At 58.7% G+C, this 56,399-nt stretch carries 55 protein-coding genes (1 of these 55 running past the window's edge); 20 read left to right on the top strand and 35 right to left on the bottom strand.

The annotated features are described in order from the left end of the window. Nucleotides 1–370 carry the 5' portion of a GAF domain-containing protein gene (locus EKL29_RS17910; protein ID WP_120453888.1) on the bottom strand. The gene continues 131 nt to the left of window position 1, outside the view, so only the first 370 of its 501 coding nucleotides appear in the window; it begins with the start codon at nt 368–370; the stop codon falls past the left edge of the window. A 233-nt stretch (nt 371–603) separates the two neighbouring features. Between EKL29_RS17910 and yebS the strand changes: the two genes are divergently transcribed. From yebS to rsmF, 3 genes are all read left to right on the top strand, one after another. Next, nucleotides 604–1,848 (top strand): membrane integrity lipid transport subunit YebS, encoded by a 1,245-nt coding sequence (gene yebS, locus EKL29_RS17905; RefSeq protein ID WP_126690354.1) that lies wholly within the window; start codon nt 604–606, stop codon nt 1,846–1,848. Further along, nucleotides 1,817–4,453: a PqiB family protein gene (locus EKL29_RS17900; RefSeq protein WP_120453883.1), complete on the top strand. Its 2,637-nt coding sequence runs from the start codon at nt 1,817–1,819 to the stop codon at nt 4,451–4,453. Before yebS ends, EKL29_RS17900 begins: the two co-directional genes overlap by 32 nt. A gap of 283 nt (nt 4,454–4,736) precedes the next feature. Continuing rightward, nucleotides 4,737–6,161 (top strand): 16S rRNA (cytosine(1407)-C(5))-methyltransferase RsmF, encoded by a 1,425-nt coding sequence (gene rsmF / locus EKL29_RS17895; RefSeq protein ID WP_120453881.1) that lies wholly within the window; start codon nt 4,737–4,739, stop codon nt 6,159–6,161. A gap of 3 nt (nt 6,162–6,164) precedes the next feature. Here the strand turns inward: rsmF and EKL29_RS17890 are convergent, their stop codons facing one another. Beyond that, nucleotides 6,165–6,824: a metallophosphoesterase gene (locus tag EKL29_RS17890; RefSeq protein WP_120453879.1), complete on the bottom strand. Its 660-nt coding sequence runs from the start codon at nt 6,822–6,824 to the stop codon at nt 6,165–6,167. Nucleotides 6,825–7,218: 394 nt separating this feature from the next. On the opposite strand from EKL29_RS17890, the gene EKL29_RS17885 reads away from it, so the two are divergent. After that, nucleotides 7,219–7,425 (top strand): hypothetical protein, encoded by a 207-nt coding sequence (locus EKL29_RS17885; RefSeq protein WP_120453877.1) that lies wholly within the window; start codon nt 7,219–7,221, stop codon nt 7,423–7,425. Between the two features lie 322 nt (nt 7,426–7,747). On the opposite strand, the gene EKL29_RS17880 is transcribed toward EKL29_RS17885, so the two are convergent. After that, entirely contained in the window at nt 7,748–8,605 is an 858-nt protein-coding gene (locus tag EKL29_RS17880) for a manganese catalase family protein (protein WP_120453875.1), read from the bottom strand. 345 nt (nt 8,606–8,950) lie between these two features. On the opposite strand from EKL29_RS17880, the gene EKL29_RS17875 reads away from it, so the two are divergent. After that, nucleotides 8,951–9,277, top strand: coding sequence for a four-helix bundle copper-binding protein (locus EKL29_RS17875; protein WP_120453873.1), 327 nt, complete (start codon nt 8,951–8,953; stop codon nt 9,275–9,277). A gap of 68 nt (nt 9,278–9,345) precedes the next feature. Here EKL29_RS17875 and iraP read toward each other — a convergent pair whose 3' ends face one another. The 5 genes from iraP to copC all read right to left on the bottom strand — a co-directional run bounded on the left by iraP (nt 9,346) and on the right by copC (nt 12,506). Next, nucleotides 9,346–9,717, bottom strand: coding sequence for an anti-adapter protein IraP (gene iraP, locus EKL29_RS17870; protein ID WP_126690368.1), 372 nt, complete (start codon nt 9,715–9,717; stop codon nt 9,346–9,348). A gap of 202 nt (nt 9,718–9,919) precedes the next feature. Then, complete coding sequence (locus tag EKL29_RS17865) at nt 9,920–10,096, bottom strand: general stress protein (protein WP_120453869.1); 177 nt, start codon at nt 10,094–10,096, stop codon at nt 9,920–9,922. Between the two features lie 782 nt (nt 10,097–10,878). Further along, nucleotides 10,879–11,226, bottom strand: coding sequence for a YebY family protein (locus EKL29_RS17860; RefSeq protein ID WP_126690353.1), 348 nt, complete (start codon nt 11,224–11,226; stop codon nt 10,879–10,881). 35 nt (nt 11,227–11,261) lie between these two features. Next, nucleotides 11,262–12,137 carry a copper homeostasis membrane protein CopD gene (copD, locus tag EKL29_RS17855; protein ID WP_148104576.1) on the bottom strand — a complete coding sequence of 292 codons (876 nt, stop codon included), beginning with the start codon at nt 12,135–12,137 and terminating at the stop codon, nt 11,262–11,264. A 3-nt stretch (nt 12,138–12,140) separates the two neighbouring features. Continuing rightward, nucleotides 12,141–12,506 carry a copper homeostasis periplasmic binding protein CopC gene (gene copC / locus EKL29_RS17850; RefSeq protein WP_126690352.1) on the bottom strand — a complete coding sequence of 122 codons (366 nt, stop codon included), beginning with the start codon at nt 12,504–12,506 and terminating at the stop codon, nt 12,141–12,143. A 151-nt stretch (nt 12,507–12,657) separates the two neighbouring features. Between copC and EKL29_RS17845 the strand changes: the two genes are divergently transcribed. Continuing rightward, nucleotides 12,658–12,888: a DNA polymerase III subunit theta gene (locus EKL29_RS17845; RefSeq protein WP_120453863.1), complete on the top strand. Its 231-nt coding sequence runs from the start codon at nt 12,658–12,660 to the stop codon at nt 12,886–12,888. Nucleotides 12,889–12,891: 3 nt separating this feature from the next. Further along, on the top strand, nt 12,892–13,560 hold the full coding sequence (gene exoX, locus EKL29_RS17840; protein ID WP_126690351.1) for an exodeoxyribonuclease X: 669 nt from the start codon (nt 12,892–12,894) through the stop codon (nt 13,558–13,560). Here the strand turns inward: exoX and EKL29_RS17835 are convergent. Both EKL29_RS17835 and EKL29_RS17830 read right to left on the bottom strand, forming a co-directional pair. Then, the gene (locus tag EKL29_RS17835; protein WP_126690350.1) at nt 13,554–15,617 is read right to left on the bottom strand and encodes a prolyl oligopeptidase family serine peptidase; all 2,064 of its coding nucleotides are present in this window, start codon (nt 15,615–15,617) and stop codon (nt 13,554–13,556) included. The genes exoX and EKL29_RS17835 overlap by 7 nt on opposite strands. Nucleotides 15,618–15,730: 113 nt before the next feature. Continuing rightward, entirely contained in the window at nt 15,731–16,384 is a 654-nt protein-coding gene (locus tag EKL29_RS17830) for a tellurite resistance TerB family protein (protein WP_126690349.1), read from the bottom strand. A 151-nt stretch (nt 16,385–16,535) separates the two neighbouring features. Here EKL29_RS17830 and purT point away from each other — a divergent pair, with 151 nt between their 5' ends. Continuing rightward, a complete protein-coding gene (gene purT / locus EKL29_RS17825) occupies nt 16,536–17,714 on the top strand; it encodes a formate-dependent phosphoribosylglycinamide formyltransferase (RefSeq protein ID WP_126690348.1) in 1,179 nt (392 codons plus the stop codon). Nucleotides 17,715–17,750: 36 nt separating this feature from the next. On the opposite strand, the gene EKL29_RS17820 is transcribed toward purT, so the two are convergent. Continuing rightward, nucleotides 17,751–18,389 (bottom strand): bifunctional 4-hydroxy-2-oxoglutarate aldolase/2-dehydro-3-deoxy-phosphogluconate aldolase, encoded by a 639-nt coding sequence (locus tag EKL29_RS17820; RefSeq protein WP_120454212.1) that lies wholly within the window; start codon nt 18,387–18,389, stop codon nt 17,751–17,753. 176 nt (nt 18,390–18,565) lie between these two features. Beyond that, entirely contained in the window at nt 18,566–20,041 is a 1,476-nt protein-coding gene (gene zwf / locus EKL29_RS17815; RefSeq protein ID WP_120453854.1) for a glucose-6-phosphate dehydrogenase, read from the bottom strand. A 370-nt stretch (nt 20,042–20,411) separates the two neighbouring features. Here zwf and EKL29_RS17810 point away from each other — a divergent pair, with 370 nt between their 5' ends. From EKL29_RS17810 to EKL29_RS17800, 3 genes are all read left to right on the top strand, one after another. After that, nucleotides 20,412–21,290: a MurR/RpiR family transcriptional regulator gene (locus EKL29_RS17810; protein ID WP_269950165.1), complete on the top strand. Its 879-nt coding sequence runs from the start codon at nt 20,412–20,414 to the stop codon at nt 21,288–21,290. Nucleotides 21,291–21,396: 106 nt separating this feature from the next. After that, a complete protein-coding gene (gene pyk / locus EKL29_RS17805; protein WP_126690347.1) occupies nt 21,397–22,839 on the top strand; it encodes a pyruvate kinase in 1,443 nt (480 codons plus the stop codon). Between the two features lie 81 nt (nt 22,840–22,920). After that, entirely contained in the window at nt 22,921–24,153 is a 1,233-nt protein-coding gene (locus EKL29_RS17800; protein WP_120453851.1) for an MFS transporter, read from the top strand. Between the two features lie 159 nt (nt 24,154–24,312). On the opposite strand, the gene lpxM is transcribed toward EKL29_RS17800, so the two are convergent. The 3 genes from lpxM to znuA form a co-directional block, all read right to left on the bottom strand. Next, nucleotides 24,313–25,287, bottom strand: a complete 975-nt coding sequence (gene lpxM, locus EKL29_RS17795; RefSeq protein WP_120453849.1) for a lauroyl-Kdo(2)-lipid IV(A) myristoyltransferase — start codon at nt 25,285–25,287, stop codon at nt 24,313–24,315. A 122-nt stretch (nt 25,288–25,409) separates the two neighbouring features. Next, nucleotides 25,410–26,741, bottom strand: a complete 1,332-nt coding sequence (mepM, locus tag EKL29_RS17790; RefSeq protein ID WP_126690346.1) for a murein DD-endopeptidase MepM — start codon at nt 26,739–26,741, stop codon at nt 25,410–25,412. Between the two features lie 13 nt (nt 26,742–26,754). Then, on the bottom strand, nt 26,755–27,714 hold the full coding sequence (znuA, locus tag EKL29_RS17785; RefSeq protein WP_120453845.1) for a zinc ABC transporter substrate-binding protein ZnuA: 960 nt from the start codon (nt 27,712–27,714) through the stop codon (nt 26,755–26,757). 77 nt (nt 27,715–27,791) lie between these two features. Here znuA and znuC point away from each other — a divergent pair, with 77 nt between their 5' ends. Both znuC and znuB read left to right on the top strand, forming a co-directional pair. Beyond that, entirely contained in the window at nt 27,792–28,547 is a 756-nt protein-coding gene (znuC, locus tag EKL29_RS17780) for a zinc ABC transporter ATP-binding protein ZnuC (RefSeq protein WP_120453843.1), read from the top strand. Further along, nucleotides 28,544–29,329: a zinc ABC transporter permease subunit ZnuB gene (gene znuB / locus EKL29_RS17775; RefSeq protein ID WP_126690345.1), complete on the top strand. Its 786-nt coding sequence runs from the start codon at nt 28,544–28,546 to the stop codon at nt 29,327–29,329. Before znuC ends, znuB begins: the two co-directional genes overlap by 4 nt. On the opposite strand, the gene ruvB is transcribed toward znuB, so the two are convergent. From ruvB to aspS, 6 genes are all read right to left on the bottom strand, one after another. After that, entirely contained in the window at nt 29,330–30,334 is a 1,005-nt protein-coding gene (gene ruvB / locus EKL29_RS17770; RefSeq protein ID WP_120453839.1) for a Holliday junction branch migration DNA helicase RuvB, read from the bottom strand. Between the two features lie 8 nt (nt 30,335–30,342). Further along, a complete protein-coding gene (ruvA, locus tag EKL29_RS17765) occupies nt 30,343–30,957 on the bottom strand; it encodes a Holliday junction branch migration protein RuvA (protein ID WP_126690344.1) in 615 nt (204 codons plus the stop codon). A 141-nt stretch (nt 30,958–31,098) separates the two neighbouring features. After that, the gene (gene ruvC / locus EKL29_RS17760) at nt 31,099–31,626 is read right to left on the bottom strand and encodes a crossover junction endodeoxyribonuclease RuvC (protein ID WP_120453835.1); all 528 of its coding nucleotides are present in this window, start codon (nt 31,624–31,626) and stop codon (nt 31,099–31,101) included. A 37-nt stretch (nt 31,627–31,663) separates the two neighbouring features. Beyond that, nucleotides 31,664–32,407 (bottom strand): YebC/PmpR family DNA-binding transcriptional regulator, encoded by a 744-nt coding sequence (locus EKL29_RS17755; RefSeq protein WP_033746507.1) that lies wholly within the window; start codon nt 32,405–32,407, stop codon nt 31,664–31,666. A 279-nt stretch (nt 32,408–32,686) separates the two neighbouring features. Continuing rightward, complete coding sequence (gene nudB, locus EKL29_RS17750; RefSeq protein ID WP_126690343.1) at nt 32,687–33,118, bottom strand: dihydroneopterin triphosphate diphosphatase; 432 nt, start codon at nt 33,116–33,118, stop codon at nt 32,687–32,689. After that, entirely contained in the window at nt 33,118–34,899 is a 1,782-nt protein-coding gene (gene aspS / locus EKL29_RS17745) for an aspartate--tRNA ligase (protein ID WP_120453831.1), read from the bottom strand. The genes nudB and aspS overlap by 1 nt, the downstream gene beginning before the upstream one ends. Before the next feature lie 209 nt (nt 34,900–35,108). Here aspS and EKL29_RS17740 point away from each other — a divergent pair, with 209 nt between their 5' ends. The 4 genes from EKL29_RS17740 (at nt 35,109) to cmoB (ending at nt 38,115) form a co-directional block, all read left to right on the top strand. Beyond that, nucleotides 35,109–35,930 carry a DUF72 domain-containing protein gene (locus EKL29_RS17740; RefSeq protein WP_120453829.1) on the top strand — a complete coding sequence of 274 codons (822 nt, stop codon included), beginning with the start codon at nt 35,109–35,111 and terminating at the stop codon, nt 35,928–35,930. A gap of 15 nt (nt 35,931–35,945) precedes the next feature. Continuing rightward, complete coding sequence (locus tag EKL29_RS17735) at nt 35,946–36,341, top strand: MAPEG family protein (RefSeq protein WP_120453827.1); 396 nt, start codon at nt 35,946–35,948, stop codon at nt 36,339–36,341. A gap of 80 nt (nt 36,342–36,421) precedes the next feature. Further along, entirely contained in the window at nt 36,422–37,150 is a 729-nt protein-coding gene (gene cmoA, locus EKL29_RS17730) for a carboxy-S-adenosyl-L-methionine synthase CmoA (protein ID WP_126690342.1), read from the top strand. Next, complete coding sequence (gene cmoB / locus EKL29_RS17725) at nt 37,147–38,115, top strand: tRNA 5-methoxyuridine(34)/uridine 5-oxyacetic acid(34) synthase CmoB (RefSeq protein ID WP_126690341.1); 969 nt, start codon at nt 37,147–37,149, stop codon at nt 38,113–38,115. The genes cmoA and cmoB overlap by 4 nt, the downstream gene beginning before the upstream one ends. Before the next feature lie 3 nt (nt 38,116–38,118). Here cmoB and EKL29_RS17720 read toward each other — a convergent pair whose 3' ends face one another. From EKL29_RS17720 to cutC, 3 genes are all read right to left on the bottom strand, one after another. Next, on the bottom strand, nt 38,119–38,745 hold the full coding sequence (locus EKL29_RS17720) for a LysE family translocator (RefSeq protein ID WP_120453821.1): 627 nt from the start codon (nt 38,743–38,745) through the stop codon (nt 38,119–38,121). 78 nt (nt 38,746–38,823) lie between these two features. Next, complete coding sequence (locus EKL29_RS17715; RefSeq protein WP_126690340.1) at nt 38,824–39,669, bottom strand: hypothetical protein; 846 nt, start codon at nt 39,667–39,669, stop codon at nt 38,824–38,826. 259 nt (nt 39,670–39,928) lie between these two features. Further along, nucleotides 39,929–40,681 (bottom strand): copper homeostasis protein CutC, encoded by a 753-nt coding sequence (cutC, locus tag EKL29_RS17705; protein ID WP_120453817.1) that lies wholly within the window; start codon nt 40,679–40,681, stop codon nt 39,929–39,931. An 84-nt stretch (nt 40,682–40,765) separates the two neighbouring features. On the opposite strand from cutC, the gene EKL29_RS17700 reads away from it, so the two are divergent. Then, on the top strand, nt 40,766–41,911 hold the full coding sequence (locus tag EKL29_RS17700; protein WP_126690338.1) for a MalY/PatB family protein: 1,146 nt from the start codon (nt 40,766–40,768) through the stop codon (nt 41,909–41,911). Here EKL29_RS17700 and EKL29_RS17695 read toward each other — a convergent pair. Next, complete coding sequence (locus EKL29_RS17695) at nt 41,908–42,474, bottom strand: VOC family protein (protein WP_120454208.1); 567 nt, start codon at nt 42,472–42,474, stop codon at nt 41,908–41,910. The genes EKL29_RS17700 and EKL29_RS17695 overlap by 4 nt on opposite strands. 308 nt (nt 42,475–42,782) lie before the next feature. On the opposite strand from EKL29_RS17695, the gene EKL29_RS23375 reads away from it, so the two are divergent. Together EKL29_RS23375 and argS are read left to right on the top strand one after the other, a co-directional pair. Beyond that, the gene (locus EKL29_RS23375) at nt 42,783–42,905 is read left to right on the top strand and encodes a hypothetical protein (protein ID WP_255729570.1); all 123 of its coding nucleotides are present in this window, start codon (nt 42,783–42,785) and stop codon (nt 42,903–42,905) included. Nucleotides 42,906–43,102: 197 nt separating this feature from the next. Next, nucleotides 43,103–44,833, top strand: coding sequence for an arginine--tRNA ligase (argS, locus tag EKL29_RS17690; protein ID WP_120453813.1), 1,731 nt, complete (start codon nt 43,103–43,105; stop codon nt 44,831–44,833). A gap of 171 nt (nt 44,834–45,004) precedes the next feature. On the opposite strand, the gene EKL29_RS17685 is transcribed toward argS, so the two are convergent. From EKL29_RS17685 to EKL29_RS17640, 10 genes are all read right to left on the bottom strand, one after another. Next, entirely contained in the window at nt 45,005–45,409 is a 405-nt protein-coding gene (locus EKL29_RS17685) for a flagellar protein FlhE (RefSeq protein WP_126690337.1), read from the bottom strand. Then, nucleotides 45,409–47,502, bottom strand: coding sequence for a flagellar biosynthesis protein FlhA (gene flhA / locus EKL29_RS17680; RefSeq protein ID WP_120453809.1), 2,094 nt, complete (start codon nt 47,500–47,502; stop codon nt 45,409–45,411). Before flhA ends, EKL29_RS17685 begins: the two co-directional genes overlap by 1 nt. After that, nucleotides 47,495–48,646: a flagellar biosynthesis protein FlhB gene (gene flhB / locus EKL29_RS17675; RefSeq protein ID WP_120453808.1), complete on the bottom strand. Its 1,152-nt coding sequence runs from the start codon at nt 48,644–48,646 to the stop codon at nt 47,495–47,497. The genes flhA and flhB overlap by 8 nt, the downstream gene beginning before the upstream one ends. 158 nt (nt 48,647–48,804) lie before the next feature. After that, nucleotides 48,805–49,449 carry a protein phosphatase CheZ gene (gene cheZ, locus EKL29_RS17670; protein WP_120453806.1) on the bottom strand — a complete coding sequence of 215 codons (645 nt, stop codon included), beginning with the start codon at nt 49,447–49,449 and terminating at the stop codon, nt 48,805–48,807. 9 nt (nt 49,450–49,458) lie between these two features. After that, complete coding sequence (gene cheY, locus EKL29_RS17665) at nt 49,459–49,848, bottom strand: chemotaxis response regulator CheY (protein ID WP_120453804.1); 390 nt, start codon at nt 49,846–49,848, stop codon at nt 49,459–49,461. 39 nt (nt 49,849–49,887) lie between these two features. Continuing rightward, nucleotides 49,888–50,937, bottom strand: a complete 1,050-nt coding sequence (locus EKL29_RS17660) for a chemotaxis response regulator protein-glutamate methylesterase (RefSeq protein ID WP_120453802.1) — start codon at nt 50,935–50,937, stop codon at nt 49,888–49,890. Continuing rightward, nucleotides 50,934–51,809 (bottom strand): protein-glutamate O-methyltransferase CheR, encoded by an 876-nt coding sequence (cheR, locus tag EKL29_RS17655; protein ID WP_120453800.1) that lies wholly within the window; start codon nt 51,807–51,809, stop codon nt 50,934–50,936. Before cheR ends, EKL29_RS17660 begins: the two co-directional genes overlap by 4 nt. Nucleotides 51,810–51,894: 85 nt before the next feature. Further along, nucleotides 51,895–53,571 carry a methyl-accepting chemotaxis protein gene (locus tag EKL29_RS17650; protein ID WP_126690336.1) on the bottom strand — a complete coding sequence of 559 codons (1,677 nt, stop codon included), beginning with the start codon at nt 53,569–53,571 and terminating at the stop codon, nt 51,895–51,897. A gap of 183 nt (nt 53,572–53,754) precedes the next feature. Next, nucleotides 53,755–55,413: a methyl-accepting chemotaxis protein gene (locus tag EKL29_RS17645; protein WP_126690335.1), complete on the bottom strand. Its 1,659-nt coding sequence runs from the start codon at nt 55,411–55,413 to the stop codon at nt 53,755–53,757. Nucleotides 55,414–55,607: 194 nt separating this feature from the next. Next, on the bottom strand, nt 55,608–56,399 hold a 792-nt coding region (locus tag EKL29_RS17640), incomplete at its 5' end, for a methyl-accepting chemotaxis protein (RefSeq protein WP_311779039.1).

The raw sequence follows: 56,399 nt of genomic DNA, 5'->3' as shown, positions 1-56,399 counted from the left end.
CCAGAACGCCCACCAGCGTGCCGTTTACTTTCAGAGGAATCACGATCTCGGCATTGCTGGCGGCATCGCAGGCGATATGGCCGGGAAAAGCGTGCACGTCGTCGACGCGCTGCACTTTATCCTGCGCTATTGCCGTACCACACACCCCCTTGCCTACCGGAATGCGCACGCAGGCGATTTTGCCCTGAAAGGGGCCCAGCACCAGCGTATCGGCCTCAGTCAGCAGGTAGAAGCCCGCCCAGTTAACGCCGTCGAGGCGTTCATACAGCAGCGCGCTGAAATTGCCCAGCGCGGCGAGAAACGAGGTCTCGCCCGCGAGCAAAGCGCGCATATCGCGATTCAAATCAGCGTAAAAGGCAGTTTTGTTCATTGTTTAACCATTAACATTAACAACAGAGCGGCTTTTATTAACCGCCCGTTAAAATAAGCACTAAATATCCACCGCCACAAGGTGAATCATCGCGTTAGTTGCTATAACCTTAGATTTTTGTGGATCGAAACGTGGGCCCTTTGCGGGCGTGCCTGAAACGTGAAAACGTTTTTTTGCCCCACGACCGCATCCGGTCACAGCGACAAATATCCGGGCGAAACCTGCATCACCCTATGAAAATTCACGCTATCAGCCAGCCATTGCCCCACGCACGTTATCAGCGTTGTCCGCAATGCGATACCCTTTTTTCCTTACCGGATGTGAAATCGCATCAGTCTGCCTATTGTCCACGCTGCCATGCGCAAATTATCAGCGGGCGTGACTGGTCGATGACGCGGCTGACCGTCATGGCCGCGATGATCCTGGTGCTGATGCCTTTCGCCTTTACCCTGCCGCTGGTGGATATTCGCCTGCTCGGCATGCGCATTAACGCCAGCCTGCTGGGCGGCGTGATCCAGATGGCGGAACAGGGCAATGTGCTTACTGCTTCGATGGTGGCGTTCTGCACTATCGGCGCGCCAGCCGCGCTCGTCGTCGGTATCGGCTATCTCAGCATCGGCCACCGGCTGGGGATGAATCTGCGGCCGGTATTGCTGATGCTGGAAAAGGTCAAAGAGTGGGTAATGCTCGACATCTATCTGGTGGGCATTGCGGTGGCGTCGATCAAGGTGCAGGATTACGCCTCGCTGGAGGTCGGCTACGGGCTGGCCGCCTATCTGACGTTAACGGCGCTGAGCCTGCTGACCTTGATCCACCTTAACGTCGAGCAGCTCTGGGAACATTTTTATCCACAGAAGCAGTATGGTTTTGCCCGCGACAAACTGCAGGTGTGCCTTAATTGCCACAATACCGGCGAGCCGGACGCGCGCGGCCGCTGCCCGCGCTGCCATACGCCCCTTGACTTCCGGCGTCGCCACAGCCTGCAAAAATCCTGGGCGGCGCTTATCGCCTCTGTTGTACTGCTTATTCCCGCTAACCTGCTGCCTATCTCTGTGGTCTACCTTAATGGTTCGCGACGCGAAGATACGATTTTTTCCGGCATTCTTGGCCTGGCGTCCGGCAATATTCCGGTGGCGGCGGTGGTGTTTATCGCCAGTATTCTGGTGCCCTTTACTAAGGTGCTGGTCATGCTGACGCTGCTGTTAAGTATTCACTTCCGCTGCGAGCAGGGTCTAAAAACCCGTATTCGCCTGCTGCGGGTGGTTACCTGGGTTGGCCGCTGGTCAATGCTGGATCTCTTTGTGATTTCATTAACCATGTCGCTGGTCAATCGCGATCAGCTGCTGGCTTTTACCATGGGACCCGCCGCGTTTTATTTCGGCTCGGCGGTGATCCTGACCATTATGGCCGTTGAGTGGCTCGACAGCCGCCTGCTTTGGGATGCACATGCAACAGGAAACGCCGACTACACCGACTAACGCGACGCTGCGCAGCAAACGTAAGGTTTCTCCATTCTGGCTCCTGCCGATTGTAGCGATGCTGATCGCCGGCTGGCTGCTCTGGACTAACTACGAAGAGCGCGGCACGGTGATCACCATTAACTTCCAGTCGGCGGACGGCATCGTGCCGGGCCGCACGCCGATCCGCTATCAGGGCGTGGAGGTCGGCACCGTGCAGGGCATCAATCTGAGCGATGACTACCGCACTATCCAGATCAAGGCGAGCATCAAAAGCGATATGAAAGAGGCGCTGCGCGAGAACACCCAGTTCTGGCTGGTGACGCCGAAAGCCTCGCTGGCGGGCGTATCGGGACTCGATGCGCTGGTGGGGGGCAACTATATCGGCATGATGCCGGGCAGCGGCAAACCGCGCGATAACTTTATTGCGCAGGATACCCAGCCCAAGTACCGCGTTAATACTGGCGAGCTGCTGATCCATCTGCACGCGCCCGATCTCGGCGCGCTCAATTCCGGCTCGCTGGTTTACTACCGCAAAATCCCGGTCGGCCGCGTCTATGACTACAGCATCAACAGCAAAACGGACGGCGTCTCCATTGATGTGCTAATCGAACGCCGCTTTAAGAATCTGGTTAAAACCAACAGCCGCTTCTGGAATGTTTCCGGCCTGAGCGCCGACGTCAGCCTCAGCGGCGCGAAGGTCGAGCTGGAGAGCCTGGCGGCGTTGGTCAACGGCGCCATCGCCTTTGACTCGCCAGACGATTCGCCGCAGGCGAAAACGGACCAGAACTACCGGCTCTATCCCGATCTGGCGCGCAGCCAGCGCGGCGTGATTGTGACGCTCGATCTGCCCGACGGCAATAACCTGAAAGCGGGCCGGACGCCGCTGGTCTATCAGGGCCTCGAGGTCGGCAGCCTGACAAAACTGAATCTGCTGAGCGGCGGGAAAGTCACGGGAGAGCTGACGCTCGATCCCTCCGTCGTCAATCTGATGCGCAGCGGCACGCGCATTGAGATGCGCAGCCCGAAGGTGAGCCTGACCGATACCAATCTCAGCAGCCTGCTGACCGGCAATACGCTTGAGCTGGTACCAGGCGACGGCGAGCCGCAAAGCCACTTTACCGTGCTGCCCGCCAGCGAGTCGCTGCTGCAGAAGCCTGACGTGCTGACGGTGAAACTCAGCGCGCCGGAAAGTTATGGCATCGATGCCGGTCAGCCGGTCATGCTGCACGGCATGAAGATCGGCCAGGTCATTTCGCGCGAGCTGAATGAGAAAGGCATTCTGTTTGTTGCGGCGATTGAGCCGGCCTATCGCAACCTGGTGCACGGCGACAGTAAATTTATCGTCAACAGTCGCCTCGACGTGAAGTTTGGCCTCGACGGCATGAAAGTGCTGGGCGCCAGCGCGCGCGAATGGGTCGACGGCGGCATTCGTCTTGAGCCGGGCAATCAGGGCGCGGTTAAATCCGCTTACCCGCTGTTCGCCGACGCCGAAAAAGCGGAGGAAGGCATTATCGGCGATCGTCCTTCCACTACCCTGACGCTGACCGCCAACAGCCTGCCGGACGTGCAGGCTGGCTCGGTGGTGCTGTACCGCAAATATGAGGTCGGTGAAATCGTCGACGTCACGCCGCGCGCCAGCGCCTTCGATATCGCCGTCCATATCAAACCGGAGTATCGCAAGCTGTTGACCAGCGAGAGCGTGTTCTGGGCGGAAGGCGGCGCGCGCGTGCAGCTTAACGGCAGCGGCCTGACGGTACAGGCATCGCCGCTTAACCGTGCGCTGCGCGGCGCCATCAGCTTCGACAATATGAGCGGCGCGGCGAACGCCAAAGGCAGCAAGCGCACGCTTTATCCTTCCGAGACGGCGGCGCGCGCGGTCGGCAGCCAGATTACCCTGCATACTTACGACGCCAGCAAGCTGTCGGAAGGGATGCCGATTCGCTATCTGGGCATTAACATTGGCCAGGTGGAGTCCCTCTCTCTGAGTAAAGATAATAATCAGGTAGTCGCAAAGGCGGTGCTCTATCCAGAGTATGTACAGGACTTTGCGCGTACCGGCAGTCACTTCTCGGTAGTGTCGCCAGAGATCTCGCCGGCTGGCGTTAATCATCTGGAGACGCTCCTGCAGCCCTACGTCAACGTCGACCCAGGCAAAGGGGGACCGGCGCGTATTTTCGAGCTGCAGGAGAGTACCATTACCGATTCACGCTACCTGAACGGGCTGACGATTTATGTCGATGCCGCCGAAGCGGGCTCGCTCTCTATCGGTACGCCGGTACTGTTCCGCGGCGTCGAGGTCGGCACCGTAACCGGCACTTCGCTGGGCAATATGGCGGACAGGGTGCAGATTGCGCTGCGCATCAGCAAAAAGTATCAACATCTGGTGCGCAACAACTCCGTGTTCTGGCTGGCGTCGGGCTATAACCTCGACTTCGGCCTGATTGGCGGCGTAGTGAAAACCGGCACCTTCCAGCAGTTTATTCGCGGCGGCATTCAGTTCGCCACGCCGCCGACGGTGCCGCTGGCGCCGCAGGCGGGCGCAGACAAGCACTTCCTGCTGCAGGATGAAGCGCCGAAAAACTGGCGCAGCTGGGGAACGGCTATCCCCGATCCGCGACAGTAAGCTGGTCGGCAACATCTGGTATTGTGGTGCGAGCGAGGGTTCAAGCCCCGCTCGCAAAGACGCATAACATGGTCTTGCTGCCAGCTCGTCCCACGCAGATACGCACCCTGGCCTTACGGTGCGTATCTGCGTTGTTCAAAACCGCTCTGCGTTTTCCCTGCCGCGGAGCGCCTGGTTTTTTGTTCCCTGCTGTCTGACTACCGGACCAGCGGCCTGGAGCGACGTCACCCTTTTCGTGCTACACTGCCGCCCCTGTTTTTGACCTCAACGTTTCAACTGGAACCTGCCCGTGGCCGATCTTTTCCCCTCTGACTTTCTTGACCTGATGCGCGCCGCGCTGCCCGATGACGCCGAGCTGCAACGCTTTATCGCCATCAGCCAGCAACCGCTGCGTCGCACTATCCGCGTCAACACGCTCAAAATCAGCGTAGCGGATTTCCTCACCCAGACGGCTGACTATGGCTGGCGGCTGACGCCGGTGCCCTGGTGCGCGGAAGGCTTCTGGATTGAGCGCGACGATGAGAGTCTGCCGCTGGGCAGCGTGGCGGAGCATCTGAGCGGGCTGTTTTACATTCAGGAAGCGAGCTCTATGCTGCCGGTCAGCGCGCTGTTTGACGCCGCGCCCGATGCGCTGAGGGTGATGGATATGGCGGCCGCGCCCGGCTCGAAAACCACGCAGATAGCGGCGCGCATGGGCAACCGCGGCGCCATCCTCGCCAACGAATTTTCGGCGAGCCGCGTCAAGGTGCTGCACGCCAATATCAGCCGCTGCGGCGTCAGCAATGTCGCCCTCACCCATTTTGACGCACGCGTCTTCGGCCCCGCCTTGCCGGAACAGTTTGACGCCGTGCTGCTGGATGCGCCCTGCTCGGGCGAAGGGGTGATCCGTAAAGACGCCGACGCGCTGAAAAATTGGTCGCTGAGCAGCACCGAGGCAATTGCTGCCACCCAGCGCGATCTGATCGAAAGCGCCTTCCATGCGCTTAAACCGGGCGGTATCCTGGTCTATTCCACCTGCACGCTCAATCAGATAGAGAACCAGCAGGTGATCGCCTGGCTGCTGGCGCGCTATCCGCAGGCGGTTGAGGTCGTTCCGCTCGACGCGCTTTTCGCCGATGCCGCGCAGGCTTTAACGCCGGAAGGCTTTTTGCACGTGTTTCCGCAGCTGTTCGACAGTGAAGGCTTTTTCGTCGCGCGGCTGCGTAAAACCGCCTCGGTCGCGCCACTGCCGCAGCCCGGCTACAGGCTGGGCAAGCTGCCCTTTACGCCAGTGAATAAAAAGATGGCGGCAGAGGTCGCTAACGCGGCGGCGTCGGTCGGCCTGCAATGGAGCGACGAACTGACGCTGTGGCAGCGCGATAAAGAGATCTGGCTGTTTCCAGAGGCAATTACGCCGCTGCTCGGCAGCGTTCGCTTCTCCCGTATCGGCCTGAAGCTGGCGGAAACCTTTGCACGAGGCTACCGCTGGCAGCATGAAGCGGTCATCGCGCTGGCGCAGCTGGATGCGCAACGGACATTTGAACTGTCTGCTGACGAGGCGCTGGAGTGGTATCGCGGACGGGATATCTTCCCGGAAACGCCGCCGCAGCGTGATGAAATGATTGTGACTTACCAGCAGCAGCCGCTCGGCCTGGCGAAACGCGTCGGCAGCCGCATTAAAAACAGCTACCCACGCGAGCTGGTGCGCGACGGTCGCCTGTTCCGCTGAGCCTTATTGCAGCTGCACCAGCGTCAGCCGGTTGCCGAACACCGCGCCGGTATCGATATAGCGCAGGTTGCCCGACTCCAGCGGACGCTGTAGCGGCGTATGGCCGAAGTAGAACTCATCCGCGCCGCCTATTTCCCCCGCCTCTTTTCCTGCATCGCCCGCCTGCAGCCGGGTGATGCGTTCGCGGTTCCACACCACTTTATGCCAGTCTAACGGCTGCTCCCAGGCGTAGCGCGCTGCCGGATAGTCCGCGTGCGCCACGATCACAATGCGATCCGCAAGCTGCAGATGCAGGATCAGCGGCAGAGTGGTTAGCCGTTTGAGCGCATGACGCGCCGCAATCAGCTTCGCTCCCTTGAGCTTATAGAACCACTCTCCGCCGTTCATCATCCAGTTCAGCCTGTCGTGACACTGTAACGCCTCAATCGCCATCTCTTCATGATTTCCGCGCACGCAGCGGAACCACGGCTGTTCTAACAACTCTAAACAGCCGGGACTGTCTGGCCCGCGATCGATGATATCGCCGACGGAAATCAGCAGGTCGCTCTGCTTGTCAAAACCGTTCTCCAGCAGCAATGCGTCAAGCTGACTGCGGCAGCCGTGAAGGTCGCCCACAACCCATATGTTTTGCCAGTTTTCACCATTGAGATACTGGTAGTGCATTTCGATCCCGCTTGTTAACCAGAGGTTTATTAAGTGCGGGTTAAAGTATAGCCGGTCACATCTTCAGGGAGGCGTGATGAATAGCCGGAAACAATTTATTAGCGTGTTAGTGCTGATCTTCGTCGGCAGTCTGCTCCTGCTGGAATCGCTGGCGCGTCTCGTGCATCTGCTGTTTGTCGGCTGATCTGGCTGACGCGATGTTCGCTGCCTGCTACTCAGATTTTTCGTAATTTTTGCGCATAAAAGCGCCAGAGCGTGACGATTACTGTTCAGATATCAGGATGTTTCTGACAGACAAAACTGCGTTAGTGTGAGACCTCAGCCCGTCCACAATGTGGAGCAGATACACACAGCAAAGGAGGGATGGCTGATTACCTCCGTCAGGAGAATAAGAATGGTCGCTGAAACGCTTGATAACGTAAGTTTTAACCTTGATTCTCTCGAAAACGCCGCATTAGAAATCTGTAAAACTAAAGGGATGCTGGGTATGCTGTTGGCGTCTGTCTCCGCCGACATTCAGCAATCCTATTTCCAGCTGTTACGCGAGTCCGGCTTCGATGATGAGCTGGTCTGGCTGCAACAGGTGCTTGATACAAAATAAGTGCTTCAGTTAACCCCGGCGCCCGTCGGGGTTTTTCATTTAAGCGCCGCTGAGGGGTTAAATTCATCGCGTTGCTCAATTCCGAAAAAAATATTTTTTTGGACTCTGATTCAGGCTGGTACGGAGGGCGTTGCGGCAGGTTAAGGCGATACTTTATTTTTCCGTAAGAAAAGGACGTAAAGCAAAAAGGATGGCGGCTGGATAAGGTGACGTCCCTGTCAGGCCAAATATCGCACCGCACACATCTGTAATACGGTTCGCTACTGGATATATCGCGCTGAAATCAATCAGTGGCGCGCGCCCTTCCCTGGCCACGTTGCGATTAAGGTTTTAATGCAGGCGGTACGGTACCGGAAAGTTCCTGTTCGCTTTGCGCGCCGGAACCTGGACGGGCATGACCCAGCAGCGGCTCATCGCCCAGCAGCTCAGGCTTCTCTTTAGCGGTAAACTGGGCTTTGCCGTCAAACGAAGGACCTTCGCACCAGCGACCTTTCGGCAACGGTTTATCCAGCGACGTATTAAGCACATAGTAAGAGTGTTCGCTGGCTTCTTCACTTTGCGGGAAGCTGTTAGGAATCGGCAACGAAGCGTTAAGCCCGCCCATCTCTTCGATTACCGCCAGCCACTGCTGCTGGTGCATGGTGTCGCGCGCAATCAGGAAAGAGAGGAAATCTTTCATGCCGGTATCTTCGGTCAGATTGTACAGGCGGGTCGCCAGCACGCGGCCTGTCGCTTCGGCCGTCACGTTAGCCAGCATATCAGCCGCTACGTTGCCTGAGGCATAGATATGACTCATATCGAAAGGCACGCCGTTGGCGTTGACCGGCAGCGCCGCCAGACCCGATGAAAGGATATGACGCGGGTTCATGCCGCCCAGTACCGCGTTGACGACCGGATCTTTCGCCGACGCTTCCTGATAGGAGAGCGGTGCGCCTTCCAGGTTCAGCGCGACGGCATGCGCCAGCATTTCGATATGCGCCAGCTCTTCAGTCGCGGTAGAGATCAGCAGATCGCGAATACGCGCGTCGCCACGGGCGCCCATGGCCTGGAAGAAGTACTGCATCGCCACACGAATCTCCCCTTCCACTCCGCCAATCGCCTGTTGCAGCAGCATAGCAAATTCCGGATCCGGTTTATCGACGCGAACGGGATATTGAAGTTTTGAAGAATGGTGAAACATATTTATCTCCTGGCTTTTTTTCAAGAATAAGCCAGACAAGCCTGGAAGAGGTTTCACAAAAATGAAAGCGCGACCGTAATTTTTCGGACAAAATATAAGCGGCAGATCCCCCTGCCTCGTCAGAAATATTAAACACTTAGCGTCAAAAAAAAGTTATCGGCTATTTGGTGGCTGACGCAGCCCTGCTGCAAATAAGCATAATGTTTATAAGGTCAACCCACACTATTTTTTATCAACGCCATTTTTTAGCGTAGCGCTGGCAGAATCGCTTCTCTGTCTGCGACTTGCATAATCACCAATATTTTTTAGGCTTAATCAGTCACCACGAAATGATAAGGAGGAAATATGAACAGTGAATATAAACAGTGCCTGGAAGCCTGTTATGCCTGCGCCGCTGCCTGCGATAATTGCGCGGCGTCCTGTCTGCGTGAAGAAAATATTGAAATGATGCGGGGCTGCATTCAGCTCGATATGCAGTGCGCGGCGATTTGTCGCCTGGCCGCTCAGTTTATTGCGCAGCAGAGCGAATCAGCCGTTGCGCTCTGTCAGCTCTGTGCGGACGTTTGCCAGCAGTGCGCGGACGAGTGCGGTCAGCATCAGCACGATCACTGCCAGCACTGCGCGCAGGCCTGTCAGCGCTGCGCAGCGGCCTGTCGGAAGATGGCGGCATAAAAGGGGTGTCTGAGACCAAATATTAAAGCAGGCGCATCAGCCAGCCCGCAAGGCGGGCTGGAGGCAGGCTAAAGCTTGTCTTTTTCCTGGGGTTCAGAGCCAGTCAGGTGAGAGACGCCGCTGATATGAACGAGCCCATCCTGGTCGATTTCGTTATCTGCTTTATCAACCGCTCTGGATATGGTCAGCAATTCCTGGAATTCATGCAGCAGAATGGCGGCATCTGACTTCAGCATTTCATCAGAATCGGCCGATTCAATCACGGTATTGATCGCTTTGTTTGCGCTATCAATCATCTCGGTTACGCCGCCCTGCCTGCTGACGGCTAACACCAGCGCGCTGATCAGCAGCGATTGCGCTTCGACGCGCGCGGTGAGCTGCTTCGTTTCCGCATCGATTTTTGATATTTTAGCGAGCATGCTCAGCACAACATTTTTCATAACGGCCTCCCTGTAAAACAGGGATCTTACCTTGCCGCCCGTCTCCAGCAAGATGAAAAGTCTTAAATAGTCGCTCTGCCTGTAAACGTTTCAGCATGATTTTTTAAAAGGAGCGGCTAATGTGCTGTTACAGCGCATAAAAAAACCCCGACATAGAATGCCGGGGTTGGTGGCTTAAACAGACTCTAAAATATTCTGTTTATTAAGACTTGCGTCCGCCGCTATGGCTATTCTGGCCACCTTTTTTACCTGCTTCTGAAGCTTTTTCACGGTCGTTAGCGAAATTACCGCCACTGTGCTGACCGCCTTTTTTACCTGCTTCTGAAGCTTTTTCAGGGTTCTCTGCAAAATTACCTGAACCACCACGATGCTCGGCCATAATATCCTCCTGGACATATTGTCATTCAGTAAATGGCAACCGGCATAAATCTGTTACGCCAGCCGTATTTCGTGTTGCATGATTAATACTAGACGACCAGCCTGTATCTGCAAGGCTATTTCACGCCAGAAAACCCATTTATTTATTAGCGAAGCGATAATTTAAAAGCGCATATTACAGTGAAGCGCAGGGTAATAACTTTATCTTCAGCAACTTACCTGAAACAGGGCAATAAGCTTAACCGGCGCGCTGTTAATATATTTTTACTAACGTCAAAGGAATAACATAAAAAGAAAGGTGGCTGAGACAGAAAAGTAATATTCGTCTCCCGGGTCAAGATTTAGTTGCTGCTGAAGCAGGCAGATTATCGCCAGAAGAAGCCACGCGCTTACGCCTGGCGCGGTAAAGTAAAAGAGGTGAGTTACGTGATAGCTGCATCGACACAAAACAGGGGTGTTCGCTGATTCAGAAAAGAGACTCGGCTGGTCGGGATATAAGACGCCTCAGGAAGGGTCAGATAACGGGATGCACCGTCTAAATTCATGGCACAAAAAAAGACCGAACACGATTCCTGTATTCGGTCCAGGGAAATGGCTCTTGTAGAGCCGTGCGCTAAAAGTTGGCATTAATGCAGGCGATTTCGCCTTGCCAGTTAAGATTAGACCACGCCTTTGGAAATGCCAGCGAACAGCCGGGCAGAGGGGATCCGCAGGATCAGAGTGTGATCCTGGCGGCAGAATCATCGAAAGAAGGCGCGAATGAGCGTCGCGCCCCGGTCAGGATTATTTATCGCACAGCGCCTGTGTACGCTCGATAATCGGCTGCAGGCTCATCATCTGGCCTGGATGCGTCTTGTCTTCCGCCTGGATTACAGAGATGGGCTGCGCCTTCACCTGGCCTGCCTGCACGCGGGCTTCGGCTTTATCATTGAGCGGATACTGCATCAGCGTGCTGGGATTAATGGCGAACAGCGAGCCATCTTTTTCGCAGGTTAACATCACCTCTTCACGGCTAAAGGGCCATGCCGCCTTACCCACCTCAAAACGGCTGACGGTAATAATCTCCGCCGCCAGCGCCTGGCCACAGAGAGATAATAACAGCATTGCGGGGATCACTTTCTTCAGCAAAATAGCCTACCTTTTTACTCAGTCAAAACGGGTCAAACTCAGGCTGGTGACAGCGTGGCGAAGACGCTGACCAGGCCAACCACTGCGCATGCCAGCAGCAGTTCAAGCTGCGTCATACGAATAAATTTATGTTGCGCGCCCTTCCCCGCGCGGCGAAAACGCGGCACCAGCACGTAACGGTTGAGCAGCGCAATAGCGACCATAAGGGCCACCAGCGTCACCTTAACAACTAACAGTTCGCTGTAAAGGCCGCCATGCCACTGGCGAGGCCAGCCGACGATCAGCAGCGTATTCACCACGCCAGTGAGCAGCGTCGCGGCGACCGCCAGATGTCCGTAACGCGAAAAGCGCATCATGGTGCGAATGGCGTCGCTGCGCCGATCGATCTGCCGCGCCTCGCGCATCAGAATAAGCAGCGGCAACAGGCCGCCCGTCCAGAAGGCGGCGCCGATGAGATGCAGCGCATGATTAGCCTGCTGCAGCGCGCCCACAGCGCCTTCGCGCATCGCCGCATGTCCGGTCAACGCCATACAGCCCAGCTGCAACAGCGCGCCCACCAGCCACGCCTGCTGCCGTCGTTCGTTACGCAGCAGACTCGCCAGCAGCGTTGCCGCGGCCAGCGCTATCTCCCACTGCCAGACCGCACCAAAGCGCGTGCTCAGCACCGCACGCCAGATCAGAGCGTCGCTCAGATTGCGCCAGTCGCCGCTCATCAACGCCAGCTGGGTTGCCAGCATCAGCAGTCCGCTGAGCAGCGCCAGCCAGACGCACCCGCGCATTATGGCATCGAGACGCTGCGCCAGCGCGCGACGATAGCGTACCGGCGCTAACAGCGCGGTGTAAAATGCGCTACCCGCCAGCAGCATCACGGCGGCAAAATGCAGCGCACGCAGCAGGATCCACAGCAAAGTCACTGATTACTTCACGCTAAAGCGGTAGCTGCCCTGGGTTTTATGTCCGTCAACCGACAGTACGTGCCAGTTAACCTGGTAATCGCCCGCGGTCAGCGGCGCCTTCAGCGGAACGATCAGCCGATTGTGCTGCTTCGCATCCAGCTGCGCTTTTTCGCTGGCGATCGTTTTTTTACCGGCATCCAGCAGCGTTACGCCGCTAAAAGCGGGTTCTATATCTTCGGTAAAGCTGAGGGTCAGCGCCTGCGGCGCGGCGGCGATAACAGCGTTATCGGCCGGTTGGGACGATTTCAGGTGAGCATGCGCCAGCACCGACTGGCTGAACAGCAGCAGCGAGACGGCAGCGCCTGTTAAGAGGGTTCTTTTCTGCATGGGATCATCCTTTTAGCCATCGCATCAGCGGCAAACGTGGGCAAGGATACGCCGTGGCTTTTAAGGTGTCGAGGGCCAGCGATGCTATCCTTTGCCCTTGATTCAGAGCGGGATAAGCATTATTTTTGCCCCCTGTCTTCAGGAGATCACCATGAGTCAAAACCTCGCCCTGCTTTCTCAGGAAGAGAAAGATAAAGTCAATGTTGAACTGGCCGCAGCGGGCGTGGCGTTCAAAGAGCGCTACAACATGCCGGTAGTGGCTGAAATGGTTGAAAACGAGCAGCCTGCGGCGCTTCGTGACTGGTTTCGCCAGCGACTGATGCACTATCGCCAGGCGTCGCTGAACTTTTCACGCCTGCCCTACGAACCCAAACTGAAGTAATTCATGCTACGCGTAATTGATACCGAAACCTGCGGTCTACAGGGTGGCGTGGTGGAAGTGGCGTCGGTCGATGTGATTGACGGCCAGATCGTCAACCCGATGAGCGATCTGATCCTGCCTGACCGCCCAATCAGCCGTCAGGCGATGGCCGTCCACCGCATTACCGAAGCGATGGTGGTTGGCAAACCCACCATCGAAGAGGCGATTGGCCGCTATCACGGCAGCGCTTTCTATGTCGCGCATAACGCCAGCTTCGATCGCCGCATGCTACCGGAGATGCACGGCGACTGGATCTGCACCATGCTGCTGTCGCGCCAGCTCTGGCCTGGCATTAAGTACGGCAATCAGGCGCTGCGCCACAGCCTGAAGCTGGAGGTCTCGCCCCCCGCCGATCTGCATGCCCACCGCGCGCTTTACGACTGTTACGTTACCGCCGCGCTGTTGATCCGTATTATGGAGACCTCCGGCTGGGATGCGTCGCAGATGGCGCAGCGCTGCCAGCCCGCCAGCGTGGCGGGCGACGTGCTGCCCTTCGGCAAGTATCGTGGTCAAAGCGTCGCCGCCATTGCGCGCAAAGATCCACGCTATCTGCGCTGGGTGCTGGAGAACGTGCGCGATTTGCGCCCGCCGCTGCGGCAGGCGCTGCGTCGATACCTGAGCGACGATCAGTAATCGCGCTGCGGCGGCAGGCTGCCCTGCGCCAGCGCGATCAGGAAAGTCAGCTCCAGCGCAATTCCCTCATAGGATTTATAACGTCCTGACTTGCCGCCGTGACCGGCATCCATATCCGTACAGAGCATCAGCAGATTATTGTCGGTCTTCAGCGCGCGCAGTTTCGCCACCCATTTCGCTGGCTCCCAGTATTGCACCTGAGAATCATGCAGCCCGGTGGTCACCAGCATATGCGGATAGGCTTTCGCCTCGACATTGTCGTAGGGGCTGTACTGACGAATATAGCCGTAGTAATCGGCGTCGTTAGGGTTGCCCCACTCATCATATTCACCCGTGGTAAGCGGGATCGACTCATCCAGCATCGTCGTGACCACATCGACAAAGGGCACCTGCGCCACCACGCCGTGAAAGAGTTCCGGCGCCATATTGATTACGGCACCCATCAGCAGGCCGCCCGCGCTGCCGCCCATAGCATAGAGCTGCTCAGGCTGACCAAAGCCCTTTTTCACCAGCGCCTGCGTGACGTCGATAAAGTCGGTAAAGCTGTTCATCTTGTTGAACAGGCGGCCGCCGTCATACCAGCGCTGTCCCAGCTCGCCGCCGCCGCGCACGTTGACCAGCGCGTAGACGAAACCGCGATCGAGCAGGCTAAGGCGGCTGACGCTGAAGTCCGCCTCCATATTGCTGCCATAGGCGCCGTAGCCATAGACCAGCATCGGGTTTTTGCCGGGCTGGTAGTGCCTGCGGTGATAGACCAGCGACACCGGCACTTCGGTGCCGTCGCGCGCCGTAATCCAGTGATGCTCGCTTTTGTAGTTGTCCGGGTCGAAATTACCAATCGTGCTCTGCTTGAGGATACGCCGTTCGCCGGTGTCCATATCCAGCTCAAACAGCGTGGTCGGCGTGGTCATCGAGCCGTAGCCATAGCGCAGCTTGCTGGTTTCCGGCGAAGGATTGAACGCCAGCCAGGTGACATAGGTGGGATCGTCAAAGGCGATGCCGGTCACTTCCCCGGTTTCCCAGTGAACCTGACGCAGGCTGGTGAGGCCGCGCTGGCGCTCCTCTACCACCAGCCAGTCGCGGAACAGCTGGAAGTCTTCCATCACGACATGATCGCGCGGCTTGATCAGGGTTTCCCAGCGCGACTCATCCAGCCAGCGCGTACGGTAAAGCCCGAAATTCTCGCCGTCCCGGTTCGATCGGATATAAAACTGATGCTGATAGTGATCCAGACTGTACTCATGATCTTTACGGCGCGGCAAAAATATCTGCGGCGTGGCGTCCGGGAAACCGGCGTCGATCAGCTGGATCTCGCTGGTGTTGGTGCTGAACAGCGCGATCAGAATGAAATGTTCAGACGTGGTTTTATGCACGCTGAGATGATAGGTATCATCCTTTTCTTCATAAACCAGCTGGTCGTCACTTTGCGGCGTGCCAAGTTCATGTCGCCAGACCTGATAAGGCAGCAGCGTTTGCTCATGTTTGCGCACGTAGTAGAGCGTGCGCGAATCATTCGCCCAGGCGAAGCTGGACGAGGCGTTGTTTAATACTTCGGGATACCAGCTCCCTTTCTCAAGGCAGCGAAAACGGATGCCGTATTGCCGCCGGGAGAGAAAGTCTTCCGCCAGCGCCATCACCTTATTGTCAGGACTGATATTGAGCGAGCCCATGGTGTAGAACTCGCTGTGCGAGGCGCGCTGGTTAGCGTCCAGCAGCAGCGTCCACTCATCGGTCTCGGCGCTCTCGGCGGGTTGGCGGTAATACGCGGCATACTCGTTGCCGCTCTCATAGCGACTCTGATAGCGATAGCCGTTGTGCACATAGGGAACCGAATGGTCCTGCGGCGGCAGGCGATCGACAATCTCTTTTAAAATGCGGTTCTGTAACGGCTGCTGGGTCGCCATAATCTGCTTGCCGTAGTTATTTTCGGCACGCAAATAGTCCAGCACCTCTTCATTATCGCGCTTGTCGTCGCGCAGCCAGTAATAATCGTCCACGCGCGTATCGCCATGGAGCGTCATTTCATGAGGAATTTTTTTTGCGATGGGGGCCTGCATGCTCCGTCTCCCTGTTATTAATACTCTTTAAGGGTGGCATCAGGTGGCGGGGAAGCCAAATTTTTGTGCGTAACGCGTTGTTATTGCGGCCGCGCAAGGCGGCCGCAGGTGGCTTATTCCGCTGCGATCTGCGCTTTTTTCGTCTGCAAATCCTTTTCAATGCCGTCACGCACGTCCTGCGGAATCTTCAACGCGTCGCCCAGTGCGGTGAGGTAGCTGCGCTCCATAAAGTGATCGATATCGATAGCGACACAGCTGAGGAAATAGAGTTCCAGCGCTTCATCCTCATTTTTAACGTCGGCCGCCAGCCAGGCGGGATCGAGCGGTCGGTTAATGGCCTGCTGGATCAGCGCTTCCGCCGCCTGACCGTAGCCCGATTCATGAATTGTGCGCTCTATGGCGGCACGCTCGCGATCGTCGATATGGCCGTCGCTTTTGGCGGCGAACACCAGCGCCGTGACCAGACGTTCGGCGCGCTGATCCGCCGGGGTCTGCAGCTCGCCGAAACCGGCTTCATGCTGGTGCGTATCGCGCACGCGCTGTTTATATTTGTTCCACAGCACCGCGCCTGCCGCTGCGCCGCCGCCGATAATCAGCGCTTTGCCGCCATACTCGGTTAACAGCTTACGTGATTTTTTGCTGGCGATAAGCAAGCCTGCCAGCCCGCCCAGTGCGCCGGGCGCCAGCATCTCGTTTAATCTTCCGCCGCCGCCGCTGTGATCCTTTTTCGTCAGCAGCGACTGTAGCTGTTGCAACAGGTTGTTCATTATTCTCTCCTTCGTAGCGACAAGGACTCTACTCTGCACCACCGGGCGTCAGTAAACGTCAAGGTGAGAAAAGAGAGGCAAAGCGCCAGAAGATGAGAACGCAAACGTTTTCGTTTATACTGCGCGCGCGTTTTGACTCACAGGTGAAATTATGACGACTCTTGGAACTGCGCTGCGTCCCGCTGCGACGCGTGTCATGCTGTTAGGCTCGGGTGAGCTGGGTAAAGAAGTTGCGCTGGAGTGCCAGCGACTGGGTGTGGAAGTGATCGCCGTAGACCGCTATGCCGATGCGCCCGCAATGCATGTGGCGCACCGCAGCCACGTAGTGAACATGCTTGACGGCGAGGCGCTGGCCGCGCTTATCGCGCAGGAAAAGCCCGACTATGTGGTGCCGGAAATCGAAGCGATCGCGACGGATAAGCTGATTGAGCTGGAGCAGCAGGGCCAGCGTGTGGTGCCTACCGCGCGCGCCGCGCGCCTGACCATGAACCGTGAAGGCATCCGTCGTCTGGCGGCGGAAGAGCTGGGGCTGCCCACCTCCAGCTATCGTTTCGCCGACAGCAAGGCCAGTTTCGAAGCGGCGGCGGCGGAGATCGGCTTTCCCTGTATCGTCAAGCCGGTGATGAGCTCCTCAGGCAAAGGCCAGAGCTTTATTCGCGAAGCCAGCCAGCTCGACCACGCCTGGAAATATGCGCAGCAAGGCGGACGCGCAGGTGCAGGCCGTGTGATTGTCGAAGGGGTCGTCAAATTCGATTTCGAGATTACGCTGCTTACCGTGAGCGCGGTTGATGGCCTTCACTTCTGCGCGCCCATCGGCCATCGTCAGGAAGATGGCGACTATCGCGAATCCTGGCAGCCCCAGCAGATGAGCGACGTGGCGCTGCAGCGCGCACAGGCGATCGCCGGCGAAGTGGTGAAGGCGCTGGGCGGCTACGGCCTGTTTGGCGTCGAGCTGTTTGTCTGCGGCGACGAGGTGATCTTTAGCGAAGTGTCGCCGCGCCCGCACGATACCGGCATGGTCACGCTGATTTCGCAGGATCTCTCCGAGTTCGCCCTGCACGTACGCGCTTTTCTCGGTCTGCCGATCGGCGGCATTCGCCAGTACGGCCCGTCGGCGTCGGCGGTGATCCTGCCGCAGCTGCACAGCCAGAACCTGAAGTTCGTTAACGTAGAAGCGGCACTGGGCGCGGGACTGCAGCTGCGCCTGTTCGGTAAGCCGGAAATCGCTGGTTCGCGCCGTCTTGGCGTCGCTCTGGCGAGCGGTGAAAATATTGATGACGCCGTCGCGCGCGCTATCGCCAGCGCGGCGGCGGTCAAGGTCGAAGGCTAATCATCACGCGGTGAGCGCCCTGCTCACCGCCAGTAATTATTTCGCGCCTTCCACCGCTTCACGGGCCAGACGCGTAATACGATCCCAGTCGCCCGTCTCCAGCGCGTCGTTTGGCACCAGCCAGGAGCCGCCAATACAGAGCACGCTTTTCAGCGCCAGATAGTCGCGATAGTTGGCGGGCGAAATGCCGCCGGTCGGACAGAAGCGCACCTGCGGGAAGGGACCGCCGATCGCCTGCAGCGCCTTAACGCCGCCGTTCGCTTCCGCCGGAAAGAATTTAAATTCGCGCAGGCCGTAATCCATGCCGGTCATCAGTTCGGAAACGGTGCTGATACCCGGAATAAGCGGCACCGGACCTTCTACCGCGGCCTTAAGCAGCGACTCAGTGACGCCAGGGCTGATAACGAACTGCGCACCCGCTTCGGTCACTTCCTGCAGCTGCTGCGTGTTGATAACGGTTCCTGCGCCAACGATCGCCTCCGGCACCTCTTTAATCATCAGGCGCAGCGCATCCATCGCCACCGGCGTACGCAGCGTCACTTCCAGCACGCGAACGCCGCCCGCCACCAGCGCTTTCGCCATCGGCACCGCATGTTCCAGCTTGTTCACTACGATCACCGGCACCACAGGTCCAGTGGTCAGGATCTTTTCAGCACTCGTCTTCCAGTTCTTCATCGGTTCCCCTTGCTTATCCATACCGGCGCCTGCCGTGTGCCGCGCCATCAATGCGTCACTACCATACAGGATCGCCTTCCGCATCGTCTATCCGCCCTGGATAATTTTTGAAACTGCGGTTCACTTTCCTGCGTACAGGTACAAAAAAGCCCGCACGCGGCGGGCTGATGTCAGGATTATTCGAACTCGTTCCACGAGCGGCCGTCGCGCGTGATCATCGCCACAGACGCCACCGGCCCCCAGGTACCAGCCTGATAAGGCTTGGAGGAGTCGCCGTCGGCGGCCCAGGCCTCGATAATGGAGTCGACGTAGGTCCATGCCGCTTCTACCTCGTCGCGGCGCACAAACAGCGCCTGGATACCGCGCATGCTCTCCAGCAGCAGGCGTTCATAAGCGTCCGCCAGATGCGACTGATTGAACGTCTCGGAGTAGCTCAGATCCAGCTTGGTGGTCTGCAGTTTGTGTTTGTGATCCAGACCCGGCACTTTGTTCAGGATCTCGATATCGACGCCCTCGTCCGGCTGCAGACGAATAGTGAGCTTGTTCTGCGGCAGCTCGGAGTAGGAATCCTTGAACAGGTTCATCTCCGGGTTTTTAAAGTAGACCACCACTTCAGAACATTTGGTCGGCAGACGCTTGCCGGTACGCAGATAGAACGGAACGCCCGCCCAGCGCCAGTTATCGATATCAACGCGGATGGCGACGAAGGTTTCCGTTGAGCTGGATTTATTGGCGCCCTCTTCTTCCAGATAGCCCGGCACTTTTTTACCCTGCACGAAGCCAGCAGTGTACTGGCCGCGTACCGTTTTATCGCGCACGTTAGTCTGATCGATACGGCGCAGCGAGCGCAGCACTTTAACTTTCTCATCGCGAATCGCGTCGGCGCTGAGATCGGACGGCGGTGCCATGGCGATCATGGTGAGCACCTGCAGCAGGTGGTTCTGAATCATATCGCGCATCTGGCCAGCCTGATCGAAGTAGCCCCAGCGTCCTTCAATACCGACCTCTTCGGCCACGGTGATCTGCACGTGGTCGATCGTGCGGTTATCCCAGTTATTGACGAAGATAGAGTTAGCGAAGCGCAGCGCCAGCAGGTTCAGCACCGTTTCCTTGCCAAGATAGTGGTCGATACGGAATACCTGGCTCTCGTCAAAGAACTCGCCTACCGCGTCGTTGATCTCTTTTGAGGTTTCCAGCGAGGTGCCGAGCGGCTTCTCCATCACCACACGAGCCGGTTTGGCGTTCAGCTTCGCTGAACCCAGCCCCTTACAGATAGCGCCGAAGGTGCTTGGCGGCATCGCAAAATAGTTAATGGTGGTGCGTTTTGCCTGATCGAGCATTTTGCCCAGTTTGGGAAAATGGGAGGTATCGTTGACGTCGAGGTTGCAGAAGTCGAGACGACCGCTGAGCTTGTCCCACAGCGCTTCGTCAATCTTCTCCTTCATAAAGGTTTCCAGCGCTTCACGCACCACTTTGGTATAGGCTGCTTTGTCCCAGTCGGCGCGTCCCACGCCGATGATGCGGGTTTCCTCGTGGATCTGTCCCGCTTTTTCCAGCTGATACAGTGAAGGCAACAGTTTCCGGCGCGCAAGATCGCCTTTGGCACCGAATATCACCAGATCGCATGCCTGGGCTGTTTGTGTTACCGCCATTTTCCTCTCCTCATTGCAGGATGATCCCGTTGGCGTTTGCATCCTCATCCACCGGGTCCGTGTTGTAATTTTCTTTCAGCACAATGTACTTATTTCAGGGGGTCAGGTAAACCTGACTCTATGCTGGTCCGCAGAGTTAACTCTGGACGGAATAAGGCGTGCCGATGTGATACTGCGTGCGCTTTTACCCACTGTAGCGTTGCGGCCGATGTCCGGCAAAATCGAATCCGGTTCAAATTATGACAAAAATTTTCAGTATCGGCTTACCCATACTTGCGCGCGGTCATGGTGAACGCGGTATATTCACGCTTTTATGCCCCCTCTGCCAGCCATTGCTGGCATCGATAAAAGTGATAACGGTCATCGGGTTATGAACATTCAGGAAAAAATCGAGGCGCAGCTGGCGACGCTCAGCAAGTCGGAACGTAAGGTCGCCGCGCAGATCCTCGCCGCTCCGCAGGAAGCGATACACTCCAGCATTGCCCGCCTGGCGCGCGCCGCTGACGTCAGCGAACCGACCGTTAATCGCTTTTGCCGTCGGCTTGGTACTCGCGGCTTCCCCGATTTTAAACTGCAGCTGGCGCAGAGCCTGGCGAAAGGACTGAGCTGGGTCAGCCGCGACGTGGATGAAGATGACGATACCGCGGGTTACAGCCATAAAATTTTCGACTCGGCGCTGGCCGGTCTGCAACGCGTACGTAACCAGCTCGATCTCGCCGTGGTGCAGCAGTCGGTAGCGGCCCTGTCGCAGGCGCAAAAAGTGGCGTTCTTTGGTCTGGGCGCCTCGGCGGTGGTGGCGCACGACGCCTTTAATAAATTTCTGCGTTTTAATCTGCCGGTCGTCTGGTCTGAGGATATTGTGATCCAGCGCATGAGTTGTATAAATAGTCGTTCAGACGACGTTTTTGTTTTAATTTCACATACTGGCCGCACGAAAAATATGGTAGAACTGGCTCGCCTTGCCGGTGTAAACGGTTCCACTGTGATAGCCATCACTTCTCCCGCGTCCCCGCTTGCCGAGGTCGCCACGCTGGCGTTAACGCTTGATGTTCCGGAAGATACCGATGTCTATCTGCCGATGGTTTCCCGCCTGGCGCAGCTCACCGCTATCGACGTGCTGGCGACCGGATTTATTCTCGAGCGCGGCGGCGCGTTTCGTGAAAACCTGAAACGAGTGAAAGAGGCCTTAAAAGATTCGCGTTTCGATAAGCCCGACACCATGGAAAACGCAGCGAAACAAAAAAATTAACATCACATTTACAATGTGAGTCGTATCACAGGCTCTCCTTCAGTTAGAATAATCATCACGCCCTGTCCACTTTAGGGGATACGCAAATTTGTCAACGGAGTCCTTCATGTCAAGACGTCTCAGAAGAACCAAGATCGTTACAACCCTCGGCCCGGCCACAGACCGCGATAATAATCTGGAAAAAATCATCGCCGCAGGCGCAAACGTTGTTCGACTCAACTTCTCTCACGGCACCCCGGAAGATCATCAGCTGCGCGCCAATAAAGTGCGCGAAATCGCCGCGAAGCTGGGTCGTCACGTCGCGATTCTGGGCGATTTGCAGGGCCCGAAAATTCGTGTCTCGACCTTTAAAGAGGGCAAAGTGTTCCTCAACGTGGGCGACCGTTTCCTGCTGGACGCCAGCCTGAGCAAAGGCGAAGGCGATAAAGAGAAAGTCGGCATCGACTATAAATGCCTGCCAGAAGATGTGGTGCCAGGGGACATTCTGCTGCTCGACGATGGACGCGTGCAGCTGAAGGTGCTGGAAGTCCAGGGCATGAAGGTGTTCACCGAAGTCACCGTCGGCGGCCCGCTCTCCAACAACAAAGGCATTAACAAGCTCGGCGGCGGCCTGTCAGCTGAAGCGCTGACCGAAAAAGATAAAGCGGACATTATTACCGCCGCAAAGATCGGCGTCGATTACCTGGCGGTCTCTTTCCCGCGCAGCGGCGAAGATATGAACTATGCGCGTCGTCTGGCGCGCGAGGCGGGCTGTGAAGCGCAGCTGGTAGCGAAAGTCGAACGTGCCGAAGCGGTCGCGACGCAGGAAGCGATGGACGATATTATTCTCGCCTCCGATGTGGTGATGGTGGCGCGTGGCGACCTGGGCGTCGAAATCGGCGATCCCGAACTGGTTGGCATTCAGAAGGCGCTTATTCGCCGCGCGCGTCAGCTGAACCGCACCATCATCACCGCCACGCAGATGATGGAGTCGATGATCACCAATCCGATGCCTACACGCGCCGAAGTGATGGACGTCGCTAACGCCGTACTCGATGGTACCGACGCCGTTATGCTGTCAGCGGAAACCGCCGCTGGTCAGTACCCCGCTGAGACCGTTTCCGCCATGGCGAAAGTGTGTCTGGGCGCGGAAAAGATCCCCAGCGTGAACGTATCCAAGCATCGCCTGGAAGTGACCTTCGACAATATCGAAGAAGCGATTGCGATGTCGGCTATGTATGCGGCTAACCACCTGCAGGGCGTGACCGCTATTATCACGATGACCGAGTCAGGCCGCACGCCACTGATGACGTCGCGCATTACTTCCGGTCTGCCGATTTTTGCTATGTCGCGCCATGAGCGCACCCTGAACCTTACGGCGCTCTATCGCGGCGTGACGCCGGTGTTATTTGACAGCGATAATGATGGCGTGGTGGCTGCACACGATGCGGTCAATCTGCTGCGCGATAAAGGCTTTCTCGTCTCGGGCGATCTGGTCATTGTGACGCAGGGCGATGTTATGGGCGCGACCGGCACCACCAATACCAGCCGGGTGCTGCGCGTAGACTAACGCGCGCCCAGCCGCTGTTCTGAAGCTGTAAACAACGCGACCGCCTGGCGGTCGCGTTTTATTTTTCTAAAAGGAGTCTGGATGCCGCGCTATCAACCCGTCAGCAAACTCACGGCAGGCCTGCTGCTGTTTCCGCTGGCGCTGGTGCTGTTTGAATTCGCCACCTATATCGCTCACGACATGATCCAGCCCGGTATGCTGCTGGTCACCCAGGAGTTCGCCGTCGGCCCGGAGTGGGTGTCGACATCGCTGACCGCCTACCTGCTTGGCGGCGTGGTGCTGCAGTGGCTGCTTGGTCCGCTCTCCGATAAATATGGCCGTCGCCCGGTGATGCTGGGCGGCATTCTCTTTTTCATTGCGGCCTGCGTATTGACCACCTGGGTCGGTTCCATCAGAGAATTTGTCGCGCTGCGCTTTATTCAGGGCATTAGCCTCTGCTTTATTGGCGCGGTCAGCTATGCGGCGATTCAGGAAGCCTTTGACGAGGCGCTGGCGGTACGCGTTATGGCGCTGATGGCGAACGTCGCGCTGCTGGCACCGCTGGCTGGCCCGCTGGCGGGCGCCGCATGGCTGACGGCAGCGAGCTGGCGCAGTATGTTCTGGCTGTTCGCCCTGCTCAGCGCCCTCGCCTTTATTATTCTGTGGCGCGTAATGCCTGAGACCGCTGGCGACCGCAGCCACTCGATAGCGCTGCCGCAGCTGGCGCGCACCTATCGCCAGCTGGCGCGCGACCGGATGGTGATGCTGGGCTCTTTCGCCATCGGGCTGGTGTTTATCCCCATTCTGACCTGGGTGGCACTCTCGCCGGTGATCCTGATGCATGAGGAGCATCTGTCGCGTATGCACTATGCCCTGCTGCAGCTGCCGGTTTTTCTGGCGATGATTGCCGGGAATATTACGCTGGGCAAGCTGGCCGGGCGCGTCCCCATTGAGCAGCCGGTCAAGTTCGCCGCCTGGCCGATTCTCGCTGGGCTGGGCATCGCGCTGCTGGCGAACCTGCTGAACAGCCACAGCTACCTGTTTCTGACCGCCGGACTGAGTCTGTACGCCTTTGGCGCGGGGATGGTTAACGCCGGGCTTTATCGCCTGACGCTCTACGCCAGCGACGCGGGCAAAGGCAGCGTTGCGGCCATGCTGGGGATGATCAGCATCCTGACGCTGGCGATCGGTATTGAGCTGGCGAAAAGCGGGTATTTTAACGGCGGGACGCCCTGGTTTAGCCTGATCAACTTCATCAGCGGCGTGCTCTGGTTTGTGCTGGTGACGCTGTTTCTACGCGAGCGCAAGCGGCGCGCGCAGGTAGTGGAAGTTTAGGTTACAGTGCGAATGCGAGTAGCATGGTTCGATCGCAAAGTCGCTCAAGGCATCCATGCTCGCTCGGCCCGCGACATCCCTGTCGCGGGACGCTTTGCTCTTCGACCCATGCTACTCACATAGCAAGCTGCTCAGCCGTCTGCCGTTGCGGCCTTTCTTCTATTTTCTTGGATAGAGCTCTTTGCGCTTATAGGGCTCGATATCGCCCTCTTTACGCGTCTTCAGCAGCTTTAAGATCCAGGTGTACTGCTCTGGATGAGGGCGAACGAAGACTTCAACCTCTTCGTTCATACGGCGCGCCAGCGTGTTGTCGTCCGCTTCCAGCAGGTCGTCCATCGGCGGACGCACATAGATTTCCAGCCGGTGCGTCTTACTGTTATAAACCGGAAACAGCGGCACCACGCGCGCGCGGCACACCTTCATCAGACGGCCAAGCGCGGGCAGCGTCGCTTTGTAGGTGGCGAAGAAGTCGACAAACTCGCTGTGTTCGGCGCCGTGATCCTGATCGGGCAGGTAATAGCCCCAGTAGCCCTGGCGCACAGAGCTAATAAAAGGTTTGATGCCGTCGTTGCGGGCATGCATACGGCCACCGAAACGACGCCGCACCCGGTTCCAGACGTAATCGAGCAGCGGATCGCTCTGGTTATGAAACATCGCCGCCATCATCTGCCCTTCCGAGGCGAGCAGCATAGCGGGAATATCCACTGCCCAGCCGTGGGGCACGAGGAAAATAACGTTCTGCTTTTCCGCCTGCAGCTGGTCAATGATTTCACGACCGTGCCAGTCGACGCGCTGGCGGATCCGCGCCGGATCGCGCATGCCCAGTTCCGCCATCATCGCCATTGCCTGCGGCGCCGTGGCGAACATCTCATCGACAATATCGCTGCGTTCCGCTTCGCTCAGCTCCGGCAGACAGTAATAAAGATTGATCAGCGCGCGACGACGGGCACCCTTAGCCAGTTTACCCGCCATTTTTCCCAGCCTGCCGAGCAGCGGATCGCGCACCTTCGCCGGTAGCATCGCCATGCCCGCCAGCGCGCCGATTGCCAGCCAGCCGCCCCAGTATTTCGGTTTCAGGAAAGAACGTTCAAAAACGGGAATAAACTCAATATTCTTTTTTTTTGGGGTTTCCATGCACTCGCCTCAATCAATGACGCGCTAATGATAGTGGCGACAGGTAAATTTGCAATCCCCGATGCGGAATGGAAAAACCGACGCGTTATGCGTCGGTCTTATGGCGTAGCGTTGCGAGCGGATTACTCAAGGCGCAACAGCGGCAGATTGGTTTTCACCTGCGCCAGATAATCGCTGCGCTCTTTGCCGGTCAGGCCTTCCATACGCGGCAGTTTCGCCGTCAGCGGATTGACCGCCTGGTTATTGATCCAGATTTCAAAATGGAGATGCGGTCCGGTAGAGCGGCCGGTATTACCCGACAGCGCGATACGATCGCCGCGCTTTACCTTCTCGCCCGGCTGCACCAGCACCTTTTTCAGGTGCATATAGCGCGTCATATACTGACGGCCGTGGCGAATAGCCACATAATTGCCTGCCGCGCCGCCGTTTTTCGCCATTACCACCTCTCCGTCGCCGACCGCCAGCACCGGCGTGCCGACCGGCAGCGCGAAGTCCACGCCTTTATGCGGCGCGATACGGCCCGTCACCGGATTAAGGCGACGCGGGTTAAAGTTAGAGGAGACGCGATACTGCTTCACGGTTGGAAAGCGCATAAAGCCGCGCGTCAGACCGGAACCGTTGCGATCGTAGAACTTGCCATCTTCGGCGCGGAAAGCGTAGTAGTCTTTGTCGCCGGAGCGCAGGCGCACCCCAAGCAGCTGGCTCTGCGCGCTCTTGCCGTCGAGTATTTCACGCGACATCAGCACGCTGAACTCATCTCCAGAGTGCAGCTTGCGGAAATCCATTTGCCACTGCAGCGCTTTGATCACCGCGCTGGCTTCGCTGCTGGTCAGGCCGGCACGCTGCGCGCTGCTGGCGAAGCTGCCATGCACCTCGCCTTTTAATACGCTGTTCTGCCACTCACCCTTTTGCATTTTGGTCTGCATGGTGAATGCGCCGTTATCACCGCGCTGATAGACGCGGGTTTCACGACGGTTGATATCCCATGTGAGAGACTGCAAAGCGCCGTCATCGGTTAAGGTCCAGCTCAGCTGCTGGCCGACCTGCAGGTTGCGCAGCTCTTTATCGCTGCTCACCAGCGCGTTGATGTCGCCCAGATCGATGCCGTACTGATTCAGGGCGCTGCTCAGCGTATCGCCGGAAGAGACGGTATATTCATGCGTTCCCGCTACGTCCGGCACATCGCTGTCGATGTCGTCGCCGGGCAGTTCCTCTTCAGGTTCGGAGGTGGTCTGATCGATCGGTTCGCTGGCCTCTGGCAGCAGCGTACGCAGTTGATTTTTATCCAGTTCGATGCTTTTAACGATCGGCATCGCATCATCGGCGGGATGGTAGATATAAGGCCGCCAGACGGCGACGGCCAGAGTAGCAACGGTTAAAGTCCCCAGCATAACGCGGTGGGGGCGCGGCAAATTGTTAAATGCGAGGGCGACAGAGCGGGCTATCTGCTGCACTTTTACCTATTCCTCATGCTCCATTCAGGCAGCTCGCATACTGACCTGACAGCTGTGAAAGAAACTTCACATAGCTGTCCTGACTAAGGCTGATATTCGTCCCCAGCGGATCCAGTGTGCCTTTGCGCACTTGCGTTCCGCGGGCAACCGCATCGATGACGGCTGGCCTGAATTGTGGCTCAGCAAAGACGCAAACGGCCTTCTGCTCAACCAACTGTGTTCGAATTTGATGTAGACGCTGTGCGCCCGGCTGAATTTCAGGGTTTACGGTAAAATGCCCGCTGGGCGAGAGGCCGTAGTGTTTTTCAAAATAGGTGTAAGCGTCATGAAAAACGAAATACCCTTTGTTGCTGACCGGCGCGAGTTGCGCGCTAATGTGCTTGTCGGTAACCGCCAGTTCGCTTTCGAACTGCTGGAGATTAGCGTCAAGTTTGGCTTTGCTTTCGGGCATAAGTTCCAATAATTTGCTATGGATTGCAACCGCCGCTAGCCTGGATATTTGCGGCGACAACCAGAGATGCATATTAAACTCTCCGTGATGATGTTGATGTCCCGCTTCATCATGCGCTTCATCGCCCTGGTGCGCGGCGGCGTCGTGATCGTCATCGTCGTCTTCGCCACCCTTCAGCAGCAGCGGCTTAACCGCCTGCATATCGGCGATTTCAAGGTTTTTACTGGCGGGTAATTCAGCGGCTGGCTTTGTCATAAATGCCTCCATTTCCGGGCCGATCCACACCACTAAGTCTGCGTTTTTTATACGTTTTACGTCAGAAGGACGCAGCGAGTAATCGTGTTCGGAGGCGCCATCCGGCAGCAGCACATCCACCGGCGTGACGCCATCAGCGATGGCGGCGGCGATAAACCCCAAAGGCTTAATCGAGGCGACGACATTCGCCTGCGCAGGAAGAGAGAGCGAGGCGGCCAGCGCCAGCGCAGAAAGGGTAAAAACTGTACGCTTATTAATGTGTAACATAATGCATCATTCCATCGTGACCTGGGGATGGGATGTGATATTATAACATTCGAAATTCTGCGCAACCTGTAAATAACATGACCTCACTCGTCACGCTTGAAAACATCTCTGTGCATTTTGCACGCCGTCCCGTGCTGTCAGGCATTAGCCTGACACTGATGCCCGGACGCATCCTTACGCTGCTCGGCCCTAACGGCGCCGGGAAATCCACGCTGGTGCGCGTGGTGCTGGGACTGCTGGAGCCGACCTCAGGTCAGGTGAAGCGCGACCCGGCGCTGCGCATTGGCTATGTGCCGCAAAAACTGCATATCGATCCGACGCTACCGGTCACCGTTGAGCGTTTTATGCTGCTGACCCGCGGTGCGAAACGCGCCGACGTGCTGCCGGCGCTAAAGCGCGTGCAGGCTGGTCATCTGCTGAAAGCGCCGCTGCAAAAGCTCTCGGGCGGAGAAACGCAGCGCGTGCTGCTGGCGCGCGCCCTGCTCAATCAGCCGCAGCTGCTGGTGCTGGACGAACCGACGCAGGGCGTCGACGTGAACGGCCAGGTGGCGCTTTACGATCTGATCGACCAGCTGCGCCACGAGCTTAACTGCGGCGTGCTGATGGTCTCCCACGATCTGCATCTGGTGATGGCAAAAACCGATGAGGTGCTCTGCCTGAATCACCATATCTGCTGCTCCGGCACGCCGGAGGCGGTGTCGCAGCATCCGGAATTTATCGCCATGTTCGGCCCGAGCGGCGCGCAGCAGCTGGCTATTTACCGTCATCACCATAATCATCGTCACGATCTTCAGGGACGTATCGTGCTACGCAGAAAACAGGGTCCATCATGATTGAGTTGTTATTACCGGGCTGGCTGGGCGGCGTGATGCTGGCGCTGGCGGCCGGGCCGCTGGGATCGTTCGTGGTCTGGCGCAAAATGTCCTACTTCGGCGATACGCTGGCGCACGCTTCGCTGCTGGGCGTCGCTTTTGGCCTGCTGCTGAACATCAATCCCTACTATGCCGTTATCCTGGTGACCGTCTGCCTGGCGCTGGGGCTGGTATTCCTTGAGCGTCGGCCGCACCTGGCGATCGATACCCTGCTGGGCATTATGGCGCACAGCGCGCTGTCGCTGGGTCTGGTGGTGGTCAGCCTGATGTCGAACGTGCGCGTCGACCTGATGGCCTATCTGTTCGGCGATCTGCTGGCGGTCACGCCTGATGATTTATGGATGATGGGCGCGGGCGTGATCCTGGTGCTGGCGGTGATGGCGTGGCAGTGGCGCGCGCTGCTGTCGATGACCATCAGTCCGGAGCTGGCGCAGGTGGATGGCGTCAATATTCAGCGCACCCGCCTGATCCTGATGCTGGTGACGGCGTTGACCATTGGCGTAGCGATGAAATTCGTCGGCGCGCTGATCATCACCTCGTTGCTGATTATTCCCGCCGCGACGGCGCGCCGCTTTTCGCGCTCGCCGGAGCAGATGGCGGGCCTGGCGGTGATTGTCGGCATACTCGCCGTATCGGGCGGCCTCACCTTCTCCGCCTTCTACGATACGCCTGCCGGTCCATCGGTGGTGCTGAGCGCCGCGCTGCTGTTTATCCTCAGCATGGCGCGCAAACCCGCCGTCTGATTACTCGTTACGCGCTATGCCAAAGTGGCGATAGGCATGCTGCGTGGCCATACGGCCGCGCGGCGTGCGCTGAATAAAGCCCTGCTGGATCAAGAAGGGCTCAATCACATCTTCAATGGTTTCCCGCTCTTCGCCGATGGCGGCCGCCAGGTTATCCAGCCCTACCGGCCCGCCGGTGAACTTGTCGATAATCGCCAGCAGCAGCTTGCGATCCATATAATCGAAGCCTTCACTGTCAACGTTAAGCATGTCGAGCGCGCTGGCCGCGACGTTGCCGCTCATCTCGCCGTTGGCGCGCACCTCAGCGAAGTCGCGCACGCGGCGCAGCAGGCGGTTCGCAATACGCGGCGTGCCGCGCGAGCGCTGCGCCACTTCCAGCGCGCCTTCTTCGCTCAGCGGCAGGCCCAGACAGGCGGCGCTGCGGCTGACGATGTGCTGCAGGTCCGGCACGTTATAAAACTCCAGGCGCTGCACGATGCCGAAGCGGTCGCGCAGCGGCGAGGTGAGCGAACCGGCACGCGTGGTGGCGCCAATCAGCGTAAAGGGCGGCAGATCGAGCTTGATAGAGCGCGCAGCCGGGCCTTCGCCAATCATAATATCCAGCTGATAATCTTCCATCGCCGGATAAAGCACCTCTTCCACTACCGGCGACAGGCGGTGGATCTCATCGATAAACAGCACGTCGTGCGGCTCGAGGTTGGTCAGCATCGCTGCCAGATCGCCCGCCTTCTCCAGCACCGGACCAGAGGTGGTGCGTAAATTGACGCCCATTTCGTTGGCGACAATATTCGCCAGCGTCGTTTTCCCCAGCCCTGGCGGGCCGAAAATCAGCAGGTGATCCAGCGCATCGCCGCGCAGTTTCGCCGCCTTGATGAAAATTTCCATCTGTTCGCGCACCTGCGGCTGGCCCACATACTCCGACAGCAGTTTAGGGCGAATAGCGCGGTCGAGATTCTCTTCTTCGTTATAGCTGGCGGCGGAGACCAGACGGTCGGCTTCAATCATGACTTACCTCAAATGGCGGCGCGCAGCGCTTCCCGGATCAGGGTTTCGCAGTCTGCGTCAGGCTTGCCAACCTTACTGATCATGCGGCTGGCTTCCTGCGGTTTATAACCCAGCGACACCAGCGCCGCAACCGCTTCCGCCTCAGCATCATTGCCTGCAGGCTCGGCATCTGGCGCGGTAAGGGTAAAGGCGGATTCGCCGGAGAAGAGATCGCCATGCAGCCCTTTAAAGCGGTCTTTCATCTCGACCACCAGGCGCTCAGCGGTTTTCTTGCCGACGCCCGGCAGTTTGATCAGCGCGGCAATCTCCTCTTTCTCCACCGCCGTCACGAACTGCTGCGCCGACATGCCGGAGAGGATCGCCAGCGCCAGCTTAGGGCCGACGCCGTTGGTTTTAATCAGCTCGCGAAACAGCGCGCGCTCTTGTTTGTTGTTGAAGCCGAACAGCAGCTGCGCGTCTTCACGCACCACAAAGTGGGTAAAGATCACCGCCTCATGGTTAAGTTCAGGCAGCTCATAAAAACAGGTCATCGGCATATGCACTTCATAACCCACGCCGTGCGCTTCAATCAGCACCAGCGGCGGCTGCTTTTCCAGAATATTGCCCCGTAAACGACCTATCACCTGAACGCTTCCTTAATCAACGAATGTGGCGGGATTTATAACATAAAAAAGGCTGGATGAATATCCAGCCTGAATTTATCGACTTAGCGCACTTTCCGGCTTGTCGGCCCGACCGTCGTCAGGGAAAACCCGCGCAGCCGGTTAGCCTGAACGCAGACGCCCGCGCGTCAGCAGCAGTTTAGTGTCGCTGATGCGCGTCGCGTTCTGGCTGACGTGGCAGTGCGTAATCGCGATCGCCAGCGCATCGGCGGCGTCCGCCTGCGGATTGGCAGGCAGCTTGAGCAAGGTGCGCACCATATGCTGTACCTGGCTCTTCTCCGCCCCGCCGGTGCCGGTGACAGTCTGCTTCACCTGACGCGCGGCATACTCAAACACCGGCAGATCGAGATTCACCGCCGCGACGATCGCTGCGCCGCGCGCCTGCCCCAGCTTGAGCGCCGAATCGGCATTCTTCGCCATAAAGACCTGCTCGATAGCGAAGAAGTCCGGCGAGAACTGCGTGATGATCTCGGTGACGCCCGCATAGATCAGCTTCAGACGCGCCGGCAACTCCGTGGTATTGGTGCGGATACAGCCGCTGCCCAGGTAAGTGAGCTGGCGGCCGGTTTGACGAATCACACCGTAGCCGGTCACGCGCGAGCCGGGATCGATGCCCAGAATTATCGCCATGCCGCGTCTCCGGTGTGCAGGCTAAACGGGAACGCCATTACAGCGTTTCCGCAACCTCGTCGGAGATTTCGCCGTTATGGTAGACTTCCTGCACGTCGTCGCAGTCTTCCAGCATGTCGATCAGGCGCAGCAGCTTCGGCGCAGTTTCGGCATCCAGTTCCGCTTTGGTAGAGGGGATCATCGAGACTTCGGCGGTATCCGCTTTCAGGCCGGTAGCTTCCAGCGCATCGCGCACCGCGCCCAGCTCTTCCCATGCGGTAAAGACGTCGATCGCGCCGTCGTCATAGCTCACCACATCTTCTGCACCCGCTTCCAGCGCCGCTTCCATTACGCTGTCTTCATCCTGGCCCGGCGCGAAGGAGATGACGCCCTTCTTGCTGAACAGGTAGGAGACCGAACCGTCGGTGCCCAGGTTGCCGCCGGTTTTGGTGAAGGCGTGACGCACTTCGCCTACGGTGCGGTTGCGGTTGTCGCTGAGGCACTCCACCATCACCGCCGAACCGCCAGGACCGTAACCTTCATAGATGATGGTTTCCATATTGGAATCATCTTCGCCGCCCACGCCGCGCGCGATAGCGCGGTTCATGGTGTCACGCGTCATGTTGTTGGACAGGGCTTTGTCCATGGCGGCGCGCAGACGCGGGTTGGACGCTGCGTCACCGCCGCCGAGTTTCGCGGCAGTAACCAGTTCACGAATAATTTTGGTGAAAATTTTACCGCGCTTGGCGTCCTGAGCCGCCTTGCGGTGCTTGGTATTCGCCCATTTACTATGACCAGCCATTAGATCTTTTCTCCAGTTTAGGCATCGTACAGGCTATCTTGCTTGCGATTTTCTTCCCCGGCCGTGCTCGCACAAGTTGTTTACAACTTGAACGCCCCTGAAGGGGCGAGCTTTGCGAGTCATCCTCGCGTACAGAAGTACGCTTTGGCTGCTGCGCTGGCGGTGAACAACCTCGCGGCGCTGATAACGCCTGACTGTTTAAGTCTCAAGGTGCACTCCGGTGGGAGTGCGCCAATTTTTTACGATCCAGAATGCCGCCGGAACAGACACGGCGGGCAGCTAAATAAACTCTTCAATCGCCTGGCGATTGCTCCAGGACTTGGTAAGGGCTGCGGCAGCGGCGGGATCGAGCCAGCGCGCGGCGAGATGCTCGCTGAGCGTCGGCTGCCGCTCGGCAGGCAGCGCCAGGCGGAACCAGTGTTCGCGATTGTGCGTCACGCCTGGCGCGTAGCGATGGCGATAGTGCGGAAAGATCTCGAATTCGATCTCTTTATGGCAATCTTCCAGCGCCAGCTTTTCACCCGCAACGTCGATGGCCAGCTCTTCCAGCACTTCGCGCCGCGCCGCCTGCAGCGGGGTTTCCCCCGCCTCCAGACTGCCGGTGACCGACTGCCAGAAGCCGCTGTCATCGCGACGCTGCAGCATTAACACCCGGCCGGTATCCTGCGCGAAAATCACTACCAGAACCGATACCGGATGTTTATAGCCCATTACTTATTCTCTGACTTTTCTTTCTTCGGCGCGAGCTGAATGCCCAGATCTGCCAGCGCAGCCGGATTAGCTTCGCTTGGCGCTTCGGTCATCAGACAGGCCGCCGCAGTGGTTTTCGGGAAGGCGATCACGTCGCGGATGTTCTCAGTGCCGGTCAGCAGCATGGTCAGACGATCCAGACCGAAAGCCAGGCCCGCGTGCGGCGGCGTGCCATATTTCAGCGCGTCGAGCAGGAAGCCGAATTTCTCGCGCTGCTCGTGCTCTTCAATACCCAGAATGGTGAACACTGCCTGCTGCATTTTGCCGCTGTGGATACGTACGGAACCGCCGCCCACTTCGTAGCCGTTGATGACCATATCGTAAGCGTTCGCGACCGCGCTCAGCGGATCGGCCGCCAGCTCTTCTGCCGTCATCTCTTTCGGCGACGTAAACGGATGGTGCATCGCCGCCAGACCGCCTTCATCATCCTCTTCGAACATCGGGAAATCGATCACCCACAGCGGCGCCCAGGCGCTGTCGTTGGTAATCTGCAGATCGCGGCCCACTTTCAGGCGCAGCGCACCCAGCGCGTCCGCCACCACTTTGGCACGATCGGCACCGAAGAAGATCAGATCGCCGTCAGCGGCGCTGGTACGGCTCAGAATCGCCTCTACGATCTCTTCGTTGAGGAATTTAGCTACCGGGCTCTGTACGCCGTTGAGGCCGTCAGCGCGCGCGTTAACCTTCATCCACGCCAGCCCTTTCGCGCCGTAGATCTCTACAAATTTGCCGTATTCGTCAATCTGCTTGCGGCTCAGCTGCGCGCCGCCAGGCACGCGCAGCGCGGCGACGCGGCCTTTGGCGTCGTTGGCCGGACCGGCGAACACCTGGAATTCAACATTTTTCAGCAGATCGGCGACGTCCACCAGCTCCATCGGGTTACGCAGATCGGGCTTGTCGGAACCGTAACGACGCATCGCTTCGGCAAAGGTCATCTGCGGGAACTCGCCGAGATCGACCCCTTTTACTTCCTGCCACAGCTGGCGGATCATGCGTTCGTTGATCTCACGCACCTGCGGCGCGGTGAGAAACGACGTTTCGATATCGATCTGGGTAAATTCCGGCTGGCGGTCAGCGCGCAGGTCTTCATCGCGGAAACACTTCACGATTTGATAGTAGCGATCGAAGCCAGACATCATCAGCAGCTGTTTAAACAGCTGCGGCGACTGCGGCAGCGCATAGAATTTGCCTTTATGCACGCGGCTCGGCACCAGATAGTCGCGCGCGCCTTCCGGCGTCGCCTTGGTCAGCATCGGGGTTTCGATATCCAGGAAGCCTTCGCTGTCCATAAAGCGGCGCACAAAGCTGGAAATCTTCGCGCGGGTCTTCAGGCGCTGCGCCATTTCAGGACGGCGCAGATCGAGGTAGCGGTACTTCAGACGCGCTTCTTCGCTGTTGATCTGATTGGAATCGAGCGGCAGCGGTTCGGCGCGGTTGATAATGGTCAGCGCCTCAGCGAACACTTCTACTTCGCCCGTGGCCATCTCGGCATTTTTGTTCTTCTCGTCGCGTGCGCGAACGGTGCCGGTGATCTGGATGCAGAATTCGTTGCGCAGCTCAGACGCCAGCTGAAAAGCCTCCTGACGATCGGGATCGAAGAAGACCTGCACGATACCTTCGCGGTCGCGCATGTCGATAAAAATCAGGCTTCCCAGATCGCGACGGCGGTTGACCCAGCCGCAAAGAGTGACTTGCTGACCCACATGAGACAGATTGAGCTGTCCGCAATATTCTGTACGCATAACGTATCCTTTTAACTTTGCCGCTGCTGCCTGCAGCATCAGGCCGCGTAACCATTTGAGATGCTGCCGCAAAAAAGGCGGCCATTATAATGGAAAAAGGCAGGCAGGATAAGTAGAGCCGCGCCAAACCGCGCATTTCGTCGTCTGTTTTTCCTCCCCCGGCTAAACAGGCTACTCTAGAGAGCAACGTTCACAGGAAAGGAGAGGCCGTGACCCTTCGTATTGGCCTGCCGCAGTGGCAGCATTCGCACTGGAAACGCTGGGGCATTGAGAGTCTGGCTGATTATGCCCGTCTGTTCCACTGCGTGGAGGGCAACACCACGCTTTATGCGCTGCCCGCGCCCGACACCGTTCAGCGCTGGCGCGATATGACCCATGACGACTTCCGCTTCTGCTTTAAGTTTCCGCAGACCATCAGCCATCGGGCGCAGCTTCAGCACACCGACGACCTGCTGAGTGATTTTTTGCGTCTGCTCGATCCGCTGGCCGACCGCATCGGACAGTACTGGCTGCAGCTGCCTGCCACCTTTTCGCCCGCGCAGCTTGCCGATCTCTGGCGCTTTCTCGATGGTCTGCCGCGCCGCTTCAGCTATGGCGTCGAAGTGCGCCACGCCGCTTTTTTCGCCAAGGGCGAGGCGGAGCGCGCGCTTAATCAGGGCCTGCAGGCGCGCGGCGTCAACCGGGTGATTTTAGACAGCCGTCCGGTGCACGCCTCAACATCGCAAAGCCCCGCAGCCCTGCATGCGCGCGAGCAAAAGCCGCGCGTGCCTCCTCATGCGGTGCGTACCGGCGAGCTGCCGATGGTGCGCTTTATCGGCAGCGACGACGTTGACGAGAGCGACCGATATTTTCAGGTCTGGCGCGAAAAGCTGGCACAATGGCAGGCAGAGGGCGATGCGCTGTTCTTTATCCACACGCCGGATATGGGCCAGGTGTTTCCGCTGGTGCAGCGTTTATGGCCGCAGCTGCAGGCTATCGACGCCGCTATCGGCAGCGGCCCCGCCTGGCCGCAGCAGGCGTCGCTGTTCTGATAAAAGAGGATAAACATGATTAGCGCGTTATATGTGGTACTGGGCGTATTGATGGTGATGAAGTTCGCGCTGGACGTGGTGCGCTATCGTCGTCACTATCGGGTCGCTTTCGGCGACGGGGGCTTTCACGATCTGCGCGTGGCGATACGCATTCACGGCAACGCCATAGAAACCATTCCGCTGGCGCTGCTGCTGCTGGTGATGATGGAGATGAACGGCGCCGATATCTGGATGGTGCATCTCACCGGTCTGATCTTTTTCGCCGGGCGGGTCATTCATGCGCAGGGGCTGCGCCGCAGCGCGCTCGCCGGGCGCAAGTATGGCATGATGCTGACGCTGTTTGCGCTGTGCGGCATGGCGGTGTTTAATCTTATCTATCTGCCCTGGGATCTGGTGCTGACGCTGCATTAACCGGCTGCGGGGGTAAAGGGTGCAGCCCGCCGCACTTTCTGCCAGAATAGCGCCCTTTCCGTTGTCTTTCCGGATTTACTATGTCTGACCGCGATACGCTATTTTCCGCCCCCATCGATAAGCTGGGCGACTGGACCTTTGACGAGCGCGTGGCTGAAGTCTTCCCCGATATGATTCAGCGCTCCGTGCCCGGCTACTCCAATATTATCTCGATGATCGGCATGCTGGCCGAGCGTTTCGTCACGCCCGACAGCCAGGTCTACGATCTGGGCTGCTCGCTTGGCGCCGCAACGCTCTCGGTTCGCCGTAATATCAAAGCGCCCGGCTGCACCATCATCGCCGTGGATAACTCCCCTGCTATGGTCGAGCGTTGCCGCCGTCATATCGACGCCTTTCGCGCCGAGACGCCGGTTAACGTCATCGAAGCCGATATCCGCGACATCGCCATCGAAAACGCCTCGCTGGTGGTGCTTAACTTCACGCTGCAGTTTCTCGAACCGCCTGCGCGCCTGCAGCTGCTGGAGAAAATCTGGCAGGGGCTGAAGCCCGGCGGCGCGTTGGTGCTGTCGGAGAAGTTCAGCTTTGAAGACGCTGAAGTAGGCGAGCTGCTGTTCAATATGCATCATGACTTTAAACGCGCCAACGGCTACAGCGAGCTGGAGATCAGCCAGAAGCGCAGCATGCTGGAGAATGTGATGCTGACCGACAGCGTGGAGACGCATAAAGCGCGCCTGAAACAGGCGGGCTTCTCTCACGCGGAACTCTGGTTCCAGTGCTTTAACTTCGGTTCGCTGGTGGCGTTGAAATGATTGAGTTTGGTCGTTTTTATCAGCAAATCGCCATTGGCCCCCTCGCCAGCTGGCTGGAAGTGCTGCCGGCGCAGATCGCCGCCTGGCAGAAAGAGAACCTGCATGGCCTGTTCCGCAACTGGGAGAGGTCGGTTGAGCACCTGCCGCTGTTGCAGCCGCAGCAGCTTGACCTGCTGCACAGCGTCAGCGCGCACCACGACGATCTCAGCGACCGTCAGCGTCAGGGCATCGAGAAACTGCTGCGCAACCTGATGCCGTGGCGTAAAGGCCCCTATTCGCTCTACGGCACTGAGATCGATACAGAATGGCGTTCCGACTGGAAGTGGCAGCGCGTCGCGCCGCACATCTCGTCGCTGGCGGGTCGAACCGTGCTGGACGTCGGCTGCGGCAGCGGCTATCACATGTGGCGCATGGTGGGCGCAGGCGCACATCTGGTGGTCGGCATCGATCCGATGCAGCTCTTCCTCTGCCAGTTCGAAGCGGTGCGCAAGCTGCTGGGCGACGACCGACGCGCCCATCTGCTGCCGCTCGGCATTGAGCAGCTGCCGACGCTGCAGGCGTTCGATACCGTTTTCTCTATGGGCGTGCTCTATCATCGCCGTTCGCCGCTCGATCACCTGCTTCAGCTGAAAAATCAGCTGGTAAGCGGCGGCGAGCTGGTGCTGGAAACGCTGGTGATCGAAGGAGATGAGCGGGATGTGCTGGTGCCTGGGGAACGCTACGCGCAGATGCGTAACGTTTACTTTATTCCTTCGGCGCTGGCGCTGAAGAGCTGGCTGGAGAAGTGCGGCTTTGTCGACGTGAAGATTGTCGACTATGCGATAACCTCCACCGACGAGCAGCGCCGCACCAGCTGGATGACCAGCGAATCGCTGGCGGAATTCCTCGACCCGCAAGACGCCAGCAAAACGGTGGAAGGCTACCCGGCGCCGCTGCGCGCGGTGCTGGTCGCCACCAAACCCTGAGCCTTAGCGGCGAGAGAGTGCCAGCTTCGCCGCGAAGCCGATAAACACCATGCCCGTCAGGCGGTCCATCACTTTAAGCACCGCCGGGCGGCGCAGGTGTGCGGCGAAGTAGTGGCTGCCGCCGATCAGTACGGCATTCCACAGCAGGCCAATCGCAACATGCATCAGCGCCATCAGGCTGCACCAGAGGGCCACCGACGCGCCCGCCGGAATAAACTGCGGCATAAAGGTGACGTAAAACACGCCGATTTTTGGATTAAGCAGATTGCCGAACAGGCCGCGGTTAAAGCAGCTGAAATAGCTCTGCTGTGCCACTTCGGCTGCCGTTTCATCCTGCGCCTGCGTCCGGGGATTAAGCAGCAGTTTGACGCCGAGATAGAGCAAATAGGCCGCGCCGACCCACTTCAACAGGTTATAGGCCATTTCCGACGCCAGCAGCAGCGCGCCGAGGCCAAAGCCTACCGCTACGCCCCACACCAGACAGCCGAGATTAATGCCGAGGGCCGTTGCGCTGGCGCGTCGCCAGCCCTGCGCGGCGGCGGTACGCAGCACCAGCGCCGTATCAAAGCCCGGCGTCAGCGTCAAAATGGTAATGGCGAAGAGAAACGAGAAAAGTAAGGTGGCGGTCATGAGCATCTCCCTGAAATATTGCCGCTTACCCTAACAAATTTTTCAGGCGATAGCAGCGCGACAGGCGCATTTTGCGCACTACTCCGCCTCGGCAGGACGATCCCAGTATTGATATTTGTAGGCGGCGCTGAGGTGCCGCTCAATCGTGCCTTTCTCGAATATTTCGGTTTCATGCAGATAGCTTAAGGTGCAGTTACCGACCTCATCCCACAGCTGACACTCATCGACCGTTCGCAGCGAGCTGACCGGCGTGGTGGCGGTGCCGTGTAGCTGCCATTCACGGAAGTTTTTATCGTAGGTATAACGATCTTTACTGCGCGCCGTTACCGCGCTGACGACCTGCCCCTGCGGATTCCAGTGCCAGCTGCTTTCGCCGTTGGTCAACGCATCGGTGCCGCGCGAAACGCTTTTCGTCAGCCGCAGCTGTGCGTCGTAGCGATAGGTCGTATCGGTAAAGCCGCTTTTGCCCATGCTGGTGAATTTATCGGACGCGGTGACGATATTGCCGTGTCGGCCGGTAAGCCAGCTAATCGTGCCCTGGCGGTTATCGACCACCTGCTCTTTCCCCTCTTTCAGCACCTTTACCAGATAGGCGTACTCCGCCACCCAGCCGCCCTGCACGCGCGCGATATGTTGCTCCATGCTCAGGGTGACGTTGTGCTCTTTTTTATCGAAAGTGACGTCGGCAACCAGCAAAATACCGCAGGGATCGAACTGCCCCAGCACCCGTTTTTGCGAATCCACATCTTTGCCGAACTCGCCAGCGATGACCTGCCGCACCGCGCCTTTGGCGCTGCCGCCCAGCATAATCCAGCTGTTGCTGCTGGCTACGGCCTTGCTGTGTGGGCCGCAGGCAGCGGCCCACAGCGAGTGGGAGACGAAAAGCGAACCCAGAGTAAGCGCCGCAATCAGAGAGCGTTTCATGGTGTAACTCCCAGAGATCTCAATAACCTGAGTGTAACCTTATTGGCGGCAACTGGCGCACTCTGGTGAGGTTTGAGCAAAATTATCCTGAAAAAGGCGCGACAGCCTGGAACCAAACCCTGAGGGAAAGACGGCGGCAACCTGCGCCCGGCAGAAAATATTTAACCGCGGATAAAAAGAACCCCAGCAAGATGGCTGGGGTTTGGTACTTGCAAACATCACGTCATAAGGCGTGCTGCGCGGCAAAATCTGTGGTGATTCAGGCTACCCTGACGGTATTGAGCTGCATCACGCTTTTCATGGCTTCCACCACATCGCTATCCACGCAGTAACGGCTGAACTCATCCATTTCGGCTTCGGAACACATGGAGACACCGGCTTTACGGTAACGCATCGGTGAGGTTACGAGGCGGCTGGCAGAGCTGTGAACCTCGCTAAGTCCGCTGTCCAGGAACTTTTGCAGGTTACTGAGGCGTACGCCAGCACCAGCCATAATGATTGGACCTTCGCTCTGTTCATTAAGTTCCCTTAATAAAGCAATTCCGTTTTCCGCGCTCTGCTGCTGGCCGGAGGTCAGAATGCGCGCCACACCCAGCGCCGTTAATTCTTCCAGCGCGCGGTTTGGACTGTGGCACAGGTCGAAAGCGCGATGAAACGTCACCTGTACACCGTCGCACAGCGCCATAATCTGCCGCATGCGCGAGCGATCGATATGCGCCTCCTCATCCAGCATGCCAATCACCAAGCCAGGAAATCCCATTTCGCATATTCTCGCCACGTCGGATTTCATGATTTCGAATTCACGCGCGGTATAGCAAAAGTCGCCGCCGCGCGGTCGGACGATAGGATGAACCGGAATCGATATTTCACGTCGTGCCGCCTCCAGTGAACCGGCGGAAGGCGTCAGGCCGCCTTCGCGCGGTCCGGCGCACAGCTCAACGCGGTCGGCGCCGGCCTGCTGCGCCGTCATGGCGCAATCCACGCCGTAGCAGCAAATTTCCAGTGTGGTCATCAGTTCCTCCTTTCATGACGTCTGGCTCGACACAGGGCGATAAGATAGTCTGATTACAAAATCAGTTTACGTGGAAAACAGCACATGGCATTTAATTTTGACCAACGGATAGACCGTCGTCACAGCGATAGCCTGAAATGGAACAAATATAGTGACCAGGATGTGCTTCCACTGTGGGTAGCGGACACCGATTTTCGCTCGCCGGAGTGCATTATCGAGGCCATAAAAAACCGCGCCGATCATGGCGTTTTTGGTTATGGCGGGCGACCAACGGGATTGACAGAGGCGGCGATCGCGCGCTTTGAGCAGCGCTACCAGTGGAAAGTAGAGCCGGAGTGGATTGTGGTGCTGCCCGGCGTGGTGAGCGGGCTTAATCTGACGGTGCGCGCCATGACCCTGCCCGATGAGCGTTCGATCGCCCCTTCACCCATTTATCCGCCGTTTCGCGGCGCGGCAAAGCTGGCGGAGCGCGAGCAGATCCATGTGCCGCTGACGCTGCAGGCGGGACGCTGGGTAGTTGACCTCAGCCAGGCGGCGTCCCTGCTTAACGGCAAAGAGAAGCTGTTACTGTTGTGCAACCCGCAAAATCCCGGCGGTACGGTCTATCGCCGCGACGAGCTGGAAGCGCAGCTGGCCTTTGCCCGTCAGCACGATTTGATCGTCTGTTCTGATGAGATCCACTGCGATCTGCTGCTGGAGCCTGGCGCGCGCCATATCCCCTTCGCCAGCCTGAGTGAAGACGCCGCACAGCGCAGTATTACGCTGATCTCTCCCTCCAAGAGCTTCAATATCGCCGGGCTTGGCGCCTCGCTGGCGATTATTCCCAATGCTGAACTGCGGGCGCGCTTTAAACAGGCGCGCTACGGCATCGTGCCCGAGGTCGATATTCTGGCGCTGGTCGCCGCCGAAGCGGCCTGGCGCGGCGGTGATGACTGGCTGGACGCGCAGCTCGCCTATCTGCGCATTAGCCGCGACCGGCTGCATGCCGCCGTCAATGCGCTACCGGGGCTGTCGATGGCCCGGCCGGAGGCGACCTATTTAGGCTGGATAGACTGTCACGGGCTGGATGTCGCCAGCCCGGCGCTCTATTTTGAAAAATGGGGCCTGGGCTTTTCACCCGGACGCGATTTCGGCGACGACCGCTTTGTGCGCTTTAACTTCGGCTGCACGCACGCCACGCTGGAAGAGGCGCTCATCCGACTGCGCGCCGCCATCGCCGCGCGCGCTTAACCCGCCTCGCTGGCGACAATCTCCTCCAGCCGCCACGGATGAAACTTTATCGTGGTTTGCCCGTCGGTCACCGCCAGGGTTGGGTTAGGTAGCCGATCGCTTTCGCCCTTTGGCGAGCTGGTTTTGAATGAGATGCCCGGCTGCGTCAGCGCATCGTCGCTAAGCAGCGCCATCGCGCGCACGCCCAGCGTCTGGTGATCGCCGCGCAGCACAATTTCCACATGCTCAAAGCCTTCGTGGCGATAGCGCTTCTCCCCCGGCCAGGGCAGTTCGATAACGTCCAGCTGCCAGCCGTTGAGCAGCAGTGGCTGATGCAGTTTAAACAGGCAGACAGGCCGCCCGTTTATCATCGCCTCGGAAAACAGCGTTCCGATCTTCAATAGTCCTTCTTTCCAGCGTTCGGCAGTGCTGTTTTGATGACAGCGTACCGCGATATGGTCAGCCTCAAGCGCCGCTAAGTTTAATCCGAGGCGGTCTGCGAATTGTTGCAGTGAAGCGCTGAAGCGCGCCAGATCCTTCTCTAAGTCCTGTAATTCAGAGGGAAATGTTGGGTTGGAAATCATAAAACGTCTCTGTTTGTTTAAGTTTTTTAATAAATACAAAGTCCCGCCAGCCCTGCTTCGGCTGCGATAAGATGTTAAGAATCATCCGATTTGACCGTAATTTTGCAGCAAAACCACGTAATAAGCCCTTTTAATTCGGATTTATCCCGACTTCAGGTCCAGCAGTTGCTGGATGAAAGTGACCTAAGTTACTGATAATTATCATATTCATTAATACAATAAGATAACTCTTATTTGCCAGCCAAACAATTGCAGCCACACCGCCTTTCTTATAGATTTGACCTAACACAACTACAAGGAATGGCTCTATGTTCATGCTCATTGTTGTCGCAGTCCTGATCGCACTGATGGGATTTGCAATTTCCCGCCACTGGAAGGTGCGTGAAGACAAAAGCGTCAAAAATCCACGTCGTCATCTTCGCCGTCGCTAATCTCCGTTTCGGGAAACCGGCCTGACGCCGTTTCCCCGCACGCTCTCTTGCGCGGCGGCTGCTGACGCAACGAGACATTTCACGTATACTTCCCCTCTTCTTTTTTCCATTCTGCGCGGCCTGCGGGCGCGTCGGCAGGATGAGGACAACGGCTCGCTGCGCGGCAGACGGGCCTTTTAGCAGATGAAGGTAATGCGGTGAATATTCAGGCTCTTCTTTCCGAAAAAGTCAGTCAGGCGATGATTTTAGCCGGTGCGCCGGTCGACTGCGACCCCCAGGTTCGTCAGTCCGCCAGGGTTCAGTTTGGGGATTATCAGGCGAACGGCATTATGGCCGTCGCAAAAAAGCTGGGTCAGGCGCCGCGACAGCTGGCTGAAAGCGTGATTACGCATCTTGACCTGAAAGGCATCGCCAGCAAAGTGGAGATCGCCGGGCCGGGCTTTATCAATATTTTTCTCGACCGCGACTGGCTGGCCGCACAGGCGAAACTGGCGTTAACGCAGCCGCGCCTGGGCGTTGCCGCCGTTGAACCGCAAACTATCGTTGTTGACTACTCTGCGCCGAACGTGGCGAAAGAGATGCACGTCGGCCATGTACGCTCCACCATTATCGGCGACGCCGCGGTGCGCACGCTGTCGTTTCTTGGTCACAACGTCATCCGCGCCAACCATGTCGGCGACTGGGGCACCCAGTTCGGCATGCTGATCGCCTACCTTGAGAAGCAGCAGAACGAGCATCATGAAGATATCGCGCTGGCTGACCTCGAAGCCTTCTACCGTGAAGCGAAACGCACCTACGACGAAGACGAAGCTTTCGCCGAGCGCGCGCGCGCCTATGTCGTTAAGTTGCAGGGCGGCGACGAATATTGCCGCGCCATGTGGAAGAAGCTGGTCGATATTACCATGGGCCAGAACCAGCTGATCTACGACCGACTGAACGTGACCCTGACGCGCAAGGATGTAATGGGCGAAAGCCTCTATAACGATATGCTGCCGGGCATCGTCGAGGATCTGCGCGCCAAAGGGCTGGCGGTGACCAGCGAAGGCGCGACCGTCGTGTTCCTGGACGAGTTCAAAAATAAAGAAGGCGAGCCGATGGGGGTCATCATTCAGAAGAAAGATGGCGGCTACCTTTACACCACGACCGATATCGCCTGCGCAAAATATCGCTATGAGACGCTGCATGCCGACCGCGTGCTTTACTACATCGATTCGCGCCAGCACCAGCATCTGCAGCAGGCATGGACCATCGTTCGCAAGGCGGGCTATGTGCCGGAATCTGTTCCGCTGGAGCACCACGCTTTCGGCATGATGCTGGGCAAAGATGGCCGTCCGTTCAAAACCCGCAGCGGCGGCACCATTAAACTGGCCGATCTGCTGGAAGAGGCGCACGATCGCGCGCTGACGCTGGTGCGCGAGAAGAACCCGGAAATGGATGAAGCGGAGCTGCAGCAGCTGGCGGAAGTGGTCGGCATCGGCGCCGTGAAGTATGCCGATCTGTCGAAAAGCCGCACCACCGATTACATCTTCGACTGGGACAACATGCTGGCGTTTGAGGGCAATACCGCGCCTTATATGCAGTACGCCTATACTCGCGTGCTCTCGGTGTTCCGTAAAGCGGGCGTCGAGGTTGACAGCATTGACGCGCCACTGGCAATTACCGAAGATCGCGAAGCGCAGCTGGCGACGCGCCTGCTGCAGTTTGAAGAAACCATCATTCAGGTGGCGCGCGACGGTACGCCGCATGTTATGTGCGCCTATCTCTACGATCTGGCGGGGCTCTTTTCTGGCTTCTATGAGCACTGCCCTATCCTCAGCGCGGAAGATGAGGCCACGCGCCAGAGCCGCCTGCAGCTGGCAGCGCTGACGGCGAAGACGCTGAAGCAGGGCCTTGATACCTTAGGTATTAAGACCGTAGAACGGATGTAACAAACGGCTAAAAGGTTTAGCGAGCGGATAGCATGGACTGAAGAGCAAAGCGTCCCGCGACAGGGATGTCGCGGGCCGAGCGCGCAGGGATGCCTTGAGCGACTTTGCGATCAGACCATGCTATCCGCGTCTGCGTCTGAGCCACAAAAAACCCCGCTTCGGCGGGGTTTTTTAGTTCTGGTAATTGACCATCACTTCGCTGCTCAGCACCTGCAGGCCCGGCGGCAACGCCCCCCTGCCCGCCACGCCAAACACCATATAGAGCGTTTCGCCCGCGTCGAGCTGCGCCAGTTCACGCGTCGCGCCGCTACTGCCCTCCAGCGTGGCGCAACGCTGCGCGCCGCACAGCCTGACCTGTAAACCCGACGGCGCAGGGCCGGTGAGCTGATAACGCCAGTTAATAATATTAACCGAGCCGGAAATCCCCGGCGGCGCGCGCAGCGGCTTTGATCTGACCCAGCCGCCACGGTTGCTTAACGCCGGGCCGCTGACGCTGGCCTGCCACGCGCCCGAGGCAGCGTAAAGCGGCAAAGCTGTCAGCGACAGCAACGCCAGTCCCCAGCACCAGCGGCGCATTATTTGCCTCCAATGGTGGCGGTCATACGGATCTGGCGATTGTCGGTCAGCTCCATATTGGAGAGCACCACCAGCTGCGGCAGATTGCGGCGCAGGAAGCGTGCCAGCAGGGCGCGCAGCGGATGGTTGACCAGCAGCACCGGCGGCGCGCCCAGCATCTCCTGACGCTGCAGCGCGGCCTGCGCCTGCTCCAGCAGCCGGTCGGCCAGACCCGGCTCCAGCCCGCCGCCGCCCTGCAGTGCCTGCAGCAGCAGACGCTCCAGCGTGGTATCAAGGCCGATAACCTGCACTTCGTCATTGCCAGGGAACCACTGCTGCGTAATGGCGCGGCCCAGAGCCACGCGCACTACGCTGGTCAGTTCCTGCGGATCGTTCTGCACTGGCGCGTGCTCCGCCAGGGTTTCGATAATCGTACGCATATCGCGGATCGAGACGCGCTCGGTCAGCAGGTTTTGCAGCACCTTGTGCAGCGTGGTCAGGGTAATCACGCCCGGCACCAGATCTTCCGTCAGCTTCGGCATCTCCTGACTGACGCGATCGAGCAGCTGCTGCGCCTCCTGACGGCCAAAGAGCTCACTGGCGTACTGGCCAATCAGATGGTTCAGGTGCGTCGCCACCACGGTGCTGGCTTCCACCACGGTAAAGCCCTGGATCTGCGCCTGCTCTTTCAGCGCGCTGTCGATCCAGATGGCGGCCAGGCCGAATGCCGGATCGACAGTCGCCTCGCCCGGCAGCGTGCCCGCCGCCGTTCCCGGGTTGATCGCCATCCAGCGGCCAGGATAGGCGTCGCCGCTGCCAATCTCGACCCCTTTCATCAGAATGCGGTAGCGCGCGGGCGGCAGCTCCATATTGTCGCGGATATGCACCACCGGCGGCAGAAAGCCGACATCCTGCGCCACCTTTTTACGGATGCTGCGGATACGACCCAGCAGCTCGCCGTTCTGCGCGTGATCGACCATCGGGATCAGACGATAGCCGACTTCCATCCCCAGCGTATCCTCCAGCTGGACGTCGGTCCAGGAAGCCTCGGTGCTGGCTGGCGTATCTGAAGGTTTCATGATAGAGCTGCTGGCGGCTTCCGGGTTCTTCTTCGCTTCCATCTCGCGGCCGCGCATCCACCATGCCAGGCCGAGCAGTGCGGCGGTAAAGAGCAGGAACACAAAGTTCGGCATGCCGGGCACCAGGCCCAGCAGGCCGAGCACGCCGGCGCTCAGCAGCATTACGCGCGGGTTTTTGAACAGCTGCCCCACCATCTGCTCGCCGACATCCTGATCGGTGCCGACGCGGGTCACAATGACGCCCGCCGCGGTGGAGATCACCAGCGCCGGGATCTGCGCCACCAGACCGTCACCGATAGTCAGCAGCGTGTAGGTTTCCGCAGCATGGCCGATATCCATACCGTGCTGAACGACGCCCACCAGCAGACCGCCGATGATATTGATGACCATGATAAGAATGCCGGCGATGGCGTCGCCGCGTACGAACTTACTCGCACCGTCCATTGAGCCGTAGAAATCTGCTTCCTGCGTCACTTCGGTACGTCGCTTTTTCGCCTCCTCTTCGCCGATCAGGCCCGCGTTGAGATCGGCGTCGATCGCCATCTGTTTACCCGGCATGCCGTCCAGCACGAAGCGCGCGCCCACTTCCGCGATACGCCCCGCACCTTTGGTGATAACCATAAAGTTAATGACCACCAGGATGACGAACACCACGATACCGATGGCGAAGTTGCCGCCGACGAGGAAGTGGCCGAACGCCTCTACCACGCGTCCAGCTGCGCCGCCGCCAGTATGGCCTTCCATCAGGATGATACGCGTCGAGGCGACGTTCAGCGCCAGCCGCAGCAGCGTCGAGAAAAGCAGAATGGTGGGAAAGGCAGCGAACTCCAGCGTGCGCTGGGTGAACATCGCCACCAGCAGCACCATAATCGAGAGCGCGATATTAAAGGTGAACAACAGATCGAGGATGAAGGCGGGCAGCGGCAGCACCATCATCGACAGGATCATCATAATCAACACAGGACCGGCAAGCACCTGCCACTGTGTCTCTTTCAGGTTGTTCGGTAAACGCAGTTTTGCGGCCAGGTTAGCCATCGTTTCGCTTCTCTCCTGCAAAGTCCATCTCTGCCGGAACCGGCAGGTTTTTCGGTTTGTTCGGGATCAGGCCGCCTTCGCGCTTCCAGCGACGCAGCTGCCAGACCCAGGCCAGCACTTCCGCCACCGCCGCATAGAGCGCGCCGGGGATCTGCTGACCAATCTCAGTATGCCGGTAGAGCGCGCGCGCCAGCGGCGGCGCCTCCAGCAGCGGAATGCGGTGTTCTGCGGCAAGTTCGCGGATCTTTAACGCCACCTCGCCCGCCCCTTTCGCCACGACTTTCGGCGCGCTCATTTTTTTCTCGTTGTACTGCAGCGCCACGGAGTAGTGCGTCGGGTTGGTAACGATAACGTCAGCTTTAGGCACATCGGCCATCATGCGGCGGCGCGCGGCGGCGCGCATCGCCTGGCGAATGCGCCCTTTAACGTGCGGGTCGCCTTCCTGCTGTTTGAATTCGTCGCGGATCTCCTGGCGCGACATGCGCAGCTTTTTGTAATAGCTGTAGAGCTGCCAGAAAACGTCGTAGCCCACCATGGGGATCAGGCCCAGGATCACCAGCGAACAGCAGGCGGCGATCATCCCCAGCCCGTGCATCAGCGCATTGGAGGGCGACTGGCTGATCAGACGCAGCATCTCGCTCCAGTGCGACCAGATGTACCAGCCACCGACGCTCCCCACCAGCACCGCTTTCAGAATGCCTTTGAACAGCTCGGTCCAGGCCTGGGCGGCGAACATGCGGGAAAAACCCGGCAGCGGGTTGAGCTTTGTAAAATCCATCTTGATCGATTTGCCACTGATGACGATACCGCCCAGCAGCATCGGCGCGGCGATCGCCACCAGCACCAGCCCGCCCATCAATGGCAACAGCGCCATGACCGCCTGGCCGACCAGGCTGCTGATATGGCCGATGATTAGCTTGCTGTCGTTCACCATGCCGTGGTCGAAACGCAGCCCGGAAGCGACCATCGCGGCCAGCTGGCGCGCCATCAGCGTGCCGCCCAGCCAGAGGGTCAGGAGACCTGCCAGCAGCATCAGCACCGACGTCAGCTCGCGCGAACGCGGAATCTGTCCCTCCTCTCGTGCTTTTTCAAGTCGGTGGGGTGTGGGCGATTCTGTTTTGTCCTCGTCGCTCTCTTCAGCCACGACAAACCTCAGTGGGTAGGAATTCTGAGCACAGCATGCCAAAGTACGCGGCGGTTAAAGCGGGGATTAAGCGGGGAAAAAGCGAGTTAATTTCGCCATAAGGCAAACGCGTATCGATCGGGAGGCGTTGCGCCTCCCGATCGGGGGTAAAACCAGCCTCAGAAACCCAGGCTGTCCAGCAGGTCGTCTACCTGATCCTGACTGGAAACGATGCCCGGCGCATCGGCATGAATTTGCGGGCCATTCAGCAGGCTCGAGCTTTGCTGACGCTGCTCGGCGCTGACTTCCGGCATATTCTCCAGCAGCACCATCAGCAGCTGACGCTCAATTTCCTGAATCACATCCATCATGCGCTTGATCACCTGACCCGTAAGGTCCTGGAAATCCTGCGCCATCATGATTTCGAGCAGCTGCTTGTTGGTAAATGAGGTGTGTCCCGGTACCGCAGAAAGAAACTCGCGAGTATCCGAAACCAACTCACGGGCATCCGCCAGCTCAATCGGGTTCTCAAACCATGCGTCCCAGCGGCCTTTCAGCTGGCTGGCACCAGCCTCCATTTTGTCCTGATGCGGCTGCGCGGCTTCAACGCAGTTAAGGGCGCGGTCGGCAGCCTGCGCGGTCATCTGTACGACATAATCCAGACGGTCACGCGCGTCGGGGATCGCCTCCGCCGCTTCGGCAATCGCCTGGTCCAGTCCCAGTTCACGCAGGCTGTCGCGCAGCATGCGAGTCAGAGATCCGATCCGGGTAATGATGTCTTGCGCCGTGGCGGCATCCTCAGTTGATTTCGGAAGGTCGCTCATCACATCTCCTTACATACCCAGTTTTTCGAAGATTTTGCCTAACTTTTCTTCCAGCGTGGCGGCGGTGAATGGCTTCACCACATAACCGCTGGCGCCGGCCTGCGCGGCCGCGATAATGTTCTCTTTTTTCGCTTCCGCGGTCACCATCAGCACCGGCAGCTGGCCCAGCGTGCCGTCGGCGCGAATGGTCTGCAGCAGCTGCAGGCCATCCATGTTCGGCATGTTCCAGTCGGAGATGACGAAGTCGAAGCCGCCCGCGCGCAGTTTAGAGAGCGCATCAACGCCGTCTTCCGCCTCTTCGACGTTATTGAATCCCAGCTCTTTCAGCAGGTTACGCACAATACGACGCATCGTGTTGAAGTCGTCAACCACCAAAAAGCGCATGTTTTTATCAGCCATAATTACTCCTGTGTTATCTCGCCCGGCAGGACGGGCCTGTTAAATACGCAGTGCCTGTCCGGCGCTAATTTTTGCCAGCATATGCTGGCTGATGTTGCCTAAATCCACGACTTCGCTCACACCGCCGCTGGCGATGGCTTCTCGCGGCATACCAAATACCACGCAGGACGCTTCGCTCTGCGCGATGGTCCAGGCGCCGGCGCGGTGCATTTCCAGCATGCCCGCCGCGCCGTCGTTGCCCATGCCGGTGAGGATGACGCCCACCGCGTTACGTCCGGCGTTGATGGCTACCGATTTGAACAACACATCCACGGAGGGCTTGTGGCGGTTCACCGGCGGCCCTTCATTCAGTTTCACTACATAGTTCGCCCCGCTGCGCGCCAGCTCCATATGCATCGCGCCCGGCGCGATATAGGCGTGCCCTGGCAAAATGCGCTCGCCGTCTTCCGCCTCTTTCACCGTAATCTGGCAGAGCTTGTTGAGGCGCTCGGCGAAGGATTTGGTAAAGCCCGGCGGCATATGCTGGGTGATCATCAGCGCAGGGCTGGTCGGCGGCAGCGGCTGCAGCACGTGGCGAATCGCTTCGGTGCCGCCGGTCGACGAGCCGATGGCGATCAGCTTTTCGCTGCTGAGCAGCGGACCCGCTTTTAAGGTCACCGGCGCCGGCATCGTCGGACGGGCGTGCAGTCGCGCGCGCGCCGCCGCGCGGATCTTGTCGGCGATCATCTGGCTATAGGCCAGCATCCCTTCGCGAATGCCGAGCTGCGGTTTGGTGACGAAATCCACCGCTCCCAGCTCCAGCGCGCGCAGCGTTATCTCCGAGCCTTTGCCAGTCAGTGACGAGACCATCACCACCGGCATCGGACGCAGACGCATCAGTTTTTCCAGAAAGTCGAGGCCGTCCATGCGCGGCATCTCCACGTCCAGCGTCAGCACCTGCGGGTCGTACTGCTTGATTAAATCGCGGGCGACCAGCGGATCGGGCGCGGTAGCCACCATCTCCATATCGGGATGACTGTTGATGATCTCGGTCATCAGCTGTCGCATCAGCGCGGAGTCGTCCACGCACATTACGGTGATTTTGCTCATCGTCTTTCCTTCGTCAGTCCATAGACGGTTTGTCCGCGCAGCCAGAACTCTTTGCTAATCTGACTGAAATTCTCTGAGTGACCGGCAAAGAGCAGACCGCCCGGCTTCAGCAGGGGAACAAACCGACGCAGAATCTTCTCCTGCGTCTCTTTATCGAAATAGATCATTACGTTGCGGCAGAAGATCGCATCAAACGGCCCCGGCAGCGCCCATTCGTTCGCCAGCAGGTTGAGCTGGGCGAAGCTGACGCTGTGCGCCAGTTCCGGGCGTACGCGCACCATCCCGGCATGCGGGCCGGTGCCGCGCAGGAAAAAGCGCTGCAGCTGCTGCGGCGACAACGTACGCAGCTCCTCCTGGCGATAGACGCCGGCGACCGCTTTTTCCAGCACCTGAGTATCGATATCGCTGGCGTGCACCTGAAACTTGCCCGGTCCGGCGCCCAGCGTTTCCGCCAGCGTCATCGCGATCGAGTAAGGCTCTTCGCCGGTCGAGGCCGCCGCGCACCAGACGTTAAAGCTGCCAGAACGCTTGCGCGCATGTTCCGCCAGAATCGGGAAATGGTGTGCCTCGCGGAAAAATGCCGTCAGGTTGGTGGTCAGCGCATTAATAAAGGCCTGCCATTCCGCGCTGTTGACGTCGTTCTCCAGCAGAGCCAGATAGCGGCCAAAGTCATCAATGTTCAGCGTGCGCAGACGACGCACCAGACGGTTGTAGACCATTTCGCGCTTGTGGTCGGCCAGCACAATGCCAGCTCGCTGATAGATCAGCTGGCTGATACGACGAAAGTGTGTATCCGAAAGCGGCAGGCGTTGAACCATCTGCGAGAGCATGGTTGTCGCTTCGTTTTGATCCAGTAGCGTCGATTTCTTCATTTCAGGTCACCTGGCACTGTACTTAATTCATTAGATTCTGCTGCTATGCCGGGCGGCGTTGCCGCCGACCCGGCCATCCAGGCGATTAAAAGGTTTCCCAGTTGTCGTCGCTACGACCGACCGCCGCGCGGGAAGCCGCTACTGGCGCATCCAGACGTAGACTTTTCGACGCCGTAGTTCTGTTAACGGCCTGGCCGACAAATTCTTTACCGATATTGAACACAGAAACCGCCTGTTTCAGTCGGCTGGCCTGATCTTCCAGCGATGCGGCCGCCGAAGCGGACTCTTCCACCAGTGCGGCGTTCTGCTGTGTGACGCGATCCATCTCCGTCACCGCCAGACCGACCTGATCGATGCCGCGGCTCTGCTCGTCCGACGCCGAGGCGATTTCGCCCATGATGTCGGTCACGCGCGTTACCGCGCTGACGATATCGCTCATGGTCTCGCCCGCGGTGCCTACCAGCTGCGAGCCGGCATTAACGCGGTTCACCGAGTCCTCAATCAGTGACTTAATCTCTTTCGCCGCCTGAGCGCTGCGCTGCGCCAGGCTGCGCACCTCGCCCGCCACCACGGCAAAGCCGCGGCCCTGCTCGCCCGCACGCGCCGCTTCTACCGCCGCGTTCAGCGCCAGGATATTGGTCTGGAAGGCGATGCCGTCGATGACGCTGGTGATATCGGCAATCTTCTTCGAGCTGCCGGCGATGTCGCTCATGGTTTTCACCACGCCATCCACCACCTTGCCGCCCTGCTGCGCGGTTTCCGAGGCGTTAAGCGCCAGCTGAGAGGCCTGACGGGCGTTCTCGGCGTTCTGCTTCACGGTAGCGGTCAGCTGCTCCATGCTGGCGGCGGTCTGCTCCAGCGACGCCGCCTGCTCTTCGGTACGGGAAGAGAGATCGTTATTGCCGACGGCGATCTCGCTGGCGCCGGTATAGATGGCGTCTGCGCCGTCGCGTACGGTAGAGACGGTGCGCGCCAGCTCCTGCTGCATATGCTGCAGCGCCCCGAGCAGATCGCCCAGTTCGTTGCGTACGCTAAAGGTAACCGGCTGCGTCAGGTCGCCGCGCGCGATATGGCGGATATGCTCGATGCTCTGCTTCAGCGGAGCGATCAGCGAGCCGCGCATTACCGTCCAGACCAGCAGACTTATCAGCAGTGACAGGATCACCAGGCCGAGCGCCATCATGATGGCGTGGTCGTAAGCGGTGTTATTGGTCTCGACGCCCTGCTGCGCCAGCAGCTGGTTATGACTCTGCCAGGCGTTATAGTCTTTCTGGAATTTATCCTGAAAACCCTGAGTAGGCTGGTCGACGAAACCTTTGAAATTGCCCGTGCCGAGAAAGCCGATCAGCTCGGCCAGCGCATCGCGATAGGCTTTGTAGTTTGCCTGCAGGGCCACCACGTTATCTGCGGTTTTCCCCTGTTCAGATAAGTTCGCGTTAAAGTCGGCGAACCCCTGATCGGCTACCTTCAGCTCCTCGTTGGCCAGCGCTACCAGATCCTGCACCGTCGCGCCGGAACCGGCATGTTGGCTGTCCAGCAGATAGCGGATCCCGGCCCGGTTCAGCGTGTTGCGCGCCTGAACCAGGGAAACCCATGAGGTGCCCATCGCCTGTTGCAACGTCGCGAGACGCTGGTTATAGGCAAAATTCTCTTTGTCGGCTTTCACCGTTTTAAAAAAAGCGCTTCCGGAAACGAGCTGCAGCAGGATAAACAGCGCCAGCACACCCAGCAGGCCAGAGACAACGCGTACTCGATTAAACATAAACACCTCATTGGTTGGCGGAACGCATCAGTTATCGGCGTCAGTGAAGGGATCTTTATGTGGCTAAGGCGGGATTGAAGCCGCAGGCGTTAAAAAAGAGAGGCCGCCCGCATTCGGGTGCGATCGGGGCGGAAACAGGCAGAGATAAAAAGGCCCGCGTCCCTGCGGGCAGAGGGTTCCAGGTTAGAAGGTTTCCCAGTTTTCGCCAGAGGCGGGCGCAGTCAACGCCGGGCGCGCTGGCGCGGCCGTAAGCGCGCGCGCTGGCATGCGCGGCGCCTGGGTGGCGCGCGGGATCTTGAAGACCGCCACCGACTGGCTCAGGCGGCTTGCCTGATCTTCCAGCGACGCGGCCGCCGAGGCGGACTCCTCCACCAGCGAAGCGTTCTGCTGTGTGACGCGATCCATCTCCGTTACCGCCTGTCCGACCTGGTCGATGCCGCGGCTCTGCTCGTCCGACGCCGAGGCGATTTCGCCCATGATGTCGGTTACGCGCGTCACCGCGCCAACGATCTCGCCCATGGTGTCGCCCGCGGTGCCTACCAGCTGCGATCCGGCATTGACGCGATTTACCGAGTCCTCAATCAGCGTCTTGATCTCTTTCGCCGCCTGAGCGCTGCGCTGCGCCAGGCTGCGCACCTCGCCTGCTACCACGGCGAAGCCGCGGCCCTGCTCGCCCGCGCGCGCCGCTTCTACCGCGGCGTTCAGGGCCAGAATGTTGGTCTGGAAGGCGATGCCGTCGATGACGCCGGTAATATCGGCGATCTTCTTCGAGCTGCCCGCAATCTCGCTCATGGTTTTCACCACGCCGTCGACCACGTCGCCGCCTTTACGCGCGGTTTCCGAGGCGCTCAGCGCCAGCTGCGACGCCTGCCGCGCATTTTCGGCGTTCTGCTTCACGGTGGCGGTCAGCTGCTCCATGCTGGCGGCGGTCTGCTCCAGCGACGCCGCCTGCTCTTCGGTGCGGGCGGAGAGATCGTTGTTGCCCGCCGCGATTTCGCTGGCGCCGCTCAGGATGGCGTCGGAGCCGTCGCGCACGTTGCTGACGGTGCTCACCAGCGCCTGCTGCATCTCCTGCAGGCCGTTCGCCAGCTGGCTCATCTCGTTACGTCCTTCCACCGCAATCGGCTGAGTGAGATCGCCCGCCGCAATGGTGCGAATATGGGTCAGCAGCTGACGCAGCGGCTGGATCAGTACATGTCGCAGGCCAAACCAGCAGGCGACGACCACGCCGGTCACCAGCAGCGCCACGGCCGCCAGCAGCCACATCATCTGCACAAACGCACGCTGATTCTGCTCTGCGCCCTGCGCGGCAAGCATCGTCTGCTTCGTGCGCCATTCGCTGTAGGCATCCTGCATATTGGTCTGGATCTGTTCGATATTGAAGCGGAACATCCCTTCCAGATCGCGCGCTTTCAGGCGCTCCAGCATACCGGCCAGACCATCGTGATAGCTGGCGTATTGCGCCTCCAGCTTATCCCGCAGCGCCACGTCAAGGCCGGGCGTAGAGGGCAGATCGTAATAGATTTTGAAGTTGCGATCGGCCTGCGCCAGCTGTTGTTCCGTTTGTTGCACCAGCTGATCTAACTGACCGCCGTTAATCTGCGCCGCCGTGCTGCTCTGCAGCCTCAGCATGGCGCGGTTGAGGGTGATGCGCGTCTGGTTAAGCGCGATCCACGCATCGGTCATCGCCGTCACGTTTTGGGTAGAGACCTGCGCCAGCGCAAAGGCATCTTTATCTTTCTGAAGCGCAGACCAGAACAGCCCGCCCGACGTCAGCTGCAGCAGGCTAAAAATCGCCAGCACGGCGATCAGGCTGGTCACCACTTTAATTCGTTTCAACATATCGTTTTCCCGGGAGTCATAAAAAATCGTGCAGGCTCTCTATCGGCGCAATATCGCCAGATCTGAGCCTGTTTAGCTGTTTTTACCGTTTTGAAGGTTTTGTAAGCGGAACGTGAGGCTGGATTGCATTGAAACGGCTAAAAAAATACCGGGCTAACGCCCGGTATTACTATGCGCCTGTACGCTTAGCCTGATCAGAAGGTTTCCCAGTTGGCATCGCTGCCGGGTGCGGCCAGCGCCTTGCGCGGCGCAGCTGGGCTGGTTACCGGTGCCGCGATCTGGGCATGCCGCGTGCCGCCAGCCGCCACCGCGCGCGGGATCTTGAAGACCGCCACCGACTGGCTCAGACGGCTGGCCTGCGACTCCAGCGAGGCTGCCGCGGCTGCCGACTCTTCCACCAGCGAGGCGTTCTGTTGTGTGACGCGATCCATCTCCGTTACCGCCTGTCCGACCTGGTCGATACCGCGGCTCTGCTCGTCCGACGCCGAGGCGATTTCGCCCATAATGTCGGTCACGCGCGTCACCGCATTGACGATATCGCTCATGGTTTCACCCGCGGTGCCTACCAGCTGCGAGCCGGCATTGACGCGGTTCACCGAGTCTTCAATCAGTGACTTGATCTCTTTCGCCGCCTGGGCGCTGCGCTGCGCCAGGCTGCGCACCTCGCCCGCCACCACGGCAAAGCCGCGACCCTGCTCGCCCGCACGCGCCGCTTCTACCGCCGCGTTCAGCGCCAGGATGTTGGTCTGGAAGGCGATGCCGTCAATGACGCTGGTGATATCGGCAATCTTCTTCGAGCTGCCGGCGATATCGCTCATGGTTTTCACCACGCCGTCCACCACATTGCCGCCTTTTTGCGCCGTTTCCGAGGCGCTCAGCGCCAGCTGAGAGGCCTGACGGGCGTTCTCGGCGTTCTGCTTCACGGTAGCGGTCAGCTGCTCCATGCTGGCGGCGGTCTGCTCCAGCGACGCCGCCTGCTCTTCGGT

Source organism: Pantoea sp. YU22 (assembly GCF_003970755.1).
GTDB classification, from domain to species: Bacteria; Pseudomonadota; Gammaproteobacteria; order Enterobacterales; family Enterobacteriaceae; genus Pantoea; species Pantoea piersonii.
The sequence above is the reverse complement of the archived record's forward strand: the minus strand, read 5'-3'. Positions and strand labels throughout refer to the sequence as shown.

Coding starts and splice junctions, on each gene's coding strand:
- EKL29_RS17800 (WP_120453851.1), top strand. CDS start 22,921: ATGCCGCGCTATCAACCCGTCAGCAAACTCACGGCAGGCCTGCTGCTG.
- EKL29_RS17685 (WP_126690337.1), bottom strand. CDS start 45,409: ATGCGCCGCTGGTGCTGGGGACTGGCGTTGCTGTCGCTGACAGCTTTG.
- EKL29_RS17700 (WP_126690338.1), top strand. CDS start 40,766: ATGGCATTTAATTTTGACCAACGGATAGACCGTCGTCACAGCGATAGC.
- pyk (WP_126690347.1), top strand. CDS start 21,397: ATGTCAAGACGTCTCAGAAGAACCAAGATCGTTACAACCCTCGGCCCG.
- znuB (WP_126690345.1), top strand. CDS start 28,544: ATGATTGAGTTGTTATTACCGGGCTGGCTGGGCGGCGTGATGCTGGCG.
- EKL29_RS17735 (WP_120453827.1), top strand. CDS start 35,946: ATGATTAGCGCGTTATATGTGGTACTGGGCGTATTGATGGTGATGAAG.
- znuA (WP_120453845.1), bottom strand. CDS start 27,714: ATGTTACACATTAATAAGCGTACAGTTTTTACCCTTTCTGCGCTGGCG.
- EKL29_RS17660 (WP_120453802.1), bottom strand. CDS start 50,937: ATGAGCAAAATCACCGTAATGTGCGTGGACGACTCCGCGCTGATGCGA.
- EKL29_RS17890 (WP_120453879.1), bottom strand. CDS start 6,824: ATGCACTACCAGTATCTCAATGGTGAAAACTGGCAAAACATATGGGTT.
- EKL29_RS17645 (WP_126690335.1), bottom strand. CDS start 55,413: ATGTTGAAACGAATTAAAGTGGTGACCAGCCTGATCGCCGTGCTGGCG.
- cmoB (WP_126690341.1), top strand. CDS start 37,147: ATGATTGAGTTTGGTCGTTTTTATCAGCAAATCGCCATTGGCCCCCTC.
- EKL29_RS17845 (WP_120453863.1), top strand. CDS start 12,658: ATGAGTCAAAACCTCGCCCTGCTTTCTCAGGAAGAGAAAGATAAAGTC.
- copC (WP_126690352.1), bottom strand. CDS start 12,506: ATGCAGAAAAGAACCCTCTTAACAGGCGCTGCCGTCTCGCTGCTGCTG.
- znuC (WP_120453843.1), top strand. CDS start 27,792: ATGACCTCACTCGTCACGCTTGAAAACATCTCTGTGCATTTTGCACGC.
- EKL29_RS17830 (WP_126690349.1), bottom strand. CDS start 16,384: ATGAACAACCTGTTGCAACAGCTACAGTCGCTGCTGACGAAAAAGGAT.
- EKL29_RS17875 (WP_120453873.1), top strand. CDS start 8,951: ATGAACAGTGAATATAAACAGTGCCTGGAAGCCTGTTATGCCTGCGCC.
- EKL29_RS17720 (WP_120453821.1), bottom strand. CDS start 38,745: ATGACCGCCACCTTACTTTTCTCGTTTCTCTTCGCCATTACCATTTTG.
- EKL29_RS17810 (WP_269950165.1), top strand. CDS start 20,412: ATGAACATTCAGGAAAAAATCGAGGCGCAGCTGGCGACGCTCAGCAAG.
- zwf (WP_120453854.1), bottom strand. CDS start 20,041: ATGGCGGTAACACAAACAGCCCAGGCATGCGATCTGGTGATATTCGGT.
- cheR (WP_120453800.1), bottom strand. CDS start 51,809: ATGAAGAAATCGACGCTACTGGATCAAAACGAAGCGACAACCATGCTC.
- EKL29_RS17695 (WP_120454208.1), bottom strand. CDS start 42,474: ATGATTTCCAACCCAACATTTCCCTCTGAATTACAGGACTTAGAGAAG.
- ruvB (WP_120453839.1), bottom strand. CDS start 30,334: ATGATTGAAGCCGACCGTCTGGTCTCCGCCGCCAGCTATAACGAAGAA.
- EKL29_RS17835 (WP_126690350.1), bottom strand. CDS start 15,617: ATGCAGGCCCCCATCGCAAAAAAAATTCCTCATGAAATGACGCTCCAT.
- cmoA (WP_126690342.1), top strand. CDS start 36,422: ATGTCTGACCGCGATACGCTATTTTCCGCCCCCATCGATAAGCTGGGC.
- EKL29_RS17715 (WP_126690340.1), bottom strand. CDS start 39,669: ATGAAACGCTCTCTGATTGCGGCGCTTACTCTGGGTTCGCTTTTCGTC.
- flhA (WP_120453809.1), bottom strand. CDS start 47,502: ATGGCTAACCTGGCCGCAAAACTGCGTTTACCGAACAACCTGAAAGAG.
- EKL29_RS17880 (WP_120453875.1), bottom strand. CDS start 8,605: ATGTTTCACCATTCTTCAAAACTTCAATATCCCGTTCGCGTCGATAAA.
- EKL29_RS17755 (WP_033746507.1), bottom strand. CDS start 32,407: ATGGCTGGTCATAGTAAATGGGCGAATACCAAGCACCGCAAGGCGGCT.
- EKL29_RS17900 (WP_120453883.1), top strand. CDS start 1,817: ATGCAACAGGAAACGCCGACTACACCGACTAACGCGACGCTGCGCAGC.
- cutC (WP_120453817.1), bottom strand. CDS start 40,681: ATGACCACACTGGAAATTTGCTGCTACGGCGTGGATTGCGCCATGACG.
- purT (WP_126690348.1), top strand. CDS start 16,536: ATGACGACTCTTGGAACTGCGCTGCGTCCCGCTGCGACGCGTGTCATG.
- EKL29_RS17820 (WP_120454212.1), bottom strand. CDS start 18,389: ATGAAGAACTGGAAGACGAGTGCTGAAAAGATCCTGACCACTGGACCT.
- exoX (WP_126690351.1), top strand. CDS start 12,892: ATGCTACGCGTAATTGATACCGAAACCTGCGGTCTACAGGGTGGCGTG.
- EKL29_RS17650 (WP_126690336.1), bottom strand. CDS start 53,571: ATGTTTAATCGAGTACGCGTTGTCTCTGGCCTGCTGGGTGTGCTGGCG.
- nudB (WP_126690343.1), bottom strand. CDS start 33,118: ATGGGCTATAAACATCCGGTATCGGTTCTGGTAGTGATTTTCGCGCAG.
- aspS (WP_120453831.1), bottom strand. CDS start 34,899: ATGCGTACAGAATATTGCGGACAGCTCAATCTGTCTCATGTGGGTCAG.
- EKL29_RS23375 (WP_255729570.1), top strand. CDS start 42,783: ATGTTCATGCTCATTGTTGTCGCAGTCCTGATCGCACTGATGGGATTT.
- cheZ (WP_120453806.1), bottom strand. CDS start 49,449: ATGAGCGACCTTCCGAAATCAACTGAGGATGCCGCCACGGCGCAAGAC.
- EKL29_RS17885 (WP_120453877.1), top strand. CDS start 7,219: ATGGTCGCTGAAACGCTTGATAACGTAAGTTTTAACCTTGATTCTCTC.
- EKL29_RS17865 (WP_120453869.1), bottom strand. CDS start 10,096: ATGGCCGAGCATCGTGGTGGTTCAGGTAATTTTGCAGAGAACCCTGAA.
- cheY (WP_120453804.1), bottom strand. CDS start 49,848: ATGGCTGATAAAAACATGCGCTTTTTGGTGGTTGACGACTTCAACACG.
- yebS (WP_126690354.1), top strand. CDS start 604: ATGAAAATTCACGCTATCAGCCAGCCATTGCCCCACGCACGTTATCAG.
- ruvC (WP_120453835.1), bottom strand. CDS start 31,626: ATGGCGATAATTCTGGGCATCGATCCCGGCTCGCGCGTGACCGGCTAC.
- lpxM (WP_120453849.1), bottom strand. CDS start 25,287: ATGGAAACCCCAAAAAAAAAGAATATTGAGTTTATTCCCGTTTTTGAA.
- iraP (WP_126690368.1), bottom strand. CDS start 9,717: ATGAAAAATGTTGTGCTGAGCATGCTCGCTAAAATATCAAAAATCGAT.